The 51,915-nt window shown below is 71.6% G+C and carries 46 protein-coding genes and 2 pseudogenes; 30 read left to right on the forward strand and 18 right to left on the reverse strand.

The window, feature by feature from the left end; genetic code table 11:
- The 5 genes from AOK15_RS25685 to AOK15_RS25705 form a co-directional block, all read left to right on the forward strand.
- On the forward strand, window positions 1-911 hold a 911-nt coding region (locus AOK15_RS25685; protein WP_205632227.1), incomplete at its 5' end, for an acetate--CoA ligase family protein.
- 186 nt (window positions 912-1,097) lie between these two features.
- Window positions 1,098-1,520: a hypothetical protein gene (locus AOK15_RS25690; RefSeq protein ID WP_055520729.1), complete on the forward strand. Its 423-nt coding sequence runs from the start codon at window positions 1,098-1,100 to the stop codon at window positions 1,518-1,520.
- Window positions 1,521-1,865: 345 nt separating this feature from the next.
- Window positions 1,866-2,453, forward strand: coding sequence for a DUF5998 family protein (locus tag AOK15_RS25695; protein WP_055520764.1), 588 nt, complete (start codon window positions 1,866-1,868; stop codon window positions 2,451-2,453).
- A complete protein-coding gene (locus AOK15_RS25700) occupies window positions 2,453-3,640 on the forward strand; it encodes an alkaline phosphatase family protein (RefSeq protein ID WP_055520730.1) in 1,188 nt (395 codons plus the stop codon). The genes AOK15_RS25695 and AOK15_RS25700 overlap by 1 nt, the downstream gene beginning before the upstream one ends.
- A gap of 62 nt (window positions 3,641-3,702) precedes the next feature.
- Window positions 3,703-4,350 carry a thymidine kinase gene (locus AOK15_RS25705; RefSeq protein WP_055520731.1) on the forward strand — a complete coding sequence of 216 codons (648 nt, stop codon included), beginning with the start codon at window positions 3,703-3,705 and terminating at the stop codon, window positions 4,348-4,350.
- Window positions 4,351-4,447: 97 nt separating this feature from the next.
- Here AOK15_RS25705 and AOK15_RS25710 read toward each other — a convergent pair whose 3' ends face one another.
- On the reverse strand, window positions 4,448-5,248 hold the full coding sequence (locus AOK15_RS25710; RefSeq protein ID WP_055520732.1) for a VOC family protein: 801 nt from the start codon (window positions 5,246-5,248) through the stop codon (window positions 4,448-4,450).
- 326 nt (window positions 5,249-5,574) lie between these two features.
- Here AOK15_RS25710 and AOK15_RS25715 point away from each other — a divergent pair, with 326 nt between their 5' ends.
- Window positions 5,575-6,402, forward strand: a complete 828-nt coding sequence (locus AOK15_RS25715; RefSeq protein WP_055520733.1) for a sulfurtransferase — start codon at window positions 5,575-5,577, stop codon at window positions 6,400-6,402.
- A gap of 183 nt (window positions 6,403-6,585) precedes the next feature.
- Here AOK15_RS25715 and sepH read toward each other — a convergent pair whose 3' ends face one another.
- The 3 genes from sepH to AOK15_RS25730 all read right to left on the reverse strand — a co-directional run bounded on the left by sepH (window position 6,586) and on the right by AOK15_RS25730 (window position 10,527).
- Complete coding sequence (gene sepH / locus AOK15_RS25720) at window positions 6,586-7,605, reverse strand: septation protein SepH (RefSeq protein WP_055520734.1); 1,020 nt, start codon at window positions 7,603-7,605, stop codon at window positions 6,586-6,588.
- A 401-nt stretch (window positions 7,606-8,006) separates the two neighbouring features.
- Window positions 8,007-9,326, reverse strand: coding sequence for a D-arabinono-1,4-lactone oxidase (locus AOK15_RS25725; RefSeq protein WP_055520735.1), 1,320 nt, complete (start codon window positions 9,324-9,326; stop codon window positions 8,007-8,009).
- Window positions 9,286-10,527, reverse strand: coding sequence for an MFS transporter (locus tag AOK15_RS25730; RefSeq protein WP_055520736.1), 1,242 nt, complete (start codon window positions 10,525-10,527; stop codon window positions 9,286-9,288). The genes AOK15_RS25725 and AOK15_RS25730 overlap by 41 nt, the downstream gene beginning before the upstream one ends.
- A 161-nt stretch (window positions 10,528-10,688) precedes the next feature.
- Between AOK15_RS25730 and AOK15_RS25735 the strand changes: the two genes are divergently transcribed.
- A complete protein-coding gene (locus tag AOK15_RS25735) occupies window positions 10,689-11,816 on the forward strand; it encodes a ferrochelatase (RefSeq protein WP_055520737.1) in 1,128 nt (375 codons plus the stop codon).
- Between the two features lie 8 nt (window positions 11,817-11,824).
- Window positions 11,825-12,643 carry an inositol monophosphatase family protein gene (locus AOK15_RS25740; RefSeq protein ID WP_055520738.1) on the forward strand — a complete coding sequence of 273 codons (819 nt, stop codon included), beginning with the start codon at window positions 11,825-11,827 and terminating at the stop codon, window positions 12,641-12,643.
- A 101-nt stretch (window positions 12,644-12,744) separates the two neighbouring features.
- On the opposite strand, the gene AOK15_RS45725 is transcribed toward AOK15_RS25740, so the two are convergent.
- Window positions 12,745-12,918, reverse strand: coding sequence for a hypothetical protein (locus tag AOK15_RS45725; protein WP_167738856.1), 174 nt, complete (start codon window positions 12,916-12,918; stop codon window positions 12,745-12,747).
- Window positions 12,919-13,322: 404 nt separating this feature from the next.
- On the opposite strand from AOK15_RS45725, the gene AOK15_RS25745 reads away from it, so the two are divergent.
- From AOK15_RS25745 to AOK15_RS25760, 4 genes are all read left to right on the forward strand, one after another.
- Window positions 13,323-13,976, forward strand: coding sequence for a response regulator transcription factor (locus AOK15_RS25745; RefSeq protein WP_009340866.1), 654 nt, complete (start codon window positions 13,323-13,325; stop codon window positions 13,974-13,976).
- Between the two features lie 5 nt (window positions 13,977-13,981).
- Window positions 13,982-15,241: a sensor histidine kinase gene (locus tag AOK15_RS25750; RefSeq protein WP_055520739.1), complete on the forward strand. Its 1,260-nt coding sequence runs from the start codon at window positions 13,982-13,984 to the stop codon at window positions 15,239-15,241.
- 412 nt (window positions 15,242-15,653) lie between these two features.
- Window positions 15,654-15,950, forward strand: a complete 297-nt coding sequence (locus AOK15_RS25755; RefSeq protein WP_003997302.1) for a DUF4193 domain-containing protein — start codon at window positions 15,654-15,656, stop codon at window positions 15,948-15,950.
- A gap of 13 nt (window positions 15,951-15,963) precedes the next feature.
- Window positions 15,964-16,914 (forward strand): hypothetical protein, encoded by a 951-nt coding sequence (locus AOK15_RS25760; protein WP_205632228.1) that lies wholly within the window; start codon window positions 15,964-15,966, stop codon window positions 16,912-16,914.
- 160 nt (window positions 16,915-17,074) lie between these two features.
- Here AOK15_RS25760 and AOK15_RS25765 read toward each other — a convergent pair whose 3' ends face one another.
- A complete protein-coding gene (locus tag AOK15_RS25765; RefSeq protein WP_055520740.1) occupies window positions 17,075-17,536 on the reverse strand; it encodes a DUF3093 domain-containing protein in 462 nt (153 codons plus the stop codon).
- A gap of 113 nt (window positions 17,537-17,649) precedes the next feature.
- Here AOK15_RS25765 and AOK15_RS25770 point away from each other — a divergent pair, with 113 nt between their 5' ends.
- The 5 genes from AOK15_RS25770 to AOK15_RS25790 all read left to right on the forward strand — a co-directional run bounded on the left by AOK15_RS25770 (window position 17,650) and on the right by AOK15_RS25790 (window position 20,845).
- Window positions 17,650-18,234 carry a PaaI family thioesterase gene (locus tag AOK15_RS25770; protein WP_055520741.1) on the forward strand — a complete coding sequence of 195 codons (585 nt, stop codon included), beginning with the start codon at window positions 17,650-17,652 and terminating at the stop codon, window positions 18,232-18,234.
- Window positions 18,231-18,752, forward strand: a complete 522-nt coding sequence (gene dut / locus AOK15_RS25775) for a dUTP diphosphatase (protein ID WP_055520742.1) — start codon at window positions 18,231-18,233, stop codon at window positions 18,750-18,752. The genes AOK15_RS25770 and dut overlap by 4 nt, the downstream gene beginning before the upstream one ends.
- Before the next feature lies 1 nt (window position 18,753).
- Window positions 18,754-19,524, forward strand: a complete 771-nt coding sequence (locus AOK15_RS25780; RefSeq protein ID WP_055520743.1) for a DUF3710 domain-containing protein — start codon at window positions 18,754-18,756, stop codon at window positions 19,522-19,524.
- Window positions 19,525-19,675: 151 nt separating this feature from the next.
- Window positions 19,676-20,074 carry an OB-fold nucleic acid binding domain-containing protein gene (locus AOK15_RS25785; protein ID WP_079049391.1) on the forward strand — a complete coding sequence of 133 codons (399 nt, stop codon included), beginning with the start codon at window positions 19,676-19,678 and terminating at the stop codon, window positions 20,072-20,074.
- 3 nt (window positions 20,075-20,077) lie between these two features.
- Entirely contained in the window at window positions 20,078-20,845 is a 768-nt protein-coding gene (locus AOK15_RS25790) for a DUF3159 domain-containing protein (protein ID WP_055520745.1), read from the forward strand.
- Window positions 20,846-21,010: 165 nt separating this feature from the next.
- Here the strand turns inward: AOK15_RS25790 and AOK15_RS25795 are convergent, their stop codons facing one another.
- Together AOK15_RS25795 and AOK15_RS25800 are read right to left on the reverse strand one after the other, a co-directional pair.
- Window positions 21,011-21,688, reverse strand: coding sequence for a potassium channel family protein (locus AOK15_RS25795; protein WP_055520746.1), 678 nt, complete (start codon window positions 21,686-21,688; stop codon window positions 21,011-21,013).
- Complete coding sequence (locus tag AOK15_RS25800; RefSeq protein ID WP_055520747.1) at window positions 21,688-22,359, reverse strand: potassium channel family protein; 672 nt, start codon at window positions 22,357-22,359, stop codon at window positions 21,688-21,690. The genes AOK15_RS25795 and AOK15_RS25800 overlap by 1 nt, the downstream gene beginning before the upstream one ends.
- Window positions 22,360-22,773: 414 nt before the next feature.
- On the opposite strand from AOK15_RS25800, the gene AOK15_RS25805 reads away from it, so the two are divergent.
- Both AOK15_RS25805 and AOK15_RS25810 read left to right on the forward strand, forming a co-directional pair.
- Window positions 22,774-24,837 carry an APC family permease gene (locus AOK15_RS25805; RefSeq protein WP_055520748.1) on the forward strand — a complete coding sequence of 688 codons (2,064 nt, stop codon included), beginning with the start codon at window positions 22,774-22,776 and terminating at the stop codon, window positions 24,835-24,837.
- A 135-nt stretch (window positions 24,838-24,972) separates the two neighbouring features.
- On the forward strand, window positions 24,973-26,301 hold the full coding sequence (locus tag AOK15_RS25810) for a class I SAM-dependent RNA methyltransferase (protein WP_055520749.1): 1,329 nt from the start codon (window positions 24,973-24,975) through the stop codon (window positions 26,299-26,301).
- Between the two features lie 207 nt (window positions 26,302-26,508).
- On the opposite strand, the gene AOK15_RS25815 is transcribed toward AOK15_RS25810, so the two are convergent.
- The 3 genes from AOK15_RS25815 to AOK15_RS25825 form a co-directional block, all read right to left on the reverse strand.
- The gene (locus AOK15_RS25815) at window positions 26,509-26,835 is read right to left on the reverse strand and encodes a GYD domain-containing protein (protein WP_055520766.1); all 327 of its coding nucleotides are present in this window, start codon (window positions 26,833-26,835) and stop codon (window positions 26,509-26,511) included.
- 359 nt (window positions 26,836-27,194) lie between these two features.
- Window positions 27,195-28,196, reverse strand: a complete 1,002-nt coding sequence (locus AOK15_RS25820; protein ID WP_055520750.1) for a DUF389 domain-containing protein — start codon at window positions 28,194-28,196, stop codon at window positions 27,195-27,197.
- 595 nt (window positions 28,197-28,791) lie between these two features.
- Window positions 28,792-29,196 carry a DUF302 domain-containing protein gene (locus AOK15_RS25825; RefSeq protein WP_055520751.1) on the reverse strand — a complete coding sequence of 135 codons (405 nt, stop codon included), beginning with the start codon at window positions 29,194-29,196 and terminating at the stop codon, window positions 28,792-28,794.
- 175 nt (window positions 29,197-29,371) lie between these two features.
- Here AOK15_RS25825 and AOK15_RS25830 point away from each other — a divergent pair.
- From AOK15_RS25830 to AOK15_RS25840, 3 genes and pseudogenes are all read left to right on the forward strand, one after another.
- A pseudogene (locus AOK15_RS25830) lies at window positions 29,372-30,721 on the forward strand (MBL fold metallo-hydrolase).
- A 68-nt stretch (window positions 30,722-30,789) separates the two neighbouring features.
- Window positions 30,790-31,176 carry a rhodanese-like domain-containing protein gene (locus tag AOK15_RS25835; RefSeq protein ID WP_205632229.1) on the forward strand — a complete coding sequence of 129 codons (387 nt, stop codon included), beginning with the start codon at window positions 30,790-30,792 and terminating at the stop codon, window positions 31,174-31,176.
- Window positions 31,173-31,912 (forward strand): annotated as a pseudogene (locus AOK15_RS25840) (sulfite exporter TauE/SafE family protein). Before AOK15_RS25835 ends, AOK15_RS25840 begins: the two are co-directional and overlap by 4 nt.
- A gap of 19 nt (window positions 31,913-31,931) precedes the next feature.
- Here AOK15_RS25840 and AOK15_RS25845 read toward each other — a convergent pair.
- The 4 genes from AOK15_RS25845 to AOK15_RS25860 all read right to left on the reverse strand — a co-directional run bounded on the left by AOK15_RS25845 (window position 31,932) and on the right by AOK15_RS25860 (window position 34,910).
- Window positions 31,932-32,219 carry a metal-sensitive transcriptional regulator gene (locus tag AOK15_RS25845; protein WP_055520768.1) on the reverse strand — a complete coding sequence of 96 codons (288 nt, stop codon included), beginning with the start codon at window positions 32,217-32,219 and terminating at the stop codon, window positions 31,932-31,934.
- 124 nt (window positions 32,220-32,343) lie between these two features.
- Window positions 32,344-32,715, reverse strand: a complete 372-nt coding sequence (gene trxA / locus AOK15_RS25850; protein WP_055520752.1) for a thioredoxin — start codon at window positions 32,713-32,715, stop codon at window positions 32,344-32,346.
- Between the two features lie 51 nt (window positions 32,716-32,766).
- Window positions 32,767-34,461, reverse strand: coding sequence for an aminotransferase class V-fold PLP-dependent enzyme (locus AOK15_RS25855; protein WP_055520753.1), 1,695 nt, complete (start codon window positions 34,459-34,461; stop codon window positions 32,767-32,769).
- Entirely contained in the window at window positions 34,458-34,910 is a 453-nt protein-coding gene (locus AOK15_RS25860; protein WP_055520754.1) for an OsmC family protein, read from the reverse strand. The genes AOK15_RS25855 and AOK15_RS25860 overlap by 4 nt, the downstream gene beginning before the upstream one ends.
- A gap of 288 nt (window positions 34,911-35,198) precedes the next feature.
- On the opposite strand from AOK15_RS25860, the gene AOK15_RS25865 reads away from it, so the two are divergent.
- The 7 genes from AOK15_RS25865 (at window position 35,199) to AOK15_RS25895 (ending at window position 46,112) form a co-directional block, all read left to right on the forward strand.
- Window positions 35,199-36,824, forward strand: a complete 1,626-nt coding sequence (locus AOK15_RS25865; RefSeq protein WP_079058702.1) for a TIGR02677 family protein — start codon at window positions 35,199-35,201, stop codon at window positions 36,822-36,824.
- Window positions 36,821-38,092, forward strand: coding sequence for a TIGR02678 family protein (locus AOK15_RS25870; RefSeq protein WP_055520755.1), 1,272 nt, complete (start codon window positions 36,821-36,823; stop codon window positions 38,090-38,092). The genes AOK15_RS25865 and AOK15_RS25870 overlap by 4 nt, the downstream gene beginning before the upstream one ends.
- A gap of 8 nt (window positions 38,093-38,100) precedes the next feature.
- Entirely contained in the window at window positions 38,101-42,333 is a 4,233-nt protein-coding gene (locus tag AOK15_RS25875) for a TIGR02680 family protein (RefSeq protein ID WP_063799054.1), read from the forward strand.
- Window positions 42,330-43,691: a TIGR02679 family protein gene (locus tag AOK15_RS25880; protein ID WP_240508593.1), complete on the forward strand. Its 1,362-nt coding sequence runs from the start codon at window positions 42,330-42,332 to the stop codon at window positions 43,689-43,691. Before AOK15_RS25875 ends, AOK15_RS25880 begins: the two co-directional genes overlap by 4 nt.
- 251 nt (window positions 43,692-43,942) lie before the next feature.
- Complete coding sequence (gene sqr / locus AOK15_RS25885) at window positions 43,943-45,220, forward strand: type III sulfide quinone reductase, selenoprotein subtype (RefSeq protein ID WP_055520756.1); 1,278 nt, start codon at window positions 43,943-43,945, stop codon at window positions 45,218-45,220.
- Between the two features lie 83 nt (window positions 45,221-45,303).
- Window positions 45,304-45,621: a TusE/DsrC/DsvC family sulfur relay protein gene (locus AOK15_RS25890; RefSeq protein WP_055520757.1), complete on the forward strand. Its 318-nt coding sequence runs from the start codon at window positions 45,304-45,306 to the stop codon at window positions 45,619-45,621.
- Window positions 45,622-45,638: 17 nt separating this feature from the next.
- Window positions 45,639-46,112 (forward strand): DsrE/DsrF/DrsH-like family protein, encoded by a 474-nt coding sequence (locus AOK15_RS25895; RefSeq protein ID WP_055520758.1) that lies wholly within the window; start codon window positions 45,639-45,641, stop codon window positions 46,110-46,112.
- A 129-nt stretch (window positions 46,113-46,241) separates the two neighbouring features.
- Here the strand turns inward: AOK15_RS25895 and AOK15_RS25900 are convergent, their stop codons facing one another.
- The 3 genes from AOK15_RS25900 to AOK15_RS25910 all read right to left on the reverse strand — a co-directional run bounded on the left by AOK15_RS25900 (window position 46,242) and on the right by AOK15_RS25910 (window position 49,357).
- Window positions 46,242-47,627, reverse strand: coding sequence for a rhodanese-like domain-containing protein (locus AOK15_RS25900; RefSeq protein WP_055520759.1), 1,386 nt, complete (start codon window positions 47,625-47,627; stop codon window positions 46,242-46,244).
- Between the two features lie 126 nt (window positions 47,628-47,753).
- Complete coding sequence (locus AOK15_RS25905) at window positions 47,754-48,983, reverse strand: NAD(P)/FAD-dependent oxidoreductase (RefSeq protein WP_055520760.1); 1,230 nt, start codon at window positions 48,981-48,983, stop codon at window positions 47,754-47,756.
- A 47-nt stretch (window positions 48,984-49,030) separates the two neighbouring features.
- Complete coding sequence (locus AOK15_RS25910) at window positions 49,031-49,357, reverse strand: rhodanese-like domain-containing protein (protein WP_055520761.1); 327 nt, start codon at window positions 49,355-49,357, stop codon at window positions 49,031-49,033.
- Between the two features lie 1,119 nt (window positions 49,358-50,476).
- Here AOK15_RS25910 and AOK15_RS25920 point away from each other — a divergent pair.
- Window positions 50,477-51,865 carry an MBL fold metallo-hydrolase gene (locus AOK15_RS25920; RefSeq protein ID WP_055520763.1) on the forward strand — a complete coding sequence of 463 codons (1,389 nt, stop codon included), beginning with the start codon at window positions 50,477-50,479 and terminating at the stop codon, window positions 51,863-51,865.
- Window positions 51,866-51,915: the final 50 nt, after the last annotated feature.

Raw genomic sequence — 51,915 nt, forward strand, 5'->3', positions numbered from 1 at the left:
CCCCCCCCCTCGCGGCGGAAACCACCGCGTCTGCCCGGTCCGCCGACTCCCGGCTCATCCCCGCCTATCCCGCCGCCGAGCGGGCCGTCCGCGCCCTCGCCGAAGCCGTGAAGTACGCGCAGTGGCGGCGCGAGGCTGCGGAGCCGGGCAAGGTGCCCGAGTACGAGGACATCGACGAGAAGGGCGCCGCGCGGCAGATCGACGAGCTGCTCGCGCGGGACGAGGGGCTCGCCCTCGGCGCGGAGGACACGGCCGCCCTGCTCGGGCGGTACGGCATCCAGGTCCGGGAGGCGCGGCCCGCGCCCACGCCCGACGAGGCGGTGGCGGCGGCCGAGGCGCTCGGCTATCCCGTGGCGCTGAAGACGACCGCCCCGCACCTGAGGCACCGGGCGGACCTGGGCGGCGTACGGCTCGACCTGGCGGACGAGGAGCAACTGCGCCGGGCGTACATAGAGTTGACGGAGCTGTTCGGCGGGCCGGAGGAGCTGCGTCCGGTCGTCCAGGCCATGGCCCCACGCGGTGTCGACACGATCGTACGGACGGTGGTCGACCCGGCGGCCGGAGCGGTGCTCTCCTTCGGGCTGGCCGGACCGGCGTCGCAGCTGCTCGGGGACATGGCACACCGGCTGATTCCGGCCACCGAACGGGACGCCGCCTCCCTGGTCCGGTCGATCAGGACCGCCCCCCTCCTCTTCGGCTGGAGAGGTTCGGCGCCGGTCGACACCGACGCCCTGGAGGAACTGCTGCTGCGGGTCTCCCGGCTGGTGGACGACCACCCCGAGGTCGTGGCCGTCTCGCTGGAGCCGGTCGTCGTCGCCCCGCACGGGCTCAGCGTGCTCGGCGCCACCGTACGGCTCGCCCGCCCGCCCGCTCGGGACGACCTCGGCCCGAGGACCCTTCCGCTCTACTGAACGCGATTCTGACTTTACCCGGAGGTAATCCGGACGCCTTTCCGAGACGGCACTCATAGTCCCGTCATAAAGGCGTCGTTTTCCTCAGTCGAAGCTCAAATCCATTGTCCTCGCAATGCCCGCGTATTTACGGTCGACGCGCATCCACCCCCACGGACTCAAAGGAGAGTCATGCGGACATCGCGCATGCGTCGAGGCCTTCGGCAGGCGGGACTCCTCGTCGTCGCTGTCGCGGCGCTCATGGTCACCTCGGGCCCCGTCACCGGCACGGCGTACGCCGAGTCGGGCCGCCGGCTGTGCGTCTACACGGAGAACGAGGACGGCTGGACCGAGCTCCGGAGCAACCGCGCCTTCAACGCGTACGTCGCGGTCGACTACAAGAAGGACGGTGCCTGTCCGGTGGTCGACCCGGCGAAGTTCCGGTGGAAGGTCGGCGCCCAGCCGGTGAAGAAGATCCGCTGCGAGGACTGGCCGGCCCGCGCCAACCCGTGGCCGGGCAGCGACGTGTGCACCCACCTGCCCGCGGACGCGGTCTTCGAGGCCCGCGTGTACGACGACGGCAAGGGCGTCGGCTGGTCGCTCGGAGCGGACATCTGGCAGTTCCGGTGAAATGCGGCCGCGGTCCCGCCCGGGATACGGGGCCGCGGTCCTCTTCCGGGAATTCCCCGACCGGATCCGGTGGAGAGGATCCACGGCCCTGCCGGTGACGGGAATTCGCTTTCTTCCGGTGTCTCGGGAAATGCGGGCGCGCCTTTTCCCGAGACACCGGAAGGGCCGCCCTCGCAGAGGGCGCGGCCCGCCGCTTGGGCCGTCGCGGTGCCGTGACCGCACGCCCTTTCTCGGGCACGCTCCGGGCGCCGGACGCGAGAAGGCGCGTCGGCCTGCTGTTCGAATGCCCCCGGGATGCCCTTGACTGAGCCGGACCGCCCTTGCCCACGGACTAGGATGGACGTCATGGCCAAGACCAGTACGACGACCCAGGGGCTGCGTGCGGCGATCGAGCGCAGCGGCTACTACCCGGCTCTCGTGGCCGAGGCGGTGGAGGCCGCTGTCGGCGGCGAGGCCATCAAGTCGTACCTGGTCCACCAGGAGACGACGTTCGACGCGAACGAGGTGCGGCGCCATGTGACCGTGCTCGTCCTCACGGCCAACCGGTTCATCGTCAGCCACACCGACGAGCAGGCCGCGGACAGCACGTCGCCGACGCCCTACGCCACCACGTCCACCGAGTCGGTGAAGCTCGGCCGGATCTCCTCGGTCGTGGTCAGCCGGGTCGTCGCCAACCCCGAGTCGTACACCGCCGGCACCCTGCCGCGCGAGGTCGTCCTGACCATCGGCTGGGGCGCCGTCTCCCGTATCGACCTGGAGCCCGCCGCCTGCGGTGACCCCAACTGCGAGGCCGACCACGGCTACACGGGCAGCTCCACGGCGGACGACCTCAGCCTGCGCGTCAGCGAGGCCGGGGACGGCCCGGAGACCGTTCGCCAGGCCCTCGCCTTCGCGCAGTCCCTCTCCGAGGCGACCGCGGACCTCGCCCGCTGATGGCCCTGCCCACCTGGGACCACCCGGAACCCCTCGCCGTCGGCTCCGCGCCCGTCCCCGAGTACGGTGCCGGCTCGCTCGCCGACCTCCTGCCCACCCTCGCGGCGGGCATGGAGGTCCCCGGTACGACCGCCGTGATACAGGAACTGGCGCCGGCCGACCGCGCCTGCGTCTTCCTGATCGACGGGCTCGGCTGGGAGCAGCTGCGGACGCACCCCGACGAGGCGCCGTTCATGACCTCCCTGCTGGCGTCCTCGCGCGGCGGCACCGGCCGCCCCATCACCGCCGGCTACCCCGCCACCACGGCGACCTCCCTGGCCTCCGTGGGTACCGGACTGCCACCGGGGGCGCACGGGCTCCCCGGCTACACGGTCCGCGACCCCGAGACCCGGGAGCTGATGAACCAGCTCCGCTGGCAGCCCTGGACGGCACCGCACGTGTGGCAGCCGTACCCGACGGTCTTCCAGCTCTCCCACGAGGCCGGTGTGCACACCGCGCAGGTCTCGTCCCCCGCCTTCGAACACACCCCCCTGACCAAGGTCGCGCTGAGCGGCGGCACCTTCCACGGCCGCCTCTCCGGCGAGGACCGCATGGACCTGGCCGCCGCCCAACTGGGCGCCGGTGACCGGGCCCTGGTCTACACGTACTACTCCGAGGTCGACGGCGCCGGGCACCGCTACGGCCTCGACTCGGACACCTGGCGCGGCCAGCTCATGCACGTCGACCGTCTCGTCCAGCGCCTCGCGGAGCAACTCCCGCCGCGCAGCGCCCTCTACGTCACCGCCGACCACGGCATGATCGACGTCCCCTTCGACGAGCAGCACCGCATCGACTTCGACGAGGACTGGGAACTGCGCGCCGGGGTTGCCCTGCTGGGCGGCGAGGGCCGCGCCCGCCATGTGTACGCGGTACCGGGCGCCGAGTCGGACGTCCTGACCTGCTGGCGCGAGGTGCTCGGCGAGCAGTTCTGGGTCGCCTCACGGGACGAGGCCATCGCCGCGGGCTGGTTCGGGCCGACGGTGGACGAACGGGTGTACGGCCGCATCGGTGACGTGGTCGCCGCCGCCCGCGACGACGTCCTGATCATCGCCTCCGAGCGGGAGCCCAAGGAGTCGGCGATGGTCGGCAACCACGGCTCGATGACCCCGGCGGAGCAACTGGTCCCGCTCCTCGAAGTACGCTCCTGACGTCCCGCCGCACACCCCGACCGTTCCGCTGCCCTCCTTTGCCGAAAGGTGCTCACCTCACCATGTCCGAGCTGGTGTTCTTCTCCGGAACCATGGACTGCGGGAAGTCGACGCTGGCCCTCCAGATAGAGCACAACCGCTCGGCGCGGGGCCTCCAGGGCATGATCTTCACGCGCGACGACCGCGCCGGCCAGGGCAAGCTCTCCTCCCGCCTCGGCCTGGTCACCGACGCCGTCGAGGTCGAGGACGGCCAGGACCTCTACGCGTACCTCGTCGACCATCTCTCCCAGGGACGCCGGGCGGACTACGTCATCGCAGACGAGGCCCAGTTCCTCGCGCCCGAGCAGATCGACCAACTCGCCCGCGTCGTGGACGACCTGGGCCTCGACGTGTACGCGTTCGGCATCACCACCGACTTCCGCTCCAAGCTCTTCCCCGGCTCCCAGCGCCTGGTCGAGCTGGCCGACCGCGTCGAGGTCCTCCAGGTCGAGGCCCTCTGCTGGTGCGGCGCCCGCGCCACCCACAACGCCCGCACCATAGGCGGCCACATGGTCGTCGAGGGCGCCCAGGTCGTCGTGGGCGACGTCAACCAGCCCGACGACATCGGCTACGAGGTGCTCTGCCGCCGCCACCACCGCCGGCGTATGACCGCCGCGACGGCCCACGCGGGAGCCCTCTCCCCGGACGTCCTCCCGGTCGAGACGGCCTGAGCCGCCGCCCCCGGCGTCCGGTTCCGCGCGGAAGATCACCTCGGCCCGCGCCTCATCACCCGCGCACGCCCGTCCTGGCCCTCCCGCGCCCCGAACCTCAGCGCTCCATGTGCACCAGCGCGAAGACGGCCCCCTCCGGGTCCGCCACGGTGGCCACACGCCCCTGCGGGGTGTCATGGGGCGGGGTGAGGACATGGCCGCCGAGGGCGAGGACCCGCTGGGCCGCCTCGTCGGTGTCGGTGGCCTCGAAGTACGTCAGCCAGTGCGGGCCCCGGTCACGGGGGAGCGCGGCGCCCACACCGTGGATCCCGGCGACGGGACGGCCCTTGATGTGGAGGGTGACATGGTCGGTGTCGGGATCGGGGGACGCCACCGGTCTCTCCTCGTAGCGGAAGGCCACCTCGTAGAACTTGGCGACGCTCTCCGTGTCATAGGTGAGCAGCTCGTCCCAGGCGGGGGTACCCGGCACACCAGTGATGTCCGTGCCCAGAAGCTCCAGCGCCTGCCAGATGCCGAAGACTGCACCCGTGGGATCCGAGCCGATCGCGAGGCGCCCCGCCTCCCCGGCGTCCAGCGGTCCGACCCCGACGGTCCCGCCGCAGTGCCGCACGGTCGCCGCCGTCAGATCCACGTCGTCGGAGGCGAAGTACGGCGTCCAGGCGATCGGAAGGTGCCGGTCCGGCGGCAGCTGGCCGATCCCCGCCACCTCACGCCCGTCGAGCAGCGCCCGCACATACGGGCCGAGTTGCTGCGGACCGGGCTGGAACTCCCAGCCGAACAGCGCTCCGTAGAACTCCTGGGTCGCGGCCATCCCGTGCACCATCAGGCTCACCCAGCAGGGCGTGCCCGGCGGGTACCCCCCACCGTTCGGGCCGGTCGACCCCCGTGCGTCGGTCATCGTCACTCTCTTCTCGGCCCCTCGCGGCCGCGTCCGTCCGCCCCGCCGTACCCGTGTACCGCGTCCACCCGCGATCACGCCCCGTGCCGATGCTCGCACCACCTGTGGTGCCACGCGCCCGCGCCGCACCGCCGCGCCCTGGCGCACGTACGTACGTGAACGGGACGCGGTCGACCGTGAAGCGCCGCTTTCCGCGGGGCAGACGGGTGGTGGCCGTCGACTGTACGGCATGTGTCCGATCCCGTACGCGCGGTGATCGGAACCGTCCGGCGGGCAGAGTAGCCGGACCGGGGCGAAGGGGCCACCCCGTGCGCGAGGATGGGGCCATGAACGCCATCATCACCGCATCCGAGCTCGCTGAGGAGCTGGCCGGATCCCGCCCGCCGGTCCTGCTGGACGTGCGCTGGCAGTTGGGCGGCCCGAACCAGCGGCCTGAGTACGACAAGGCGCACCTGCCGGGGGCCGTCTTCGTCGACCTGGACGCCGAACTCGCCGGCCCGGCGGGCGCGGCCGGCCGCCACCCGCTGCCGGACCCCGAGACCTTCGGCGCGGCGATGCGGGCGGCCGGGGTGTCCGCCGACCGTCCGGTCGTCGTCTACGACGGCGGCCTCAACTGGGCCGCCGCGCGCGCCTGGTGGCTGCTGAGCTGGTCGGGCCACCCCTCGGTGCGTGTCCTCGACGGCGGTCTCGCGGCCTGGGACGGCCCGGTGACGGCCGAACTCCCCGACCCCGAGCCGGGAACCTTCACCCCCGCCCCGGGCGCCCTCCCGCTGCTCGACGCGGACGGCGCCGCGGCCCTCGCCCACCACGGTCTGCTCCTCGACGCACGGGCCGCCGAGCGCTACCGCGGCGACGTGGAGCCCATTGACCCCGTCGGCGGCCACATCCCGGGCGCCGTGTCCGCACCCACCACCGAGAACGTGACCGCATCCGGTCACTTCCGTTCCGCCGCCGAACTCGCCGACCGCTTCAAGGCACTCGGCGCGACCGGGGACACGGAGGTCGGCGTGTACTGCGGCTCGGGGGTCTCCGGCGCCCACCAGGTGCTCGCCCTCGCCGTGGCGGGCATCCCGGCCGCCCTGTACGTCGGCTCCTGGTCGGAGTGGTCCCGTGACGGCAGCCGCCCGGTCGCCACCGGCCCCGACCCCCAGTGACCCACCGCTGACAGGTATGCCGAGGGGCCCGCGTCTGAACGACACGGGCCCCACACACGTATGAGAGACCGAACCCCCACCCACCGAAGAAGGACCCGGAAGCAGAAGAAGGCAGCAACGGATCGGCGTGCACGACCGTTCCTGCTCGCAGCCGCCGCCCCCACCTCCTACCGCTGTTTCCCGCTACTCCTGTTTCTTGCGGCGCGTGCCGAACACGATTTCGTCCCAGCTGGGCACTGCCGCGCGCCGGCCCGGCCGTACGCCGTCGGCCTCGGCCTGGCGGTCCGTGGAGCCGATGAGCCGGTCGCGGTGGCCGTTGACCGACCGCGGCGGCATGAGGACGTCCGCGTAGGCGGAACCGGCCGAGGCCGCAGGAGCCGCGGACTCCTCGTCCATCTCCTCGACGGACTCGTCCTGCGGTTCGGCGGAGGGCAGTTCGGGCACCACCAGGTCGCCCCGGTAGCTGGGAACGGCCTCCAGGATGCTCGTGAGCGAGTCGCGCTCGCTCACGCCCTCCTCGTCGGACTCCGGTGTCACGGCCGGCAGGACGGGACGTTCCGCCTGGCGGTCGCGAGGCAGCCGGGCGATCCGCGGCACGAACGGGAAGCTCGGCTCGGGCGCGCCCAGATCGTCGGACTCCCCGATCAGGGAGCGCGCCTCGTCGTCGACGGCCTGGACCAGTCGCCGGGGCGGGTCGTACGTCCAGCTCGCCGAGTGCGGCTCGCCCGCGACCCGGTACACCAGCAGGACCTCCCAGGTGCCGTCGTCGCGGCGCCACGAGTCCCACTGGACGGTGTCCTTCTCGGCGCCGCGGATCAACAGCCGTTCCTGGACGGCCTCGCCGAGCTGAGGACCTGCGGCGTTCTCGCCGGGGCGGCGGACCGGGGTCTTGCGTGCCCGCTCGGCCATGAAGGCGCGCTCGGCCAGTACCGGACCCTCGAACCGGCGTACCCGGTCGACGGGGATGCCGGCGAGCTGCGCGACCTCCTCGGCCGTGGCACCCGCGCGTATACGCGCCTGGATGTCACGGGGGCGGAGATGGCTCTCGACCTCGATCTCGATCTGGCCGAGACGGGGACGGTCGCCGCGCACGGCGGCACGCAGGCGCTCGTCGATCGGAAGCGTGTACTCCGTGGAATCGGCAGCCTTCAGCACCAGCCGTGTGCCGTCATTGGAGACGGCCACGACACGCAGTTCGGGCATGGGGACCTCCCGGGTGGTGCCTGCCGACGTCACGTGCGTCGCTGCTTCCGCTAGTCGAGTGTGGCCTGCCCGGGTGCAGCCTGCCACAACCTTGCCGAGTTGCCCGGCGTGTCGGGCGTGGGCCCGAGGTCGCCGTTATGGCACGGTTACCTATTCGCAACGCTAAGTGACGAAACTCATCACCCTGTGCAACGATCCCCCTCCCGGCGGTCCTCGTGGGCCCCGGACACCCTGGCGGGAGTCCGGACCCAGGGCTCGCAACAGTACTCCATTCGGGCCACTTGCGTGGATCGGCGCGCCGCTCGACTTCTGGTGAGAGACGGCAATCGGCCGCAGGGGAGGGCCCTTTCGTCACGCCGGGTAGGGGAGTCCGTCACGCGATCACCGGCACCGCCGCCCGGTTAGGCCCCGAGGACGCGGCGCAAGTAGTCGTTCTGGAAACGCCGTTCGGGGTCGAGCCGGTCGCGCAGCGCGGTGAACTCGCCGAAGCGGGGGTAGACCTTGGCGAAGTAGTCCGTGTCCCGTGTGTGCACCTTGCCCCAGTGCGGACGCCCCTCGTGCGCCGTGAAGATCCGCTCGGCGGCCGTGAAGTACGCCTGGTAGGGCGTGCCTCTGAACATGTGGACGGCGATGTAGGCGCTGTCGCGGCCGGAGGCGGTGGAGAGCGTGATGTCGTCGGCCGGCGCGGTGCGGACCTCCACCGGGAAGCTGACGCGGAGGTTGGAGCGGTCGACCATCGCCTTGAGTTCACGCAGTGTGTCCACCAGGGCCTCACGCGGAACGGCGTATTCCATCTCCACGAAGCGCACTCGGCGCGGAGAGGTGAAGACCTTGTAGGGGACGTCGGTGTAGCTGCGCGCGGACAGGGCGCGGCTGGAGATCTGGGCGATCGTCGGGATGGTGGCGGGGACCGCCTGGCCGACCAGGTTGGCCACCTGGAAGACGCCGTTGGAGAGGAACTCGTCCTCGAACCAGCTGTTCAGCTGCGGGACGGGCTTCTCGGGGCCGGCGCTGCGGTTGTTGCGTTTGGTGTTGGTGTTGCCGGTGTGCGGGAACCAGTAGAACTCGAAGTGCTCGTTCTCGGCGTGCAGTTCGTCGAACTCGGCCAGCACCTTCTCGAACGGCATCGGCTCCTCGCGGGCCGTGAGCAGGAAGATCGGCTCCACGGCGAAGGTGATCGCGGTGACGATGCCGAGCGCGCCGATGCCGACGCGGGCGGCCGCGAAGACGTCGGCGTTCTCCGTGGCGGAACAGGTGAGGATCGAACCGTCCGCGGTGACCAGCTCAAGTCCCTTGATCTGGGCGGCGATCGAGGCCGACTCGCGGCCCGTGCCGTGGGTGCCGGTGCTGGTGGCCCCGGAGACCGTCTGCTCCATGATGTCGCCCATGTTCGTGAGCGACAGGCCCTCGCGCGCGAGCGCCACGTTGAGTCTCTTGAGCGGAGTGCCCGCGCCCACCGTGACGGTCATGGCGTCACGATCGATGTTGCGTATACCCGTCAACAGTTGAGGGCGGATCAATACACCGTCGGTCGCGGCGACGGCCGTGAAGGAGTGCCCCGTGCCGACGGCCTTCACCCTGAGGTCGTCCTCGGAGGCCCGGCGCACCGCCGCGGCGAGTTCCTCGACGGTGGCAGGGGTGACCTCCCGTACGGGCCGGGCGGTCACGTTCCCCGCCCAGTTACGCCACGTGCCGCTCTTGCCGATCACTGTGGTGCTCATGGGGCCCTCCCCGCTCCGGTGCCGGCCTGCGCAGCCGGCGGTACCCAAGGAAACCGACCGCGACCGCGACGGCACCGGACACCGCCGGAACCCCGTACCCGGCGTCCGCCCCGGCTGCGTCGATCACCCAGCCGGACACGGAGGAGCCGAGCGCGACGCCGACCGCGAGTCCGGTGCTCACCCAGGTCATGCCCTCGGTCAGTTGCGCGCGTGGTACGTGCTCTTCGATCAGGGACATCGTCGTGATCATCGTGGGTGCGATGGACAGCCCCGCGACGAAGAGCGCCACGGCCAGAAACGGCAAGTTTCCGACCAGTAGGAGGGGGATCATACTCACGGCCATGCCGCAGACGCCCAGCAGCCAGCGAAGCTCGGCCGCCCCGGAGAAACGCATCAGTCCGAACACGACGCCGGCGAGGCAGGACCCGGCCGCGTACACGGCCAGGACGACGCTCGCGGCGGCCTTGTGGCCCTGCTCCTCGGCGAAGGCCACGGTGACCACGTCGACGGCCCCGAAGATCGCCCCGGTGGCCGCGAACGTGGCCACCAGTACCTGCAGGCCGGGCGAGCGCAGCGCGGAACGGCCGCGCCCCTGCTGCTCGCGCGGGTGCGGTGCGGGCTCGGTGGCACGCTGGGAGGTCAGCCAGAACACACCGGCCGCGAGGAAGCAGGCGGCGAGCAGCGGCCCGGCCTCCGGGAACCACGCCGTCGACAGACCGATCGAGATGATCGGCCCGAAGATGAAGCAGACCTCGTCCACCACGGACTCGAACGAATAGGCGGTGTGCAGCCGCGGAGTGCCCCGGTACAGGGCCGCCCAGCGCGCCCGGGTCATCGCACCGAGGCTCGGCACACAGCCGATGCCGGCCGAGCACACGTACAGCACCCAGTCCGGCCAGCCGAAGTGCGCGGCGCACAGCAGCCCCGCGGCCGCGGTCAGCGCCACGAGCGTCGCCGGGCGCAGCACCCGCCGCTGCCCGTACTGGTCCACCAGGCGGGAGATCTGCGGGCCGAGCACGGCGGCTGACAGCGCGATGGTCGCCGACAGGGCGCCGGCGAGGCCGTACCGCCCCGTGAGCTGCGAGATCATCGTGACCACGCCGATGCCCATCATCGACAGCGGCATACGGCCGATGAAGCCCGCGGCGGTGAAGCCCTTGGTGCCGGGCGCGGCGAACAGAGCGGTGTAGGGGCTGGGCACGGAGGGTCTCCGAAAGGTACGGGAAGCGGAGGGAGCCGTTCCCTGGCCGGTGCTGTAAGGCGTGAAGGCAGCCGATACAGCTTACGGGTCAGGCAAACCCAAGGCATCTCCGAAAACGGGCCGGGATCCCGCTCGTCGGTGCCGGGTGGCAGGATCGACCCATGCCACACGCGCACGACGCCACCCCCTACGACGCCCTGCTCCTGCTCTCGTTCGGCGGCCCGGAGGGCCCGGACGACGTGATCCCCTTCCTGGAGAACGTGACGCGGGGGCGCGGCATCCCCAAGGAACGTCTCAAGGAAGTCGGCGAGCACTACTTCCGGTTCGGCGGGGTCAGCCCCATCAACGACCAGAACCGCGCTCTCCTCGACGCCCTCCGCAAGGACTTCGCCGAGCACGGCCTCGACCTGCCGATCTACTGGGGCAACCGCAACTGGGCGCCCTACCTCACCGACACCCTGCGCGAGATGATCGCCGACGGCCGCCGCCACATCCTGGTCCTCGCCACCAGCGCGTACGCCTCGTACTCGGGCTGCCGCCAGTACCGCGAGAACCTCGCCGACTCGCTCGCCGCCCTGGAGGCCGAGGGCCTGGAGCTGCCGAGGATCGACAAGATCCGGCACTACTTCAACCACCCGGGCTTCCTGGAGCCCATGATCGACGGGGTGATCGAGTCCCTCGCCGACCTCCCCGAGGACGTCCGCGACGGGGCGCACATCGCCTTCTGCACGCACTCCATCCCGAACGCGTCGGCGGACACCTCCGGCCCGGTCGAGGGGCACGGCGAGGGCGGCGCCTACGTCGAGGAGCACCTGGACGTCTCCCGGCTCATCGTGGAGGCCGTGCGCGAGCGGACCGGCGTGGAGCACCCCTGGCAGCTCGTCTACCAGTCCCGCTCGGGAGCCCCGCACATCCCGTGGCTGGAGCCCGACATCTGCGACCACCTGGAGGAGCTGAGCGGGTCCGGCGCCCCGGCCGTCGTGATGGCGCCCATCGGGTTCGTCTCGGACCACATGGAGGTGCTGTACGACCTCGACACCGAGGCCATGGCCAAGGGCGAGGAGCTGGGACTGCCGGTGCGCCGCTCGGCCACCGTCGGCGCCGACCCGCGGTTCGCCGCCGCGATCCGCGACCTGGTCCTGGAGCGCGCCGCCGTCGAGCGGGGCCAGGACGTGACGCCCTGCGCCCTCGGCGCGCTCGGCGCGAGCCACCAGCTCTGCCCGGTCGGCTGCTGCCCGGCCCGCGCCCCGAAGCCCGCCGCCGCGGGCGCCGACAGCCCGTACGCGTGAGGAGCACCGTGAACGACCAGCCGAACCACCCGGACGGGCTCAAGGCCGAACTGCTGGAGATCGCCCTGGAGGCGGCCCACCGCGCGGGCGCCTTCCTGCACGACGGCCGGCCCGAGGACCTCGGGGTGGCCGCCACCAAGTCCAGCGCGGTCGACGTCGTCACCGAGATGGACATCGCCTCCGAGAAGCTGATCACCGGCCTGCTGGCCGAGCGCAGGCCGCACGACGGCGTGCTCGGCGAGGAGGGCGCCAGCGTCGAGGGCACCAGCGGAGTCCAGTGGGTGATCGACCCCGTCGACGGCACCGTCAACTACCTGTACGGCCTGCCGAGCTGGGCCGTGTCCATAGCGGCCCGCGTGGACGGCGAGACCGTGGTCGGTGTGGTCCACGCCCCCGTGCGCGGCGAGACCTACCGCGCGGTCCTCGGCGAGGGCGCGTACGTGAACGACCGCCCCGCGCGCGTGCGGCCCGCCCCCGCCCCGGCGCTGGCCCTGGTCGGCACGGGCTTCGGCTACCGCGCCGAGCGCCGGGCCAGGCAGGCCGACGTGCTGCGCGAGCTGATCCCCGAGGTCCGCGACATCCGCCGCGGCGGTTCGGCCGCGATCGACCTGTGCGACGTCGCCGTGGGCCGCCTGGACGCGTACTACGAGCGCGGCCTGAACGCCTGGGACTACGCGGCGGGCGACCTCATCGCCCGGGAGGCGGGCGCCCTGACCGGTGGCCGCCCCGGACAGCCCCTGTCACCCGACCTGACCATCGCCGCCCCACCCGGTCTCTTCGAGGCCCTCCAGACCCGCCTGGAGGAACTCGGCGCCTGGCACGACTGAGCGGGCCGGCGGCGGAACCCGCGCGAAAGCACCACGCACACGAAAGAGCGGGACCCCAGGCCGGCTGCCTGGGGTCCCGCTGTCGTTCGCGTGGGTCAGGATCAGACGCTGAACGCGCCGACCTCCACACCGTGGTCGGCGGCGAGGCGGTGCAGGTCGTCGAGCTCGGCCTGCTCCACTTCGACGAGGAAGTCGTCGCCCTCGTCACGAGCCCTGGTCAGGTCGGACTCGGTCGCCCTTATGCGCTGCAGAAGTCCTGCGGTGAATGCGTCCATGCTGCGCCCCCTCGTCCTGGTCGTGGGTCGATGGCACGGGGGTGTGCCGGTTCGGAAGGGACGATCACGCTTCTTGTGGATGCCCAGCGCCACCCGTGCCGGGCGGCGTCGGTGCCGGACACCCACGCCCGCTCTGCGGAAAGCGGATCGCCGTGTACCGCATGGTGGTGCGGCACAAGCAGAGCGTGATCGCGGGGTGTAAAGCCTGTCCTCCCCTCGCCGTCTCCGAGGGAAACCTCAACCGGACGAAAAAATCCCGCATTCCCGGTCGGCTCCGGGCAGGAGATCGCCTTACCGCCGACTTACGGCCGAAAAAGGCAGGATGGAGGTCACACACCCACGAACACCCTGCCCGTGTGCGCCTTCGGCGCGCTACGCGGGTGGACACAGGAAGGACAAGCGACGTGCGCGTACTCGTCGTCGAGGACGAGCAGCTGCTCGCCGATGCGGTGGCCACCGGACTGCGCCGGGAGGCCATGGCCGTCGACGTCGTGTACGACGGTGCGGCCGCCCTGGAGCGCATCGGCGTCAACGACTACGACGTGGTCGTCCTCGACCGCGACCTCCCCCTCGTCCACGGCGACGACGTCTGCCGCAAGCTCGTCGAGCTGGGCCTGCCCACGCGCGTGCTGATGCTCACCGCGTCCGGGGACGTCAGCGACCGCGTCGAGGGCCTGGAGATCGGCGCCGACGACTATCTGCCCAAGCCGTTCGCCTTCAGTGAGCTCATCGCGCGCGTGCGGGCACTCGGCCGGCGGACGAGCGTGCCCCTGCCGCCGGTCCTGGAGCGTGCCGGGATCAAGCTCGACCCCAACCGTCGCGAGGTCTTCCGTGACGGCAAGGAGGTCCAGCTCGCGCCCAAGGAGTTCGCCGTCCTGGAGGTGCTGATGCGCAGCGAGGGCGCCGTCGTCTCCGCGGAGCAGCTCCTGGAGAAGGCCTGGGACGAGAACACCGACCCGTTCACCAACGTCGTCCGGGTCACCGTCATGACGCTGCGCCGCAAGCTCGGCGAGCCACCGGTGATCGTCACCGTGCCCGGCTCGGGCTACCGGATCTGATCGCCATGGCCACGACCCCGGCACCCCCCGCAGCTCCCCCCAAGCCCACCTGGGACCCCCAGCGGCCGCAGGTCCCGTTCCCGTGGCTGCGCCCGACCATCCGCATACGGCTCACGCTGCTGTACGGCGGCATGTTCCTGATCGCCGGCATCCTGCTGCTGTCGATCATCTACCTGCTGGCCGCGCAGGCGATCAACACCGGCAACCAGCCGCTGTTCAAGATCGTCGGCGGCGATCGCATCAGCGTCTCCAGCGAGCAGTGCCCCGCCGTCGACGCCGACTCGTCGGTCAACGTCCCGCTCACCGACTTCAACGCGGCGATCGCCAACTGCATCGACGACCAGCGCCGGGCCGCCCTGGACGCCCTGCTCAGCCGCTCGCTGCTGGCCCTGCTGGGGCTCGCCGTGATCGCGTTCGCCTTCGGCTACGCGATGGCGGGCCGGGTGCTCGCGCCGCTCGGCCGCATCACGCGCACCGCGCGCGCCGTGGCTGGGTCGGACCTCTCCCGCCGTATCGAGCTGGACGGTCCGGACGACGAGCTGAAGGAGCTGGCGGACACCTTCGACGACATGCTGGAGCGGCTCCAACGGGCCTTCACGGCCCAGCAGCGCTTCGTCGGTAACGCCTCGCACGAGCTGCGCACCCCCCTGGCGATCAACCGCACGCTGCTGGAGGTGCACCTCTCCGATCCGAACGCGCCCGCGGAGCTGCAACAGCTGGGCAAGACCCTGCTGGCCACCAACGAGCGCAGCGAGCAGCTCGTCGAGGGGCTGCTGCTGCTCGCCCGCAGCGACAACCAGATCGTCGAGCGCAAGCCCGTGGACCTCGCCGAGGTCGCTTCCCAGGCCGTCGACCAGGTGCACGCCGAGGCGGACGCCAAGAAGGTGGAGATCCGCGGCGAGCGGGCCCCCGCGGTCGTCCAGGGCAACGGCGTCCTCCTGGAGCGGATCGCGCTGAACCTCGTCCAGAACGCCGTCCGGTACAACGTGCCGGGGCCGGGCGGCTGGGTCGAGGTGACGACGGAGCTCCAGCAGGGCCAGGCGGTCCTCGTGGTCACGAACACCGGCCCCGTGGTGCCGGCCTACGAGATCGACAACATCTTCGAACCGTTCCGGCGGCTGCGGACGGAGCGTACGGGCAGCGACAAGGGCGTGGGCCTCGGCCTGTCGATCGTCCGGTCCGTGGCCCGCGCGCACGGCGGTCACATCGCCGCCCAGCCACGTGAGGGGGGCGGGCTGGTGATGCGCGTGACCCTGCCCGTCTGAGAAAATGTGCCGGCTTCCGGGACATGTTCGCTTCACGCGGAATTTCCCGGAGCTCCCATGAGTTCTGATCAGAACAGTCGCGCGCGACCAATGTGTGATCGATCACATGGGCGATTATTCAGCCATCTACTGAGCGTGATCATGAGCTGGCCGGAACGCCGGGAACATCCGGGTTTTCGGGGGTTGAGATCACGGGAAGTACATGCTGAGGCGCCTTTGAAAGCAGCCTGAGGACCGTGTACGGTCCGGTTCGCCATCCAAGCCGATCACTCTTGAGGGGTCCGGTTGGGTGTCGATTGAGTAACAGACCTTGATGTGAGGCAAAATCTCCGCCTCAGGTCGGGCACAAGTCCGGCCTCTCACGCGTTACGTGCGCTGGAGACACCGCAGACACCCAGAGGGGGAGAGCGACATGGCAACGGATTACGACACCCCACGCAAGACCGACGACGACGTCGATTCGGACAGCCTGGAAGAACTCAAGGCGCGCCGGAACGACAAGTCGACCTCCTCGGTGGACGTCGACGAGTTCGAGGCCGCAGAGGGCCTGGAACTGCCGGGCGCCGACCTCTCGAACGAGGAACTGGCCGTCCGCGTCCTGCCCAAGCAGCAGGACGAGTTCACCTGCATGAGCTGCTTCCTGGTGCATCACCGCAGCCAGCTGGCCCGCGAGAAGAACGGTCAGCCGATCTGCCGCGACTGCGACTGAGGCAGGGTCGGCCGTGACTGGCTCGACCCCTCCTTGGAAGCGCCGCTTCCGCAAGGGGGCGGACCATGGGCCGTACAGCGGCCCTGACGGCGTGCGTGATGACGAGCGGGGCTCCTCCGATCCCGGAGAGGCCTCGCTCGAACGTACGTCGGACACGGCGTCGGGGGGCGCCACGGATGAGCAGGGGAGCCTGCCCGTACCGGTGGACACTCCGGCGCCGGTCGCCGGAAGGCACGCGGCGGCCGTCCGGGCGGGCGTCAGACAGGGCCTGAGCGTCGGGGCCCGCAAGAGCGGTGACCGGGCGCGGGCAGGGCTCGCGTACCTCACCGACCGGATCATCGACATGGCCCCGAGGATCCCCGTACGGGACCTCGCGACCCTGCGTGCCCAGTTCCCGGGCCTCGGGCCCGAACAGCTCGCCGACAAGCTCGTGGCGGGCGCCGCGAACGCGTCCTCCACCGTGGGCGCCGGGGTCGGGGCCGCCGCCATGCTGCCCACACCGCCGGCCATGCCGGCGGAACTGGCCGCCGAGATCACCGGCGTCGCCGCGATCGAGCTGAAACTCATCGCCGAACTGCACGAGGTGTACGGGACACGACCGCCCGGCAACCTCCGGCAGCGCAGCACTGCCTACCTCGACTCCTGGTCCGGGGAGCGCGGCATCGACGTGACCAGGCCCACGACGATCGACGCGGCGCTCGGCGGACAGCTGAAGCGGCAGCTGCGCCAGCAGATCATGAAGCGCATGGTGCGCAACCTGCCGAACCTCATGCCGTTCCTGGTCGGGGCCGCCGTCGGCGCCGTCATGAACCGCCGGGACACCAAGCACCTGGCCCAGCGCGTCCGCAAGGACCTGCGACGGACCCAGGTGCCCTGGGAGGCGCTGCCGGACCTCCCGGCGCTGGAGAAGCCGACGGACCCCGTGGCGGTGGCCGAGCTGCCGCAGAACCCCGACAAGGACTGACCGGGACCCGGCCCGTCGAGACGTGGGTACCGCCGACCGCCGGAACAGGTCCGCGAACCCGTCAGCCCCCGGCGACTGTCGCCGACCGTAAGAATCAGGCGAGAAAACAGCCGAGAGATCAGCCGAGAAATCGGCGGTGGCGGGGAAAGCGGCGCCGCGGCTACGCCGCTGCCCTGGCCGCCTCCAGGGCGGCGATCAGCCGCTGCGGCTGCCGCGTCGACAGATACAGGTACGGCGTCGGGTCGGCCGGGTCCGTGACCGGGATGCGCAGGGCGCCCGGGATGTAGGCGCGCAGCAGCATGAACGCCCGGGTGTCGGCCTTGTACGTGCGCCAGGCCCGCGCCTCCTCGGCGTCGAGGACCTCCGGCTCACCGAGCGCGCTCACCGGGATCTTCGCCTCGCCCGCGATCAGGGCGTCCCCGACCACGCGGATGCGGACCGAGCCGTAGGAGCTGGCCACGACCGCCGCGGCGGCGGTGCCGCCGGCCAGGCCGCCGAGGAGCGGCAGGGTCCCGAAGGGCAGCAGGATCAGGGCCATGGAGACGCCGACCAGGAGGCAGACCAGCCACCACGAACGGGGCGCGGTGAGGCGTTCTTCGTACGGCGAGGCGGAGAGCTGCATGGCGTCAAGCTTGGCACGGGGAGCACCGGCCCCCGGAAATGGGGGCACCCGAGGGGAAACCCTGTCCGCCGGGACGATGGCCGGAGGCTGACGGACGGGTAAGGTCTGCGGCTGTGAGAGGTACTTCCGCGGCCCTGCAGCCCCCGGCGGACGCCACGGCGCCCGTCCGGCACCCCGAGGCACCCGCCCCGGGCGAACTGCTGGGCGCACACTACGGGCAGTGTTTCGGCTGCGGCGACGAGCAGCCCCACGGGCTGCACCTTCAGGCCCGGGCCGGCGAGGGGGTCTCCCTCACCGCCGAGTTCACGGTCAAGGCCGCCCACCAGGGCGCGCCCGGCCTGGCGCACGGCGGGGTCCTGGCCACCGCCCTCGACGAGACGCTCGGCTCGCTCACCTGGCTGCTGCGCACCATCGCGGTGACCGGGCGGCTGGAGACCGACTTCGTACGGCCCGTGCCCGTCGGCTCCGTACTGCACCTCCAGGCGGAGGTGACGGCCGTGGCCGGGCGGAAGATCTACGCGAGCGCCACCGGGCGCGTGGGCGGACCCGACGGCCCGCTCGCCGTCCGCGCCGACGCGCTCTTCGTCGAGGTGAAGGTCGACCACTTCATCGACAACGGCCGTCAGGAGGAGATCCAGGCGGCCATGAACGACCCGGACCAGGTCCGGCGGGCCCGCGCCTTCGAGGTGAACCCGTGAACGGCGGCCGTCCCCCCGTCGACGTGCTCATCCGGCGCGTCGACCCGGACGTTCCGCTGCCGGAGTACGCGCACCCCGCAGACGCGGGCGCCGATCTGCGCACCACGGAGAGCCGTGAACTGAAGCCGGGCGAACGGGCCGTCCTGCCCACGGGAGTGTCCATCGCGCTCCCGGAGGGGTACGCGGCCTTCGTGCACCCTCGATCCGGTCTCGCCGCCCGCTGCGGTGTCGCCCTGGTGAATGCCCCAGGGACGGTTGATGCCGGGTACCGTGGGGAGATCAAGGTCATTGTGGTGAACCTCGACCCGCGGGAGGCCGTGGTGTTCGAGCGCTTCGACCGGATTGCCCAACTGGTCGTCCAGCAGGTCGAGAAGGTGCGCTTCCAGGAGGTGGCGGAGCTTCCCGACTCGGCGCGGGCCGAGGGGGGCTTCGGGTCCACGGGCGGTCATGCCGCCGTGGGCGGCACAACGGGTGGGAATCGATACGCTTCGGTCGTATCCGACCGGGAAGGACAGTGACGTGTTCGGACGTCGCAAGAAGAAGGGCTCCGCTGAGGACGCGGCGGACGCGGCGAGCGAGGCCGAGCAGGTCGTCGACGCAGTCGGCACTGAGACGGACGAGGTCGAGCGGGAGCGGGTGCGGCTGGAGCCGGAGCCGCGGCCCGACGGACCCTGGGACAGCTCCGAGGTCTCCAACCCCGGCGAGGGCCGGGTCGACCTCGGTGGTCTCTTCGTGCCCGGGGTCGAGGGCATGGAGCTGCGGGTCGAGGTCGCGGGCGACGCGATCGTCGCGGCCACCGTCGTCCTGCGCGACAGCGCGGTCCAGCTCCAGGCCTTCGCCGCGCCCAAGCGCGAGGGCATCTGGGGCGAGGTCCGCGAGGAGATCGCCACCGGCATCACCCAGCAGGGCGGTGTCATCGACGAGGTCGAGGGCCCGCTGGGCTGGGAGCTGCGGGCCCAGGTGCCCGTGCAGCTGCCGGACGGCACGGGCGGCTTCCAGGTCGTCCGCTTCGTGGGCGTGGACGGGCCGCGCTGGTTCCTGCGCGGTGTGATCTCCGGCCGGGGCGCGGTCGAGCCGCAGACCGCCGGGCTGCTGGAGCAGATCTTCCGGGACACCGTCATCGTCCGCGGTGAGGGCCCCATGGCCCCGCGCGACCCGATCGTCCTGAAGCTCCCGAACGACGCGCAGATGGTGCCGGAAGGCGTCCAGCAGGAGGAGCAGAGCGGCTCCCGCTTCTCCGGCGGCATGGGCCAGCTGCAGCGGGGCCCGGAGATCACCGAGGTCCGCTGACCCACCGCACAGACACACGGGCCGTACTCCCTTGGGGTGCGGCCCTCCGTCGTACCGGGACCACGCCACGGGGGTCCGCGGGGCTCCGGCGACCAGAGGTGGCTCGTACGGGGGTGCGGGTCTGTCGGCGCTCCCCGGTAGGCTTTTTGCCATGAGTGCTGTTCCTCGTTCAGAGAAGCCGGCGGGCCGGTTCCGGCGCATGCTCGACCGGCTGTCCTCGTCCCAGGAGGACCTGGAGAGCGAGGAGCTGCGGGAGGACACGGACACCGCGGGCTGTACGCGGATCTGTGACTGCCACGACCGACAGATAGTGACGGTTACTGGTACCTTGCGCACGGTCACGCTGCGCCCGCGGGCCGGTGTGCCGGCCCTGGAGGCCGAGCTGTTCGACGGTTCGGCCGCCCTGGACGTGGTGTGGCTCGGCAGGCGCTCCATCGTCGGGATAGAGCCGGGGCGCAAGCTGATCGCATCCGGTCGGGTCTCGATGAGCCGGGGCCGTAGGGTGCTCTTCAACCCGAAGTACGAACTCAGACCGCTCGGACGGGAGTAGCCGGTGACGTCGCTCGACAAGCCGACGGAGGACGCCGCCCACGGCGCCCAGGACACGACCGGTGTCCAGGACGACCCCCAGGACTCCAGGGCGGTGACCGAGGCCGCGCTGTTCGAGGCCTTCGGCGGGGTGCGCGGCATGGTCGAGACCGTGGTGCCCGGCCTCCTCTTCGTCACCATCTACACGATCAACAAGGACCTGCACTCGTCGGCCCTCGCGGCCCTCGGTGTCTCCCTGCTGCTGGTCGTGGTGCGGCTGGCCAGGAAGGACACCGTGAAGCACGCCTTCAGCGGTGTCTTCGGCGTCGCCTTCGGCGTGGTCTTCGCGATGATGACCGGCAACGCGAAGGACTTCTACCTGCCGGGCATGCTCTACACGCTGGGCATGGGTCTCACGTACATCATCACCACCCTCGCGGGCGTGCCGCTGATGGGGCTGATGCTCGGGCCGGTGTTCAAGGAGAACCTCTCCTGGCGGACCCGTAACCCCGGCCGCAAGAAGGCGTACGCGAAGGCGAGTTACGCCTGGGGCGCGATCCTGCTCGGCAAGTGCGCCATCCTCTTCCCGCTGTACTGGTGGGCCGACACCGAGCAGCTCGGCTGGGTGCTCGTCGCGCTGAAGATCCCGCCGTTCCTGCTGGCCGTCTGGCTGACCTGGGTGTTCCTGGCCAAGGCGCCGGCGCCGATCGACGTGTTCGCGGAGATGGAGGCGGCCGAGCAGGCCGAGAAGGAGCGCAAGGCCGCCGAGCGGGCGGCCCGCACGGGCGACTGAACCACGAGCCGAGGCACCGGCCGACCGATCCTCGGCCGAAGGCCACGCGGCTGATCCTTGATCGAAGCCACCGGCGGCTGCTCCTCGGCCCGAGCCACCGACGCCGAACCACGCACGAAGGGGCGCCCGGATATCTCCGGGCGCCCCTTCGCCGTGTCCGGCGGGTCAGCTCGTCGCGTCCTCGCGGCGGACCGACAGCAGATCCTCCAGCTGCTCCTCGCGAGCCTGGGCGGCGACGAAGAGGAGCTCGTCGCCGGCTTCGAGGGAGTCCTCCCGGGTCGGGGTGAGGACCCGGGTGCCGCGGATGATCGTCACCAGGGACGTGTCCTCCGGCCACTCGACCTCGCCCACCTGCGTGCCGGCCAGCGCCGACTCCGGCGGGAGGGTCAGCTCGACCAGGTTGGCGTCACCGTGGCTGAAGCGGAGCAGACGCACCAGGTCGCCGACGCTCACCGCCTCCTCGACCAGGGCCGACATCAGCCGGGGCGTCGACACGGCGACGTCCACGCCCCACGACTCGTTGAACAGCCACTCGTTCTTCGGGTTGTTGACCCGGGCGACCACACGCGGGACGCCGTACTCCGTCTTCGCCAGCAACGAGACGACCAGGTTGACCTTGTCGTCGCCCGTCGCGGCGATCACCACGTTGCAGCGTTGCAGCGCGGCCTCGTCCAGCGAGGTGATCTCGCAGGCGTCGGCAAGCAGCCACTCCGCCATGGGGACGCGCTCGACCGAGATCGCGGTCGGCGCCTTGTCGATGAGCAGGATCTCGTGGCCGTTCTCCAGCAGTTCGCCCGCGATCGAGCGGCCCACCGCACCGGCTCCGGCAATGGCGACCCTCATCAGTGACCGCCCTCCTCGTCGGGACCCTCGGCGAAGGATGCCTCGACCTTCTCGACGTCGTCCGTACGCATCATCACGTGCACCAGGTCGCCCTCCTGCAGCACCGTCTGCGAGGTGGGCAGGATGGCCTCACCCAGGCGGGTGAGGAACGCGACGCGGACGCCCGTCTCCTCCTGCATCTTGCTGATCTTGTGGCCCACCCAGGCCGAGGACGCGTGCACCTCGGCGAGCTGGACGCCCCCGGTGGGGTCGCGCCACAGCGGTTCGGACCCGGCGGGCAGCAGTCGGCGGAGCATCTGATCGGCCGTCCATCGGACCGTGGCGACCGTGGGAATGCCCAGACGCTGGTACACCTCGGCCCGGCGGGGGTCGTAGATCCTCGCCGCCACGTTCTCGATGCCGAACATCTCGCGGGCGACGCGGGCGGCGATGATGTTCGAGTTGTCGCCGCTGGAGACGGCCGCGAACGCGCCAGCCTCCTCGATGCCCGCCTCACGCAGCGTGTCGCGGTCGAAGCCGACACCGGTGACACGGCGGCCACCGAATCCCGAGCCCAGACGACGGAAGGCAGTGGGGTCCTGGTCGATCACGGCGACCGTGTGCCCCTGTTGCTCCAGGGTCTGGGCGAGGGTCGACCCCACTCGCCCGCAGCCCATGATGACGATGTGCACGACCGTCCTTCCGGTGTCAATAGCTGGTGTTCAGCCGAAACGGCAAAAACAGGGTCTCAGACCGTGGCCCAAGCTACACACGCGCGGTCCGCCAAGGGCACCCCCGTGCAGCACCCGTCAGGTGGGCGAGCGCCGACGGCTGATCCGGCGGACGCTGATCATCGTCAGAACACCGAGGCCGACGAGCGACACGAGTGCGCCGATCAGCTCCGCGGTCGCCGCCTGCATGGGGCCTCCAGAGATGCGGTGGGACGGACGGGATTCGTCATATAGACATCAGGACGCCCCTATTAGGCCTGAGGATGCGTCACGTGACGCACCTCGCAGTGTCGCCCGGGGAGATTTCACCCAGGGGCCCGCCGGGATTTCACCCGGATGTGCCCAGAACCAGTCGGGGCGCTTACGATCCTCTGCGTGTCCAAACTGACCGACCTGCCCAAACGGATTCTGATCGGGCGCGCTCTGCGCAGCGACCGGCTCGGCGAAACGCTCCTGCCGAAGCGCATCGCACTCCCCGTCTTCGCCTCCGACCCGCTCTCGTCCGTGGCGTACGCACCCGGCGAGGTCCTGCTGGTCCTCTCCATCACGGGCGTGTCGGCCTACCACTTCAGCCCCTGGATCGCCGTCGCCGTCGTCGTGCTGATGTTCACCGTGGTGGCGTCCTACCGGCAGAACGTGCACGCCTATCCGAGCGGCGGCGGCGACTACGAGGTGGCCAACACCAACCTCGGTCCCAAGGCCGGTCTCACCGTCGCCAGCGCGCTCCTCGTCGACTACGTCCTCACCGTCGCCGTGTCGATCTCCTCCGGCGTGGAGAACCTCGGCTCGGCCATCCCCTTCTTCGTCGAGCACAAGGTGCTGTGCGCGGTCGGCATCATCGTGCTCCTCACGCTGATGAACCTGCGCGGGGTGAAGGAGTCAGGCAAGCTGTTCGCGATCCCGACGTACGTCTTCGTCGTCGGCGTCTTCGCGATGATCGCCTGGGGTGCCTTCCGCGGGCTGGTCCTCGACGAGACGATGCGGGCACCCACCTCGGACCTGGAGATCAAGCCCGAGCACGAGGGGCTCGCCGGCTTCGCGCTGGTCTTCCTGCTGCTGCGCGCCTTCTCCTCCGGCTGCGCCGCGCTGACCGGCGTCGAGGCCATCTCCAACGGCGTCCCCGCCTTCCGCAAGCCCAAGTCGAAGAACGCGGCCTCCACGCTCGCCGCGATGGGCCTGCTCGCCGTCACCATGTTCTGCGGCATCATCGGCCTCGCCATGGCCACCAACGTGCGGATGGCCGAGAACCCGGCGGTCGACCTCGTGCGCGACGGCACCCCGGTCGGCGAGTCCTACGTCCAGAACCCGGTGATCTCGCAGGTCGCGGCCGCCGTCTTCGGCGACGGAACGTTCTTCTTCATCGTGCTGGCCGCCGCCACCGCCCTGGTTCTCTTCCTGGCCGCCAACACCGCGTACAACGGCTTCCCGCTGCTCGGCTCGATCCTCGCCCAGGACCGCTACCTGCCGCGCCAGTTGCACACCCGCGGCGACCGCCTCGCCTTCTCCAACGGCATCGTGCTCCTCGCGGGCGCCGCCGTCCTGCTGGTGTGGATCTACGGCGCCGACTCGACCCGGCTGATCCAGCTGTACATCGTCGGTGTGTTCGTCTCCTTCACGCTGAGCCAGACGGGCATGGTCCGGCACTGGAACCGTCATCTGCGCACCGAGAAGGACCAGGCCAAGCGGCGCCACATGGTCCGCTCGCGGGCCATCAACACCTTCGGCGCCTTCTTCACCGGGCTCGTCCTGATCGTCGTCCTCGTCACCAAGTTCACGCACGGCGCCTGGGTGGCCCTGCTCGGCATGGTGATCTTCTACGCGACGATGACCGCGATCCGTAAGCACTACGACCGGGTCGCCGCGGAGATCGCCGCGCCCGACGGCCCCAGCGACGACGTCGTACGGCCGTCCCGGGTCCACTCCGTGGTGCTGATCTCCAAGATCCACCGCCCGACCCTGCGCGCCCTCGCGTACGCCAAGCTGCTGCGCTCGCACACCCTGGAGGCGCTCAGCGTCAACGTCGACCCGGCCGAGACCAAGGCGCTCCAGGAGGAGTGGAACCGGCGCGGCATCGACGTACCGCTGAAGGTCCTCGACTCGCCGTACCGGGAGGTCACCCGGCCGGTCATCGAGTACGTCAAGGGGCTGCGCAAGGAGTCGCCGCGCGACGCGGTGTCGGTCATCATCCCCGAGTACGTGGTCGGCCACTGGTACGAGCATCTGCTGCACAACCAGAGTGCGCTCCGACTCAAGGGACGCCTGCTGTTCACGCCGGGTGTCATGGTGACCTCCGTGCCGTACCAGCTGGAGTCCTCCGAGGTCGCCAAGCGGCGCGCACGCAAGCGGCAGGAGTGGAGCGCGCCGGGCTCGGTGCGGCGTGGTCCGGCGCACGAGCGGTCCAAGACGCCGACGAAGGAATCCTCGGCCAACCAGAGCTGAGTCACCGGTCAGCGGAGCGGCGCCTCGCGAGGGCGGGGCGCCGCTCCGGTGGTCGGCGGCCGGACGGCACCCACGTAGACTGGTGGGCTGTTGTCCGGCCGTTGTCGCTTCCCTCTCTCCTGGAGTCACCCCGCCATGCAGGCAGAACCGAAGAAATCGCTGGTGGGGGAGGAGTACGAGGTCGAGGTCGGCCCCGTCGCCCATGGTGGCCACTGCATCGCCCGTACGGCGGAGGGGCAGGTCCTCTTCGTCCGGCACACGCTGCCCGGTGAGCGCGTCGTCGCCCGGGTGACGGAAGGCGAGGAGGGCGCGCGCTTCCTGCGGGCCGACGCCGTCGAGGTGCTCGACGCGGCCAAGGACCGCATCGAGGCACCCTGCCCCTACGCCGGCCCCGGCCGGTGCGGTGGCTGCGACTGGCAGCATGTGAAGCCGGGCGCGCAGCGCCGCTTCAAGGGCGAGGTCCTCGCCGAGCAGCTGCGGCGGCTCGCGGGCCTCACGCCCGAGGAGGCGGGCTGGGACGGCACGGTGATGCCGGCCGAGGGCGACAAGGTCCCGGCGGGCGAGGTCCCCGCGTGGCGCACGCGTGTGCAGTACGCGGTGGACGCCTCGGGGCGCGCGGGTCTGCGCCGCCATCGCTCCCACGAGGTCGAGCCGATCGACCACTGCATGATCGCGGCGCCGGGCGTGAGCGAGCTGGGCATCGAGAAGCGGGACTGGTCCGGTATGGAGTCGGTCGACGCGATCGCGGCGACGGGTTCACAGGACCGTCAGGTGATCCTCACGCCGAAGCCGGGGGCGCGGCTGCCGATCGTGGAACTGGACAAGCCGGTGTCGGTGATGCGGGTCGGGGAGAAGGACCGGGGTGTGCACCGTGTCCACGGGCGCCCCTTCGTCCGTGAGCGCGCCGACGACCGCACGTACCGGGTCGGGAGCGGCGGTTTCTGGCAGGTCCACCCCAAGGCCGCGGACACCCTCGTCAAGGCCGTCATGCAGGGCCTGCTGCCCCGCAAGGGCGACACCGCGCTCGACCTGTACTGCGGGGTCGGACTCTTCGCGGGCGCCCTCGCCGACCGGGTCGGCGAGAAGGGGGCCGTCCTCGGCATCGAGTCCGGCAAGCGGGCGGTCGAGGACGCGCGGCACAACCTCGCGGAGTTCGACCGCGTACGGATCGAACTGGGCAAGGTCGAGGCGGTGCTGCCGCGCACCGGGATCACCGAGGTCGACCTCGTTGTCCTGGACCCGCCCCGCGCGGGCGCGGGCCGCAAGACGGTGGAGCACCTGTCCACGCTGGGCGCCCGCCGCATCGCGTACGTCGCCTGCGACCCCGCTGCGCTGGCCCGCGACCTGGGGTACTTCCGCGAGGGGGGGTATCGGGTGCGGATGCTGAGGGCGTTCGATCTGTTCCCGATGACGCATCATCTGGAGTGCGTGGCGATCCTTGAGCCGGCCGTAAAGGGATCCTGACCTGCGGTTCTGCGCATGCGCATGGTGTTCGGTGTGGGCGTTACGAGCGATATCGTGACGCTGAAATGACGCTCATTTGACGCTCGTTCTGATGAGGTGTCAGGCGGCTGCCCCCACCTGGCTCTGGCTCACCTTCGCCGGTTTCGCGCTCATGGCTGCCGTCTACGCCGTCAAGGGCGAATCCGTTGCTGTCGGCCACCTGGACCGCTACGTGCCGGGGGCCCGGTACTGGACTTGCCCGGCTTTGCGCAAGGCATCCATGGTTTCGTCAATGCTCAGGAGAACGGTGGTCTCGAACGAGCTGAGTGCGCCGCCTCCGCTGATCGCCAGGGCGACCGCGGCCATGGAGACGTTGTCGGGGGCCTCCCACAAGTTATAGCCGTCGCGGGTGCCGAACGCGTACCAGAAGCCGTGCAGCTTGCCGCCGACGGACTCAATGTACGACTCAGCGGCCTTTGAGCGGTCCTCTGGGTGGCTGATGAGTCTCGCCCACGTCTCCGGCGTGTAGCTGAACCTTGATAGATAGAGCGGCATCATGTCTCCCTTTCGTCCCAGCAAGGGATGCCCCCGCAGGGGGAGATACGCCCGAGGCCGCGCGCATCTCCCCCGAATGGCCGGAACGATGAGCGGCTCCGCCCGCATCGGACGGGTGTACCGGTCGGCAAGAGGCGAGGGTCTGCGTGTGTGGCGGGCGCGCATGGCCTCCGGGCCGACCCCGGCGAAGTACGCAGCTTCAGGTGTCGCAGGAGGCGACCACCCGCAGGCCGCGTTCGAACCGATCCGCGGGCCGGAGCGGATGGCTCGCCGACATGCTCAGGATGCTGGAGTCGTACGACTGCTGCGCGCGACGCGGTGCCGCCTCGTCCCAGAGGCGCGGTGCGCGGACGCGGCGCTCAGTCCCCTACCTCTCCGGCGTCGATGCGCCGCCCCCGCGAGGCGTCCACCACGACGGGAGTGCCGTCCGGGATGCGTCCCTCGAGCCGGTCGAGCAGGGACTTCACCGGCGGCAGCTCTCCGGGGGCACGGACGTGGATGTACATGGTCCGGGACTGGGCGTCGACACTCGTGACGGTCGCGTCCGGTTCGTCGGCGAGCCATTGCCGCGCGGCGTCCCTGGTCCGGCCGGTCCACGCGTTGAGCAGCAGAGTGGCGACGGTGTCGGCCGTCAGCGGAACGAGCACGACGACGAAGAGCAGGGCCATCGCGGCGTACGTCCTGGGGGCGGGGCGCCCGGCCCTCTTGTCGGTCTCCGTGCCGTAACCGAGCGTGGCGAACACCACCATGCCGGCGCAGACCAGGGCGAAAAGGTTGGACACGAACAGTGCCACCGCGCCCAGCGCCAGCCATCCCGACAGCTTGCCCAGGCACACCCCCGCCACCACCAGGGGCGGGACGAGGGAGATGGCGATCGCGACTCCGGGCAGCACGGCGGCGACGTCACGGCGGGCCAGCGCGACCGCACCCGCCAGACCCGTCGCCAGGGCCGCGATCAGGTCCATCAGGCCGGGCGACGTCCGGGACGAGATCTGGCTGTTGGACAGCAGGTCGTAGTCGCCGGGCAGGGCCACCGACATGACCATCCCGATCGCGATCACCAGCAGGCACGCCAGGAGGACGACCACTGCGGATCCGGTGCGGCGGCGCTGCACCGACCCGAGGGCGATGCCCATGATCGGCGTGGAGAGAGGCGCGATGATCATGGCGCCGATCACGGTGGCCGTCGAATCCGTCAGCACCCCGCCGGCCGCGATGACCGCCGACAGCGTCAGCATCGTCCAGAACGCCGAACGCTTGGACGTGGTGTCCCCGGAGGACAGGATCAGATCCTCGGTCAGTTCGTCCAGCGAGCGGCGCTGAGAGGTCGGCAGCACACGGGCACGCACCTTGCTGATCATGGCTCCAAACAAACCACGATCAGCACGGGGGCCACGGGTAGGACACGGGCAGGGGCATGCGCAGGGCACGGCTGCCGATGCCCGGCACCGGACCGGCCCCGGTCCTCAGTGGAGGATCTTCATGGCGTACAGCACCCCGTGGGCGTCGGCGGAGTCGCCCACGGCCAGGCCCCGGCTGCGACGGTGTACGACCGGCCGCTGGTGACGACGCCGGACTGCTCGGTCACCGCGGCGGTGTCGGGGCAGTACACCGTGTGCCCGTCCCGGCCGGCGGATGCCCGACGCGCATGATGGCCGGACTGCTGTGGCAGGGGCGCGCGCACTGATCATGCGCCGGTATGCCGACACCGACGCCGACTCGCACCGGCCCCAGAACGCGCCCTGCCCCTGCGGCGGCGGACGCAAGTGGGCCCACGGCCACGGCACGCCCGTAGCCACGAACACGGCGAGCAGGCCCGGAGGGCGGTGAGCGGCCCGGCGGGCGAAGGCGCCGGGCGCGCGTGCGTGGAGGTCGCGGCGCGGCGTACGGCTGTGCCGCGCCGGGCTCACGATCATTCCGCCTGCCGCGCGGGGCCACGTCGGTTCGCTCGGCTGCTCAGCTTTCCGCCTCGCCTGCGGTGAGGCCGGCGAGGGCGGCGTCGAGGCGGCGGGTGGCCTCCTCGGCGATGGGGCGCAGGGTGTCGAGTTCGGCGAGGGCGACCATCGTGCCGGGGTCCAGAGCCTGTACGGCCGTGCGGTCGCCGTCGCGGCGGACGACGACGTTGCAGGGCAGCAGCAGGCCGACGGAACGGTCGGTGTCCAGCGCGCGGTGGGCGAGGGACGGGTTACAGGCGCCCAGGATGACGTAGTCCTCCATGTCGTGATCGAGCTTGGCCTTGAGGGTGGCGGTGACGTCGATCTCGGTGAGGATGCCGAAGCCCTGGGCGGCCAGAGCGTCGCGGGTGCGGGCGACGGCGGTGGCGAAGTCGATGTCGAGGCGCACTGTGCGGTCGTAGCGCATGGACGGGACCCTTCTCGGTGGCTCGGGCGGGGCGGGACGAGTGTGCGGACCTGTGCGAGGCACTCGGACGAGGCATCCGGGGGTTTCCCGCCCCTGTAAATACCCCCAGGGGTACCTGCGTTACCTTCGGAAGTATACCCCCTGGGGTAATTGCTTCATCGGAAGGGAGCACAACGTGTTCTTCGTCGACACGATCGAGGTGTCCGGGCTCGGCAACCGCGGCTATCTCGTCGGCGGTGAACGGACGGTCTTGGCGGTCGACCCACCACGCGACGTCGACCAGGTGATCGCGGCAGCCGCGCGGCACGGGGTACGGATCTCGCACGTGACCGAGACGCACGTGCACAACGACTACGTCACCGGCGGCCCGGAACTCGCCCGGATCGCGGGCGCGGCCTACCTCGTACCGGCCGGGGCGCGGGTGTCGTTCGAGCGGACACCCGTGCGCGACGGCGACGTCACGACCCTCGACACCGGCCTTGCGCTACGTGCGCTCACCACGCCCGGGCACACCCCGCACCACACCTCCTACGTGCTGGAGGCCAACGGCACGGCGGTCGCCGTGTTCACCGGCGGGTCCCTGCTCACCGGCACCGTCGGCCGGCCCGACCTGGTCGAACCGAGACTGACGGAGCGGCTGGCCCGTGCCCAGCACGCGTCCGCCCAGCGGCCGGCCGCCGGACTCCCGGACGACACCGCCGTACTGCCCACGCACGGCTTCGGCAGCTTCTGCTCGTCCGCCCGGGCCGAGGGCCGCGACGCGACCATCGGCAAGGAGAAGGTGTCCAACGAGGCCCTCACCCGGGACGTCGACACCTTCGGCGCCGACCTGTTGGCCGGGCCCATGTGCCCGCCTACTACGCGCACATGGGCCCGGCCAATGCCGCCGGACCCGACCCCGTCGACCTGACCCCGCCCGCCGTCGCCGATGCCGACGAGATCGCCGGGCGGCTGGACTCGGGGGAGTGGGTGGTCGATCTGCGCAACCGGGTCGCGTTCGCCGCCGGGCATGTCTGGCGGGTCCTTCAACTTCGAGGCGGAGGGGCAGCTCGCCACGTATCTGGCCTGGCTGATCCCGTGGGGCAAGCCGGTCACGCTGCTCGCCGAGTCGCCCGCGCAGCTTGCCGCCCCCCAGCGGGAGTTGGTCCGGGTGCGCATCGACCGCCCGGCCGCCGCGGCCACGGGCGGCCCGGCCGACTGGGTGCGTGAGGGCGAGGCACCGGCCTCCTTCCGGCGGGGTTCCTTCGCCGACCTCGCGGGGCGGGGCGCAGAGGTCGTCCTGGACGTGCGCCGGGCCTCGGAGCGGGTCGGCGGGTATGTCGAGGGATCGGTGCACATCCCGGTCCACACCCTGCACGGCCTCCTCGACGAGGTTCCTGAGGGCGAGGTCTGGGTGCACTGCGCGGGCGGTATGTGCGCCGCGATCGCCGCCTCCCTGCTGGACGCCTCGGGCCGTGACGTCATCGCCGTGGACGACTCCTTCGAGGAGGCCGAGAGGGCGGGACTCGCCCTGCGGACTCCCTGACGACGTCGGCCTCCGTGGAGGCCGCCCCACCTTTCCCGACGACCGGCGAACAGGAGCCAGAAACCGAGATGAGCATCTTCATACGGGTCCGGGGCTGTCCGGGACGCGTGAGTGTGCGGGAGGCGGCCACACGCACCGGGCACGACAACACGCAGAGCGGCGGTGACGCCGTTCTGCTCGACGTGCGCGAGTCCTACGAGTGGCAGGCGGGCCACGCCCCGCGCGCTGTGCACCTGTCCCTGTCGGCGCTGTTCGCCGGGGCGGGGCTGCCCCCGCACGCGCAGGCGCGACCCCTGATCGTGATCTGCCGCTCCGGCAACCGCTCCCGGCAGGCCGCAGAGCTGCTCGTCGCCCGCGGCTCTGAAGCCGTCGACGTGATCGGCGGCATGCTGGACTGGGCCGAAGCGGGGTTGCCGGTGGTCGACATACGCGGACAGGACGGCATGGTCGCGTGAGCGCGCTCCTCCTCGCACTGGCCGCCGGGGCTGTGATCGGCCTGGCGCTCGGTGCGCTCGGGGGCGGCGGCAGTGTCCTGGCCGTTCCCGCGCTGATCTATCTGCTCGGATTCAGCCCGGTCGGGGCGACGACCGCGAGTCTGGTCATCGTCACCTCGGTCACCGCGCCGGTCGCGCATGCCCGTGACGGGCATGTGCGGTGGCGTACCGGGCTGCTGTTCACGGCGGCCGGGATCGGCCCGGCGATGCTCGGCGGCGCGCTCGCCGCGCGCGTCCCGCAGGCGGCGCTGACGGCGGCCTTCGCCCTGGTCGCGGGAGCGGCCGCCGTGCGCATGCTGAGGTCGCGGGCGGCCGCGGAGGGTGTGGTGACGGTGCGGCCGGGGCGCGCGGCGGCAGCCGGGGCCGGGCTCGGCGTGGTCACGGGAGTCCTCGGTGTCGGCGGCGGCTTTCTCGCCGTCCCGGCGCTGGTGGGGTGCTCGGCATGCGGATGCGCGACGCGGTGGGCACCAGCCCGCTGGTCATCACCGTCAACTCGATCGCCGCGCCGGCGACCCGGGCCGACACGGTCGAGGCGTTGGACCGGGCTGTCGTCGGACCGTTCATCGGGGCCGCGATCCTCGGTGCCTGGGACGGCAGGCGGCTGGCCGGGAAGGTACCCGGGCCCTCGCTTCAGCGGATCTTCGCCCTCATGCTGCTGGCCGTGGCCGCCTTCATGCTGATCGACGCGGCGGTGTGAGGCAGGCCGCGAGGCATGATCACGCCAGGGACAGGAACAGCTTCTCCAGCCGGGAGCGCATCGCCTCCGGGTCCTCACCGTTCCTGCGGCCGGACTCGATGTCGCTCACGCACTGCTGCAGGCCCGTCGCGATGATCGCGAAACCGGCCCGGTCCAGCGCGCGCGAGGCGGCGGCGAGCTGCGTGACGACGTCCTCGCAGTCGCGCCCCTCCTCGATCATCCGGATCACACCGGAGATCTGACCCTGTGCCCGGCGCAGCCGGTTCAGTACGGCCTTCAGGTCCGCGCCCTCAAGCTCCAGTTCCACGATCACTCCTCACAAATACCCCTATGGGTATTGTACCGTCCTCATGCGGGACGCCTTCGACCATTAAGGATCACACCTGCGATGGCGAACGCCTCGAATCGATGCCGCGCTCACCCCCTGTGCGTCAGTGCGCTTCCGTCGATCCCGCGGTGGTCTTCCGGCGCACGTCGTCCATGTCGACGGCGCGAATCCTCGCGATGAGTTCCTCCAGTGCCTGCGGTGGCAGTGCGCCGGGCTGCGAGTACAGGACGGTCCGGTCGCGGACGGCCATCAGGGTGGGGATGGAGGAGATCTGGAAGGCTCCGGCGAGTTCGGGCTGGGCCTCGGTGTCGATTTTGCCGAAGACGATGTCCGGGTGGCGCTCGGACGCCTTGTCGTAGACGGGGCCGAACATCCGGCACGGTCCGCACCAGGCGGCCCAGAAGTCGATCAGGAGGATGTCGGAGCCGGCGACGGTCTCGTGGAAGTTGTCCTTGGTCAGTTCGACGGTCGGCATGGGCTTTTCCTCTGCTCGGATATACCCGGTGGGGTATGTGACTCCGTTGGTTCAACCGCTGCCGGTGCGCGTTTGTTCCACGCAGGCGGGCGGTAGCGGGAACCAGCGCATGCGCTCGAAGTCGGCCGGCAGGCCGGTGGGGCCGTCGTCGAGCCGGTCGGGACGGGCGGCCAGCACCTCTCGGGCACGGGCAAGTTGACCGGCCAGTGCCTCCTCGCCGAGCCGGCGACGGCGGACGGCCGGGGCGGAGATCCGGCCGTCGGCGCCGAAGCGCACGTCGGTCAGTCGCAGGGGAGCGTCGGCGGGGCCGCTGTGATGGCGCCACTGCCCGGTGTACGAGTCGAAGCGGTAGTCGGGAAGCAGCCGATGCCCATGCGCCGCGATCAGGTCGACGGCGTCGATGAGGTAGTCGCGGACGGTATCGCTGATGAAGTAGTTGAAGTTCACGCGGACCCAGCCGGGCTTGATCCCGTCGCAGCCGTGCACGACCTCGTCGAGCAGGGCGTGGGAGGTGGGGGCGTCGATCGACAGCAGCCGGTGGCCGTAGGGGCCCGCGCAGGAGCAGCCGCCGCGCGCCTGGATGCCGAAGAGGTCGTTGAGCAGGGCCACGACGTAGTGGTGATGCAGATGGGCGTGGTCCCCGTGGCGGATCCGGAAGGAGACGATGGACAGCCGACGGGCGCGGTGGTTGCCGAGGATCTCGATGCCGCGGTTGCCCTCCCAGACCGCGAGCGCGCGCTGCCAGTGGCGTTCTTCCGCGGCCTGGATGGTCTCGGTCCCCACCGCCTGCTTGAGGGCGAAGACCAGCCCGGCCCGGATGGACTCCACGATCGCCGGGGTGCCGCCCTCCTCCCGGGCCACCGGGTCGTCGAGATAGCGGTGGGCGATCGGGTCGACGAAGGCGACCGTGCCGCCGCCGGGAGCCGTGGGCACCCGGTTGCGCACCAGTTCGCGCCGGACGACGAGGACCCCCGGGGTCTGCGGACCGCCGACGAACTTGTGCGGCGACAGGAACAGCGCGTCCTTGTGGTCTCCGGCGCCTGGAGAGCTCTCGGCCACTCGGATCGGGATGTACGGTGCCGCCGCCGCGTAGTCCCAGAAGGACAGCGCGCCGTACGCGTGCAGCAGACGCGCGATGCGGTCGGCGTCGGTCAGGATGCCGGTGACGTTGGAGGCGGCGGAGAAGCAGCCGATCAGCAGCGGACGGTCGGCATGGTGCCGTAGCTCCGTTTCGAGTCCGGCGAGGTCGACATGGCCGTCGGCGTCCTCGTCGATCACCACGACATCGGCGATGGACTCGCGCCAGGGCAACTCGTTGGAATGGTGCTCATAAGGGCCCACGAACACGACGGGCCGCTCGTCCGGGGGCGGTCGGTCCGGGCGGCGCAACTGGAGGATGCCGACCAGCTTGTTGACCGCGGCGGTGGCGCCCGACCCGCAGAAGACCACCAGATCCTCCTCGGTGCCGCCGATCGAGTCCCGGATGATCCGGCGGGCGTCCTCGCGCAGCCGGGTGGTCTGCAACCCGGTGCTGGAGCTTTCGGTATGGGTGTTGCCGTAGCGCGGCAGCACCTGCTCGCGGACGAGGTCCTCGACGAAGTCCAGAGACCGCCCGGAGGCGGTGTAGTCGGCGTAGACGATCCGCTTCGGGCCGTAGGGGCCCTCCAGCACCTCGTCGTCGCCGATGATGCCGCCGCGGGTGCGGCTCAGCAGCGCCGGCACGGTCGGTGCCGAGGCCGTACTCATGGCGCCGGCTCGATGTCGATGCGGGGCGGCTGGTGGAGGGTGTTGTGGACCGTGCAGTGCGAGGCCACGGCCAGCAGGGCCGCACGCCGCCGCTCGGGCAGTTGCGGCGGCGGGACGATGACGAGGCGCACGGAGGCGACCCGGGCCGGGCGGTCGGCGGCCATGGTGAATTCCGTGCGGACGCGCAGGCCGGCCCGGGGCAGGCCGTGACGCTGGAGGTAACGGCCCGCGTAGAACGCCACGCAGGTGGCCAGGGAGGCCGCGAAGAGCTCGGTGGGGGTGGGCGCGGTGTCCGTGCCGCCCGCCTGGAGGGGCTGGTCGACCTGGAGGCGGTGTCCGCGAACGTCCACGGTGTAGGCGTCGCCTTCGACGTGCGTGACCTCCAGGTGACGCACCTCCGGGGACAGGGGGTGGCTCGTGCCGAGGGTCTGGGGTGTGCTGGCGGTCATGGCCGGGCCCCTCTCTCTGGTGTCGACTGCTCCGGACTCCAGTCGACCGCTGAGCGCGGTGTGGGGGGAGGGGCCGACGGGGTGCGCCGGGGACCGTTCGGCCCGTGTGCTCACTGATGCGGAAAGATACCCTGGTGGGTATTTTATCAGGACCTTCGTGGCGGGCACATGGGCCCCGGGGCGGTCTCGGCCCCTTCGCGCGCACCCCTCAGTCATCGCCACCGCCTCCCTGGGCATGTTCGCGACTCCCCCACGTGAGCCCGTGAGGGGGTGGAAGAATGTGCCGAGATGACCTCCAGCGACTACACCCCGTTCGCTCACCTCACCGCCCCCAACGCCCCCCTGTACCGCCAGGTCATGCGGGCCTTCCTCGCCGCCAAGGAGCGGTTCGCGGTGCATCTGCGGCCCGAGGACGTGCACGCCGCCCTGGACGAGGGGAGCCGGCCCGCCTACCTCGACGCGGTGACGCAGGCGCTGGACAAGCTCGTCGAGTGGGGCAATCTGCGGGCCGATCCGGACCACGCGCGGGTCACGGCGGTCGAGGACTTCTACCGCCGACGGTTCATCTACCAGCTCACCCGGGCAGGTGAGGCCGCCGAGGCGGCGCTGGGAACCTACGACGAGGTGCTGGGGCGGCGCGGGGAACTCCAGGCGGTCGCGCTGCACGACATCGTCACGCAGTTGCGGGCGCTCCTGGTGATCGCCGCGGAGGACGAGCCCGACCCGGCCAAGACCTACGTCGCCCTGTCCGTGCTGACGGCGCGGTTCACCGACCTCGCCGACAACGCCCGCGCCTTCATGGGCTCCCTCCAGCGCACCATCGACCTGCACGACATCGAGGTCGAGGCGTTCCTCGCCTACAAGGACCGGCTGATCCAGTACCTGGAGCGCTTCATCCAGGACCTCATCACGCTCGGCGGGCGCATCGCGCTGCTGATCGGGGAGCTGGAGGCGCAGGAGCGGGTCGGTCCTTTGCTGCGGCTCGCCGCCGCGCGCGAGGCAGCCGACGCCGCTCCCGAGGACGCCGAGCGGGCGGAGGCGGTGTCGTACGAGCGATGGGCGGCGCGGTGGTCCGGGCTGGCCGAGTGGTTCGTGTCGGGAGAGGAGCGGGAGTCGCAGGCCAGACTGCTGCGCGGGCGGGCACTCGGCTCGATTCCGCAGCTCCTGGCGGTCGTACGGCAGCTCAACGAGCGGCGGGCCGGACGTTCGGACCGTTCGGCCGACTTCCGCACCCTCGCGCGCTGGTTCGCCCAGGCGCCGGACGACGCGGCACGGCACCGGCTGTGGCGCGTGGCGTTCGGACTGCACTCCTCCCGGCACCTCACCGTCGACGCCGACACCCTCGCCGAACGGGCGGCCACCCCGGAGCCGGCCGCCACCCCGTGGAGCGAGGCGCGACCGCTCAGGATCAGCCCTCAGCTGCGCCGCACCGGTAGCTACGAACGGCGCGGCAGGCCCCGCCGGGTGGCCGACCGGGGCGAGGCGAAGCGTCGACTCGCCGAGATCGCCGCCCGGCAGACGGAGGAGACCAGGCGGGCGCGGGACCGTCTCGTGACGGACGGACCGGTGCGGCTGTCCCGGCTCGGCGGACTCGACCCGCACACCTTCCAGCTGTTCCTGCGACTGCTCGGCGACGCCCTCGCCACCTGGCGGCCGGGCACCATCACCACCGTCGCCACCAGCGCGGACGGTTCGACGGAGATCCGGCTGACCGCCCTCGGCGACGGATCGACAGCCGAAGTGCGCACTCCCGACGGTGTGTTCAGCGGTCCCGACCACCTGATCGACATCGTCGACCTCACGGTGGGGCAGCGCGACCGCGCCGCCGCACCGGCATCGGCACCCGTTCCCCTCCCAGTTCCCCTCCCCGTTCCCCGACGGGACACCGCTCCCCAGCTCACGGAGGACCGATGAGCGGCCCTCTTGCCGAGGTCCTCGACGGCCAGCGGCAGGCCGACCTCCAGAAGGCCGCACGCGCCCTGCTGAAGGAGCCACTGCTCACCGCCGACGGACCGTACGCCGACGAGTTCACGCTGGTGCGCCGGCACACCGCCGAGCTGCGGGAATGGTTCGAACGCAACGTCGGCTGGACGCTGCGCACGGACGCCGACGCCGCACGGCTGCGCAAGACGCCGGGCACCCTCACCGACGCCACACACCCGGCGCGCGAGGCCACCCGCAGCGCCCTGCCCTTCACCCGGCGCCGCTACGTCCTGCTCTGCCTGGCCTTGGCCGCTCTGGAACGCGGCGAGTCGCAGGTGGCGCTCGGCCGTCTCGCCGAGCAGGTCGTCCTGGCCGCCGCCGATCCCGAACTCGTCGCCGCCGGGATCACCTTCACGCTGGAGCGGCGCGACGAGCGCCTCGACCTCGCGGCCGTCGTCCGCGTGCTGATGCGGCTCGGGGTGCTGCGGCGGGTCGCCGGCGACGAGGACGCCTACGTCAGCGGATCGGGCGACGTGCTGTACGACGTGCGGCGGCGCGTGCTGGCCGGGATGCCCGCGTCCCTGCGGGGTCCCTCCATGGTGGAGGCCGAGGGCTTCGAGGAACGCCTGGTGGAGATGACCGCGTGGACCGTGCTCGACAGCGACGAGCTCAGGTTCCGGGCGGTCCGCTGGAAGCTGACCCGCATCCTCCTGGACGATCCGGTGCTGTACTACGACGACCTGACCGACGACGAACTGGCCTACCTCACCCGGCAGCGCGGCTTCATCACCGCCCGCATCAACGAACTGACGGGACTCGTCCCGGAGGTCCGGGCCGAGGGCATCGCCATGGTCGACCCGATGGACGACCTCACGGACGCGCGCATGCCGGAACAGGGCACCCACGGTCACATCACCCTGCTGCTGGCGGCGCACCTGGCCCGTGCGGCCGGGCCCGTCGAACCGGCGGAGCTGGCGGCCCGCGTACGGGAACTGGCCGCGGAGCACGGCGGGTTCTGGTCCAAGTCGGCGAGGGAACCGGGAGCGGAGCCCGAACTCGTCGAGCGAGCGCTGGCCAAACTGGTGGCCCTGGGACTCGCCGAGCGCACCGAACGGGGCGTCGTACCGCGGCCGGCCCTCGCGCGGTACGCGGTGGGCGAACCCGTGGTCAGGGAACCCGGGCGGGCCGGCCCGCCCGCCACGACCGAACAACCACCGCAACCCGTGCGGGACGTGCAGCCCGTGCAGGACGAAAGGTGAACCGCTTCGTGACCGCGCCCCCCGGCCCCGAGTTCTGCGGCACCGCGCTGCCCGCTCCCGCGCCCGGCCGGTGGCGCCCCCTGCGCATCGGACTTGTCGATCTCTTCCACTACGACGTCGAGGAGTTCTGGTTCCGCGACGGCCGGCTGCTGCTGCGCGGCAACAACGGCACCGGCAAGTCGAAGGTGCTCGCCCTCACCCTGCCGTTCCTCCTGGACGGCGATCTCTCCGCCCGTCGTGTCGAACCCGACGGCGACCCGGGCAAGCGCATGGAGTGGAACCTCCTCCTGGGTGGCGCTCACCCCCATCCCGAACGGCTCGGCTACACCTGGATCGAGTTCGGACGACTCGACGGCAGTACGGGCGAGGCGCACTTCCGCACGCTGCTGTGCGGACTGAAGGCGGTCGCCGGACGTGGCATCGCCCGCCACTGGTTCGCGGTCACCGACCAGCGGATCGGCGCGGGCCTCGACCTGCTGGACGCGACCGGGACGGCACTGTCCCGGGACCGGCTCGCCGAAGCCGTCGGCGGCCACGGCATGGTGTACGACACGGCGAAGGCCTACCGCAGGGCGGTCGACGAAGCGCTGTTCGGGCTGGGGGAGCGGCGCTTCGGCGCCCTCGTCGACCTCCTGATCCAGCTGCGCCAGCCCCAGCTGTCCAAGCGACCCAGCGAGGCCGCCCTGTCCCGGGCGCTGACCGAGGCGCTGCCGCCGATGGACCAGGCGGTCGTCGCCGACGCGGCGGAGGCGTTCCGGTCGCTGGACGAGGAGAAGGAGGAACTGCGGGCCGCCCGCGAGGCGGAACAGGCGTCCTCGGCATTCCTCGACCACTACCGCCGCTATGCCCGCCTCGCCTCCCGGCGCCGCGCCCGGCTGCCCCGCCGCGAACACGCCCGGTACGAGAACCTGCAACGGGAACTCGCCAGGGCGCAGGCCGACCGGGAGCGGGCCGTGGTGGATCGCGAGGAGGCCAGGGAGAGGGGTGCCGCCCTCGACGAGCGGGCCGCGCGGCTGGCCGCTCAGGACGCCACGCTGCGGTCCGGGCCCGAGATGCGCGACGCCCGCGCGCTCGACCGGGCGTCGGACGACGCCTCCCGCACGGCCGCGGAGCTGAAGCGGGCCGAGGCGGACCGGCGTACGGCGGCCGAGGCACACACCCGGGCCCTGGGCCGGCTCGCCACCGCGGACAACCGGCTCACAGCAGCCCGGGAGGCGTTGGACGGGATCCGGGACCGGGTGGCCGAGAGCGCCGGGGCCGCCCGGCTCGACATCCCCAGGACGGAGGGAGCCCCCGACGCGGTTCTGCGCCGGGAGGCGGACGAGGCGACGGCGAGCAGGCGGCGCGCCGTCGAGCACGTGGCGGAGCTCGCCATGCGGGCCGAGCAGGCCGACGAGCGGCATCGTGCCGCCCGGCTGCGCGTCGACGAGGCCGACGAGGAGGTCGTGCACGCGGAGGAGCGGCTGGCCGAGGCGGAGGAGGACGTCGCCCGAGAGGGGCGGGCGCTGGTCACGGCCGTGCGGGAGTGTCTTTCCGGGTGCGTGGAGCTGCGGGTGCCCGGGCCGGCCGGGGTCCTGGACGCCGTACAGGAATGGGCGAGCTCTCTGGACGGCCCGATGCCGGTTCGTACGGCGGCGAGCGAGGCGCATCGCGCCGCCGCCTCCCGCCTGGCCGACCGGGCGGCCGGACTGGCCCACCGCGAGGCCGCGACGGCGGGGCGGCAGCGGCTGGCGGTGGAGGAACTGACCACCCTCGAAACGGGTGGGGAGCGCGGCCCGTCAACCCCTTACACGCGCACACCCGGCGTGCGGGACCGGGGACCCGGCGCTCCGCTGTGGCGGCTGGTCGACTTCCGCCCGCACCTCACCGCGACCGACCGCGCCGGCCTGGAAGCCGCGCTGGAGGCGTCCGGACTCCTCGACGCCTGGGTGTGTCCGGACGGCTCCGCGGTCGCGGCGGACGGCCATGACGTACTGCTCGATCCGGTCGGACTGCTCGGCGGAGCCGGCCTCGACCGCGCGCTGTGCCCGGCGGTCGACCCCGTGGACGCGGGGGCCGCAGCCGTGGGGGAGGGGACGGTCGCGCGTCTGCTCGCCTCGATCGGGCTGGCCGAGGTCGGCGATGACCGGCCTGGTGAGGCCTCTTGGGAGGCCGGTGGCCACGACACCTGGGTCTGCGCGGACGGGCGCTTCCGCGTCGGGGCGCTCACCGGGAGCTGGGCCAAGGGCAGCGCCCAGTACGTGGGGGAAGGAGCACGGGAGCAGGCTCGCCGTGTCCGCATCGGGGAACTGCGCGCCGAGATCGACGATCTGACGACGGAGCGGGAACGACTGGCCGAGGAGTCCCGCGCTGTGGCCGGGCGCCGTGCCGTACTGGACGCCGAACTCGCCGCACTGCCCGACGACGACGACCTGCGGCGCGCCCACGCACGCGTCACCGCCGAGGCCGAAGCGGTCCGGCGCGCCCGCACCCGGCGGGACGAACGGACCGCGGAACTGGCACCGGCGGCGGACCAGGCCGAGCGTGCGGCGGCCGAACTCGCCGACACCGCAGCCGCCTTGAACCTCCCCACCGACCACACGGCACTGGGCGCCGTGCGCCAGGCGCTCGCCGACCACACCGCCCTCCTGGCGGCCCTGTGGCCCGCACTGCGCGAACGCGCGGAGGCCGAGCGCGCGGTGACCGCCGAGAGGGAGGAGACCAGCCGGGCCGACCTGCTCGTGTCCGAACTCGCCGAGCGCGCCGCGGATGCGGCTCGGGTGGCCGCGGCGGCGGACGAACACCTCAGGACGCTCCGCTCCACCGTCGGAGCGGCCGTGGCCGAGCTGCAGAGGCAACTGGAGGACACGGCCGAGGCGGCCCGGGTATGCGAGCACGAGCAGCGGCAGGCCCGGGCGGAGCACGGTGACGCCGAGCGGCGGGCCAGCCGCGCCGAGGGACGCATCGAGCGGCTCGCCGAGGACGTCACCGAGGCGACCGCCGCGCGGGAGGAAGCCGTAGCGGCGCTTCAGCGGTTCGCCGCGACGGGGCTGCTCGCCGTCGCGCTGCCCGACATCGACGTACCGGACGACGGCGCAGGGACCTGGGCGGCGACGCCCGCCGTCGCCCTCGCGCGGGCCGTGGAGTCCCGGCTCTCCTCGATCGACGACACCGACGCGGCCTGGGAGCGCGTGCAGAAGCGGCTGAGCGAGGAGTTCGGCAGGCTCCAGGACGCCCTGTCGCGGCACGGCCACACCGCCACCGCCCGCCCGAGCGAGGACGGCATGCGGGTCGACATCGTCTACCAGGGCCGGGAACGGGCCGTGCCCGATCTCGCCGAGGCACTGGCCGTGGAGGTCGCGGAACTGACCCGCATCCTGTCCGCACGCGAACGTGAGATCCTCCAGACCCATCTGATCACCGAGGTCGCCGGGACCCTCCAGGAACTGATCGGGGCGGCCGAACGGCAGGTGGCCGCCATGAACAGGGAACTGGAGGAGCGCCCGACCTCCACGGGCATGAAGCTGCGGCTGGTGTGGAGAGCGTCCCGCCGGGCCCCGCAGGGACTGACCCAGGCCCGCGAACGGCTGCGTCAGTCGGCCGACGCGTGGTCTCCCGCGGACCGGGCCGCGGTCGGCGCGTTCCTCCAGGAGCAGATCGCCCACCGTCAGGCCGACGACAGCGCCGGCAGCTGGCTGGAGGACCTCACCGCCGCCCTCGACTACCGGTCCTGGCACGAGTTCGGCGTCGAACGCCACCAGCACGGCAAGTGGGTACCGGCCACCGGGCCCGCCTCGGGCGGGGAGCGCGTACTGGCCGCGTCCGTGCCCCTGTTCGCCGCCGCATCCTCGCACTACGCGAGCGCGGGCGGCGCGCACGCCCCGCGCCTGGTCACCCTGGACGAGGCGTTCGCCGGCGTGGACGACGACTCGCGCGCCAAGTGCCTCGGTCTGCTACGCGCCTTCGACCTCGACGTCGTCATGACCAGCGAGCGCGAATGGGCCTGCTACCCCCAGGTGCCGGGCATCGCCATCGCCCAGCTCTCCCGCGTCGACGACATCGACGCCGTACTGGTGACGAGGTGGGAATGGGACGGCATCGAACGGCGGCGCGGCACTGAGCCCGGTGCCAGGGCGGACACGTTCGGAGCGGCTGCCCGCGCCGGTGACTCCGGCGAGGGGCCCGGGCCGGTGAGTCCCGTCGATGAGCCGGGGCGGACCGTCGTCGACAGCGCCGGCGGACAGGGCCCCCTGTGGACGTGAACCATGCGGCGACCCCGCCCGACCGCGACGGAGGCCGGGCGACGGCCGGAGGCACGTCGCCGTCGGTACCGCCGGTCGCCACCGCGGACGCGGTGCCGACCGGGCCGTCACCGGCAGATGCCCGGACCGATGTCGACACCGAGCGCCTCGGGCGCCTGCTCGGCGATCCCGGCCTCACCTGGTTCGTCGACCGCGTGCGGCAGCGCATGGCCCGCGACCGGGCGCTCACCGGCTCCGTCACCTTGTCCGACCCCGACGAATCCCAACGGCACGCCGCCGATCGCCTTCTCGGGCGGGCACCACGATCCAGCGGCTCCCTGAGCATTCGCCTCACCACCGTGGACGAGATCCTGCGTCGCTCCGGTGTCAGCCCCGACGGACTGGCGGCGGCCGTCGTCGCCCTCACCGGCCCGGTCGTACTCCACACGGAGACAAGGGACAGGGAGGAACGGGCCTGGGAGGAGGCGTACGCCGCGCTCGGCACCCTCGACGCGGAGTTGGTCCCCTGGGCAGAACGGATCCGCGGTGACGGTCTCGTACGGCGCCTCGCCCGTACCCCGGAGGTCGCGGGCCCCCTGGTGGAGGCCGCCGTGCGCGCGTTGCGTGCGCTGCCCGCGTCACCCCCGACCTCGCGGGCGACGTTCGCGGCACGGAACCTTTCGGGCGCCCATGCCCTGGACGAGGGGACGCCGCTCGCCACGCTGGTCCTGTCCGGCATCCGTTGCCTCACCGGGTTCCCCGACGGCTCCGGTGCGCAGTGGCGGCGGGAGGCGTGGGCCTCGGCGGGCCTGCTCAAGGACGACCTGTCATCGACCGTCCTCACCCTCAACCTGCGTGGTACTCCACCCCTCGACTGGATGGCCGACGCGGGAGAGCCGGCGGTGCTGACCCTCCGCTCCCTGACCGGTCGCGCACCGGTTGCCCCTGTTCCGACGGCGGGAACCGTCCACCTCTGCGAGAACCCGGCCGTGCTGTCCGCCGCAGCCGAAGTTCTCGGCCCGGCATGCCCGCCGATGGTGTGCCTCCAGGGGCAACCGTCGGCTGCCGCGCTCACCTTGCTGCGCGACCTGTCCGCGCGGGGAGCCCGCCTTCTCTACCACGGCGATTTCGACTGGGGTGGTGTGCGTATAGCCGCGGCACTGGCGCGAAGCGTCTCCTGGCGACCATGGCGCTACACGGCCGCCGATTACCGAGCGGCAGTGAGCACAGCGGCCGAAGCTCCCGCCCTGACGGGCTCGCCCGCCGCGACTCCCTGGGACCCCGCCCTGGCCGTCGCCCTCGCCGAGTGCGGTGTGCGGGTCGAGGAGGAAACGCAGCTGGACGACTTGCTCACGGACCTTCGGGCGGGGTCCCGCTGAGGAGTGGTTCCGCCTCCTTCGCACGGCTGCCGCACAACCGTCCGCGCGGAGCCGATCTCTACGCCGCGCACTCCGCCCGGTGTGCGGATCGCGCTCGACGGGAGGGCGCGGTGCCCGTGGCCGTCCGTCTTCCTGAGGTGGTCGACAGACAGGAGGGGGCCATGTGTTCGTGCCGGGCACCTGAGGTTCGGGGCCGCTGGGCCCGGCCGAGGACATACCCGGGTAGGTACTCGGATGGGGACCAGCGGCCCATGTCCGGGCGTCATCTGCCGCACGACAGTGGGGGCGTGGGCAAACACATCGTGATTCTCGGAGGCGGAACCTCCGGCACCATGACGGCCAACCGCCTGTGCCGCACGTACGACCAGCGCGAGTGCCGGATCACGGTCGTCGACCAGAACGACGACCACCTCTACCATCCCGGCCTGCTGTTCGTACCCTTCGGGCTCGCCCAGCCCGACCACCTCGTCCGCCCTCGTCCCCGGCAGCTGAACGCGGCCGTCGACTACAAGCAGGCACGGATCGAGCGCGTCGACCTGGACGCACGAATCGTCCACCTCGCCGGTGGAATACGGCTGACGTACGACGTTCTCGTGGTCGCCACCGGAGCGACGCTGCTGCCGCAGGAGACCGAGGGACTGACGGGAACCGGCTGGGGCGACAAGGTCTTCACCTTCTACGACCTGCCCGGAGCCGTGGGTCTGCACGACGCGCTGGAGCGCTTCGAGGGTGGCCGCCTGGTGGTCGATGTCGCCGACCTGCCCCTCAAGTGCCCCGTCGCGCCTCTGGAGTTCGCCTTTCTGGCCGACTGGTACTTCCGGCGCCGGGGCATCCGCGACCGGGTCGAGCTGACGTACGCCACGCCGCTCGACGGGGCTTTCACCAAGCCGGTCGCGGCCAAAGCGCTGGGCGGGCTGCTCAAGGACAAGGGCATCGAACTGGTCACGGAGTTCACCCTCGGAGAGGTCGACGGCGAACGCGGTCGGCTGGTGTCGTACGACGAGCGTGAGGTGCCCTTCGACCTGGCGGTCGTCGTGCCGTTGCACGGCGGCGCCGAGTACGTGGAGCGCTCCGAGGGCCTGGGCGACGAACTCGGCTTCGTCCCCGTCGACCCGCACACGCTGCAACTCCCGGGCCGTCCGGAGGTGTTCGCGATCGGTGACGCGGCGGGCCTGCCCGCCTCCAAGGCCGGATCGGTGGCTCACTTCGAGGGTGAGGTGCTGGTGCGCAACATCGTCCGTCACCTCGCCGGGCAGCCGTTGGACGCCTTCTTCGACGGGCACGCCAACTGCTTCGTGGAGACCGGCTTCCACAAGGCCCTGCTCATCGACTTCAACTACGACACCGAGCCGCTGCCCGGCCACTTCCCGGGCCCCGTCGGTCTGCCGCTGATGAAGGAGTCGCACGCCGCCCACCTCGGCAAGCTCGCCTTCGAATGGCTGTACTGGCACAGCCTGCTGCCCGGCCGGGAACTGCCCGGCATCGGCACGGCCATGCCCGAGCGTGGCAAGCACCACGTATCCGCCTGAGAACCACGTATCCGGTTTGAGAGCCCACGTGCCCGTCCAGGGCCGCGTGTCCGTCCAGGCCCGCCCAGGGGAGAGGACCCGTCATGCCCACCGCCACCTACAACAACACCGACATCCCCGTCGACGACGAGGGCTTCTTCACCGACCCGGCCCGTTGGACCGAGCCGATGGCCGAGCAGATCGCCAAGGAGACCGGCATCGACACGCTGACCGACCGGCACTGGGTCGTCATCCGCTTCATGCGCGAGCAGTACGCGGCCAAGGGCACCGGCCCCACCGTGCGCGTCCTCGGCAAGACCTCCGGTGTGAGCGTCAAGGAGCTGTACCAGCTGTTTCCCAAGGGACCGGCGAAGACCGCCGCGAAGATCGCCGGTATCCCCAAGCCCCGCGGCTGCATCTGAGAGGGGGGCCAACCGCCATGGCCGACACCGCAGTGATCGAGAAGGTTTCGATCATCGTCTCCAAGGGATCCCTGGAGGGGATCTACCCGGCCCTGATCATGGCCAACGGTGCCCGCGCCGAGGGCATCGAGGCCGACCTGTTCTTCACCTTCTTCGGCCTGGACGCCGTCACGAAGAAGCGCTGGGAGCACATCAAGCTGGCCACCGTCGGCAACCCCGGGCTGCACCTGCCGACCCTCCTGGGCGGCATGCCAGGGGTCCCGGACCTGGTCACCCGGTACATGGAACGCAAGATGGACAGGCTCGACATCCCGCCGATCCCGGAGTTCATCGAGATGATCGCCGACACCGGGGCGGGCATCTACGCCTGCAAGGCGTCCGTCAACCTGTTCGAACTCGACAAGGACGACCTGGTCGAGCAGGTCCAGGGCATCATCACGGTCGGCGAGTTCTACGAGCACGCGGCCGGCGGCCAGATCATCTACACCTGAGACGTCCGGCCCAGGGCACGGGTGGCGAGTCGTCCCCCTGGACGGCAGGCGGAGACCCGTTCCTCTTCGACGGGGGCGGGCGGCGGCCGGTGGGGTTCCGGTCGCCGCCCGGTGCGGTGGGCGGTGGCATCAGGCGTCGGCGGATGCGGGCAGGGAGAGCCAGGCGCCGTAGCCGCCGAGCAGGTCGGAGACATCGGTGCGGCCCTTGTGCCGCAGCAGGCCGGCGGCGATGGAGGAGCGGTGACCACCCGCGCAGTGGACGACCAGGGGGCGGCCGGCCGGGATCTCGTCGACGCGGCGCGCGAGTTCGGCCAGCGGGATGTGCAAGGAGCCCTCGATGAAGCCCTCTTCGCGCTCGGCGGTGTTGCGCACGTCGAGCACCAGCGGCGGCTCGTCGCCGTCGAGCAGCCGGCGCAGCTCGTCGGCGGTCAGCCGGCTCGCCTGTTCCATGTCGTCGGCCAGCCGGGGGAAGGCACCCTCGGGCTCGCGCAGGTAGCCGCTGACCTTGTCGAAACCGATCCGGGCGAGCCGGGTGACGACCTCCTCCTCCCGGTCCTGCGGCGCGATGACGACGACGTCCTGCTCGGGGGCGACGACCATGCCCGCCTGCTCGGCGAAGCGGCCGTCCGCGGGGACGTTGACCGAGCCCCGCAGATGCCCGGGCGCGAAGTCCTGCGGCGAGCGGGCGTCGACCACGACCGCTCCCTGCGCACGCCGCTCCATGAACTCCTCGACCGACAGGGGCCGGGACGCGGTGGTCGCGTCGAACAGGCCGTGCTCCTTGCGGTTGAGGATGGCGTCGTAGACGAAGTAGGCGGGCGCGGAGGGCTGGCCCTGCGTCACCAGCGACACGAACTTCTCCTCGCTCATCGGGCGGCAGGCGTAGTTGGTGGCGCGCTGTTCGCCGATGGTGGACCGGCGCTGGGTGGAGAGGTTCTTTCCGCAGGCGGATCCGGCGCCGTGGGCGGGGAAGACCCGCACGGCGTCCGGGAGGCCCATCAGCTTGTGCTGAATGGTGTCGTAGAGCATGCGGCCGAGTTCGTCGGCGCTCACGCCGACGGAGGCGAGCAGGTCGGGGCGGCCGACGTCGCCGATGAACAGCGCGTCGCCGGTGAGCACGCCGTAGGGGACGGTGTCGTCCGTGTGCTCGTACACCAGGACGCTGATGGACTCCGGGGTGTGGCCGGGGGTTTCGAGGATCTGCACCTGCACGTCGCCGAGGCTGATGCGCTCGCCGTCGGCCAGCTTGCGGATGGGGTACTCGGCCTCGGCGCGCTGCCCGTAGCCGATCCAGGCGCCGGTGCGGTCGGCGAGCTCCAGGTGGCCGGCGAGGAAGTCGGCGTGGAAGTGGGTGTTGACGACCGCCTCGATGGTGAAGCCATGGGTGGCGGCGTCGGCGAGGTACTCGGAGACGTCGCGGCGCGGGTCGACGACGACGGCCTTGCCGGTGGTCTCGTCGGCGATCATGTAGGACGCCTGGGAGAGGCAGTCGAGGTAGTACTGGGCGAAGAACATGGTCGGGTGACCTCCCTGTGGAATGAGGCGCATTACCCCTGGGGATATGCGGAAGGGTCTGGTCCGCCCTTGGCGGAGGGCGGTGATGGCGGCCGGCCCGGGTCGGGGGATGCCCGGACCGACCGGTCAGAGTCGGCCGGTGAGCATGCCGTGCCAGTAGATCGGCGGCAGGCCGTACCGCTTGAACGCCCACATGGTGCGCCGCTCCTTGAACGGGTCGAGCAGCGGGAAGGTGGGCGTGGGGTTGAGGTCGTAGTCGAACTCCGCGAGCAGCATCCGATCGCGGGCCGTCACCAGCGGGCAGGACGTGTAGCCGTCGTACCGGTGCGAGGGGGAACAGCCGTTCATGACGTCGAGCACGTTGCCGGCCACGACCGGGGCCTGCTTGCGCACCGCGGCACCCGTCTTGGAGGTGGGCAGGTTCGCCACGTCCCCGACGGCGAAGACGTTGTCGTACGACGGGTGTTGGAGAGTGTGCTTGTGGGCGGCGACGAAGCCCTGGGGACTGGCCGGGTCGGCGAGCGGGCTCGCCTTGACCCAGTCCGGCGCGCTCTGCGGCGGCACCGCATGCAGGAAGTCGTAGCCGAGGGTTTCCTTCGTGCCGCTGGTGTGGTCACTGATCGTGACCGTGCGGGCGCCGCCGTCGACGGCCGTCATCTCGGAGCGCAGCCGCACCTCGATGCCGTAACGGGCGGCCACCTTCTCCAGGACCCGCGACCAGGCGGGTACCTTGAACATCGCCGGGTCGGGGATGACCAGGACGATCCGGATACCGTCGAGGACCTTCCGCCTGCGCCAGTGGTCGGCGGCCAGGTAGGCGATCTTCTGGGGGGCGCCACCGCACTTCAGCGGGGTCGCGGGATGGGTGAAGACGGCCGTACCCGAGCGCATCCGCCTGATCAGTTCCCAGGTGCGGGGCGCGTACTCGGGCGCGTAGTTGCTGCTCACCGCGTCGTGCCCGACCGCCTCCGCCAGTCCCGGCACGTCGCTCCAGTCCAGTTGCAGGCCGGGTGCCATGATCAGGTACTCGTAGGTGAGTTCGGCATCTCCGGTCAGGGTCACCGTGCGGGTGTCGGGGTCGACGGCCAGGGCGTGGCTGCGGATCCAGCGCACTCCGTCGGGTACGACGGAGCCTTCGGGGCGGCGGGAGGCGTGCAGGGGTGCCTGGCCGCCGCCGACCAGGGTCCACAGCGGCTGGTACCAGTGCGTGTCGGACGGTTCGATCAGGGTGATGTCGCTGACGCCGGCGCGGCGCAGGCGGGCGGCGACGCTGATGCCGGCGCTGCCGCCGCCGATGACGGCGACGCGGTGGCGGCCGGAGACCGGGGCGTCGGCGGGGGAGGGAGTGGCGGCCAAGGTGGTGCTCCTTTCCGGCTGGGCGTGGTGCGGGTGGTGGGCCGAGGTCAGGCGGCGCGCTCCTGGGGGCCGGCCACGACAGGACGTCCGGCGCGGGCCCAGGTGCCGGTGCCCCCGGTCACGGAGTAGGCGTCGACGCCACGGGAGTTCATCCAGTCGGCAGCCGTCCTGCTGCGGTTGCCGCTGGCGCAGATCACGAACACCGGCCGGTCCGTGGGAAGTTCACCGCTCCGGGTGGGCACGGTGCGCAGCGCCATCAGGCGGGCGCCGGGCACGTGCCCGGCGGCGTACTCGTCCGCCTCCCGTACGTCGACCACGAGTGCGCCGGCGGCCCAGGCCGCCGCGAACGCTTCCTGTGTCACTTCACGAGCCACTTGATTGCCTCCTCAATTACCCCGGGGGGTATCTCTCCGGCGAGAGTACGGCGACCCGAAGAGGGCGTCAAATACCCCAGGGGGTATTTGCCTGTGAGGTAACTCGCGGCTCCGCGTCGGGGGTGAGAACCAGTCGTGACTGGTGACTGGTGACGGGTGACGGGTGACCGTGACCCCGAGGCCCGGGAGTCGTGCCCCTGGGCAGGCGGAGCGTCATCCGTGCCCCGCTGCCCGGTCCGGAGTCCGCGGTGGCCGTGCTGCCGCGGGCGTTGGCCGACTCCTTGGTCACCGCAAGGTCGATTCCGCTGCCGGTCTCCGGCGCGGGCGCGGGCCCCGTGCCGCAGACGGTCGAAGGCGTGGGGCGGCTCGTCGGCAGGGGTTCCTGGGCCGGTGTGTCTGTCGGCCTCCGGCGGTTCCGGGCCGGAGGGTGAACCTGGTGTGTCCGGTTCGGGCCATATGTGCTTGACCGACGCCTGGCGGCCTTCGGGTGCCGGATCTCCGACGCGCGGGTCGCGCGCATGGAGACGGTCCCGGGCTGCGCCCGGCCGGGACCGTCGTGACGAACGTCCGCCGTCTCTCGAAGGCTCCGAGGGGCTTGGCCGTGCGGTCGGGGCGTGTGGATCAGCCGGCGCCCGGGCGGGCTCGTTCCGCGGTCCGGAGTTTCGGGGAGATCTTCAATACCCAGGGGGGTATTTGACAAGGCTCGATGGTTGCCCTTACGGTCGAGAGCGTAATACCCATGGGGGTATCTGGAGGTGAATCTCGCTCGCGGTCCGTGAAGCGGACCTGGAGCCCCTTGTCGCCGGCCGGTGTGTCGGCGCCGTCGTCATCGGTGTGCGGGCCGGGAGGCAGCTGCCGGGACATGTGCCCGGTGCGGTGTGCAGGCGGCGGCGCCGACGGCGGGGCAGCGAACCGGCTCACCGCCGTCGGGGAGCGCGTCCCTTGGGTCATCGGCGGCACCTGGGGTCGGACCGGTACCGGCCGGCCCGGGGGCGACGGGGTCCGCCCCTCGGACCGCTCGACCTCCCCCTGTTCCTGCGCCCACCCCTCGGGGTGGGCCACCTTTTGGCCTCCCGGATACCCCACCCCGTATCCGGGTCACCGCTTACGGAGGTTTCCGTGTTCTTCGCCCAGTACTACCTCGACTGCCTCTCCCAGGCGTCGTACATGATCGCCGACGAGTCCACCGGCCGGGCCGTGGTCGTCGACCCCCGCCGGGACGTGTCGGAGTACCTGGCGGACGCCGAGGCCCGCGGGTTCACCGTCGTCGGCGTGATCAACACCCACTTCCACGCGGACTTCGTCGCCGGACACCTGGAGGTGGCGGCCGAGACGGGCGCGTGGATCGGTTACGGCCGCCGCGCCGCGACGGAGTACCCCGTCCGCCACCTCGCCGACGGGGAGACCATCAGTCTGGGTGACGTCACCCTGGAGATCATGGAAACGCCGGGGCACACCCCGGAGTCGATCAGCGTGCTGGTCCGCGAGCGCCGCGAGGACGCCGTGCCGTACGGGGTGCTGACCGGTGACGCGCTGTTCATCGGGGACGTGGGCCGTCCCGACCTGCTCGCCTCCGTCGGCGTCACCGCCGACGAGCTCGGCGCCATGCTGTACGACAGCGTCCAGAACAAGCTGATGGGCCTGCCGGACGAGGTGCGGGTCTTCCCCGCCCACGGCGCCGGCTCGGCCTGTGGCAAGAACCTGTCCACCGAGAAGCAGTCGACCATCGGCGAACAGCGGGCCACCAACTACGCCTGTGCGCCGATGAGCGAGGCCGACTTCGTGGACATCGTGACCGCCGGTCAGTCCGCCGCTCCCGGCTACTTCGTCCACGACGCGATGCTCAACCGCAAGGACCGTGCGCTGTTCGATCCCGCCGCCGCGCCGCGCCCGCTGACCGTCGGGGACTGCATCGACCTCCGCGTCTCCGGTGCCGTGGTCGTCGACGCCCGCGACCCGCAGGAGTTCGCCGCCGGACATCTGCGCGGAGCGGTCAACGTCCCGGCCGACGGCCGCTTCGCCGAGCAGGCCGGCACCGTCCTGCCCGTCGACGCCGACCTGCTGGTCCTCGCTCCGCAGAATCGCGAGGAGGAGATCGTCACGCGTCTGGCCCGGATCGGCTTCGACCGTGTGGCGGGCTACCTGCGCTCCCCGGACGACGCCCTGACGGTGCTGGCCGACGAGGTCACACCGGCCGACCGCCTCACCGCCGCGCAGGTCCGGGCCGCGCTGGAGGGTGACAACCCGCCGGTCGTCATCGACGTCCGCAACTGCGGCGAGCGCACCGAGCACGGCTCCGTCGAAGGCGCTCTGCACATCGCACTCGGCGAACTGCCGCGCCGCCTCGACGAGATCCCGCGCGACCGCCCCCTGGTCCTGCACTGCGCGGGCGGCCACCGTTCCTCCATCGCCGCCAGTCTGCTGCGCCACCACGGCTTCACCGACGTCTCCGACATCCTCGGCGGCCACGCCGCCTGGGCCCTGCTCGACACCCCTGTCGCCGTCTGACCCGACGGGCCGGGCCGACCTCACGGGGACCGGCCCGCACCCCGGCCCCG

The sequence above is a fragment of the Streptomyces ossamyceticus genome, from assembly GCF_001418475.1.
GTDB classification, from domain to species: domain Bacteria; phylum Actinomycetota; class Actinomycetes; order Streptomycetales; family Streptomycetaceae; genus Streptomyces; species Streptomyces ossamyceticus.

Excerpts from the sequence above, each read along its gene's own strand:
- AOK15_RS25690 (WP_055520729.1), top strand. The coding sequence starts at position 1,098 with ATGCGTCGAGGCCTTCGGCAGGCGGGACTCCTCGTCGTCGCTGTCGCG.
- AOK15_RS25695 (WP_055520764.1), top strand. The coding sequence starts at position 1,866 with ATGGCCAAGACCAGTACGACGACCCAGGGGCTGCGTGCGGCGATCGAG.
- AOK15_RS25700 (WP_055520730.1), top strand. The coding sequence starts at position 2,453 with ATGGCCCTGCCCACCTGGGACCACCCGGAACCCCTCGCCGTCGGCTCC.
- AOK15_RS25705 (WP_055520731.1), top strand. The coding sequence starts at position 3,703 with ATGTCCGAGCTGGTGTTCTTCTCCGGAACCATGGACTGCGGGAAGTCG.
- AOK15_RS25710 (WP_055520732.1), bottom strand. The coding sequence starts at position 5,248 with ATGACCGACGCACGGGGGTCGACCGGCCCGAACGGTGGGGGGTACCCG.
- AOK15_RS25715 (WP_055520733.1), top strand. The coding sequence starts at position 5,575 with ATGAACGCCATCATCACCGCATCCGAGCTCGCTGAGGAGCTGGCCGGA.
- sepH (WP_055520734.1), bottom strand. The coding sequence starts at position 7,605 with ATGCCCGAACTGCGTGTCGTGGCCGTCTCCAATGACGGCACACGGCTG.
- AOK15_RS25725 (WP_055520735.1), bottom strand. The coding sequence starts at position 9,326 with ATGAGCACCACAGTGATCGGCAAGAGCGGCACGTGGCGTAACTGGGCG.
- AOK15_RS25735 (WP_055520737.1), top strand. The coding sequence starts at position 10,689 with ATGCCACACGCGCACGACGCCACCCCCTACGACGCCCTGCTCCTGCTC.
- AOK15_RS45725 (WP_167738856.1), bottom strand. The coding sequence starts at position 12,918 with ATGGACGCATTCACCGCAGGACTTCTGCAGCGCATAAGGGCGACCGAG.
- AOK15_RS25750 (WP_055520739.1), top strand. The coding sequence starts at position 13,982 with ATGGCCACGACCCCGGCACCCCCCGCAGCTCCCCCCAAGCCCACCTGG.
- AOK15_RS25755 (WP_003997302.1), top strand. The coding sequence starts at position 15,654 with ATGGCAACGGATTACGACACCCCACGCAAGACCGACGACGACGTCGAT.
- AOK15_RS25765 (WP_055520740.1), bottom strand. The coding sequence starts at position 17,536 with ATGCAGCTCTCCGCCTCGCCGTACGAAGAACGCCTCACCGCGCCCCGT.
- AOK15_RS25785 (WP_079049391.1), top strand. The coding sequence starts at position 19,676 with ATGAGTGCTGTTCCTCGTTCAGAGAAGCCGGCGGGCCGGTTCCGGCGC.
- AOK15_RS25795 (WP_055520746.1), bottom strand. The coding sequence starts at position 21,688 with ATGAGGGTCGCCATTGCCGGAGCCGGTGCGGTGGGCCGCTCGATCGCG.
- AOK15_RS25810 (WP_055520749.1), top strand. The coding sequence starts at position 24,973 with ATGCAGGCAGAACCGAAGAAATCGCTGGTGGGGGAGGAGTACGAGGTC.
- AOK15_RS25815 (WP_055520766.1), bottom strand. The coding sequence starts at position 26,835 with ATGCCGCTCTATCTATCAAGGTTCAGCTACACGCCGGAGACGTGGGCG.
- AOK15_RS25820 (WP_055520750.1), bottom strand. The coding sequence starts at position 28,196 with ATGATCAGCAAGGTGCGTGCCCGTGTGCTGCCGACCTCTCAGCGCCGC.
- AOK15_RS25825 (WP_055520751.1), bottom strand. The coding sequence starts at position 29,196 with ATGCGCTACGACCGCACAGTGCGCCTCGACATCGACTTCGCCACCGCC.
- AOK15_RS25835 (WP_205632229.1), top strand. The coding sequence starts at position 30,790 with ATGAGCATCTTCATACGGGTCCGGGGCTGTCCGGGACGCGTGAGTGTG.
- trxA (WP_055520752.1), bottom strand. The coding sequence starts at position 32,715 with ATGCCGACCGTCGAACTGACCAAGGACAACTTCCACGAGACCGTCGCC.
- AOK15_RS25855 (WP_055520753.1), bottom strand. The coding sequence starts at position 34,461 with ATGAGTACGGCCTCGGCACCGACCGTGCCGGCGCTGCTGAGCCGCACC.
- AOK15_RS25860 (WP_055520754.1), bottom strand. The coding sequence starts at position 34,910 with ATGACCGCCAGCACACCCCAGACCCTCGGCACGAGCCACCCCCTGTCC.
- AOK15_RS25865 (WP_079058702.1), top strand. The coding sequence starts at position 35,199 with ATGACCTCCAGCGACTACACCCCGTTCGCTCACCTCACCGCCCCCAAC.
- AOK15_RS25870 (WP_055520755.1), top strand. The coding sequence starts at position 36,821 with ATGAGCGGCCCTCTTGCCGAGGTCCTCGACGGCCAGCGGCAGGCCGAC.
- sqr (WP_055520756.1), top strand. The coding sequence starts at position 43,943 with ATGTCCGGGCGTCATCTGCCGCACGACAGTGGGGGCGTGGGCAAACAC.
- AOK15_RS25890 (WP_055520757.1), top strand. The coding sequence starts at position 45,304 with ATGCCCACCGCCACCTACAACAACACCGACATCCCCGTCGACGACGAG.
- AOK15_RS25895 (WP_055520758.1), top strand. The coding sequence starts at position 45,639 with ATGGCCGACACCGCAGTGATCGAGAAGGTTTCGATCATCGTCTCCAAG.
- AOK15_RS25900 (WP_055520759.1), bottom strand. The coding sequence starts at position 47,627 with ATGTTCTTCGCCCAGTACTACCTCGACTGCCTCTCCCAGGCGTCCTAC.